Annotated in this window: 53 protein-coding genes and 1 pseudogene (2 of these 54 cut by a window edge); 42 read left to right on the forward strand and 12 right to left on the reverse strand. The window is 65.3% G+C overall.

All coding sequences use genetic code 11. The annotated features are described in order from the left end of the window. From AzCIB_RS06225 to AzCIB_RS06230, 3 genes and pseudogenes are all read left to right on the forward strand, one after another. A protein-coding gene (locus tag AzCIB_RS06225) for an arylsulfatase (RefSeq protein ID WP_198149620.1) crosses the window boundary here: on the forward strand, positions 1-32 show its end. The gene continues 1,732 nt to the left of window position 1, outside the view; the window shows 32 of its 1,764 coding nt (coding positions 1,733-1,764); its start codon lies off the left edge, out of view; it ends in the stop codon at positions 30-32. 78 nt (positions 33-110) lie between these two features. Beyond that, positions 111-284: pseudogene (locus AzCIB_RS24970) on the forward strand (hypothetical protein); the annotation flags it as partial. A gap of 66 nt (positions 285-350) precedes the next feature. Next, entirely contained in the window at positions 351-2,342 is a 1,992-nt protein-coding gene (locus AzCIB_RS06230; protein WP_050415100.1) for a tetratricopeptide repeat protein, read from the forward strand. A 112-nt stretch (positions 2,343-2,454) separates the two neighbouring features. On the opposite strand, the gene AzCIB_RS06235 is transcribed toward AzCIB_RS06230, so the two are convergent. After that, complete coding sequence (locus tag AzCIB_RS06235; RefSeq protein ID WP_050415101.1) at positions 2,455-2,877, reverse strand: CBS domain-containing protein; 423 nt, start codon at positions 2,875-2,877, stop codon at positions 2,455-2,457. Positions 2,878-3,216: 339 nt separating this feature from the next. On the opposite strand from AzCIB_RS06235, the gene AzCIB_RS06240 reads away from it, so the two are divergent. After that, a complete protein-coding gene (locus AzCIB_RS06240) occupies positions 3,217-3,711 on the forward strand; it encodes a hypothetical protein (protein WP_050415102.1) in 495 nt (164 codons plus the stop codon). A gap of 128 nt (positions 3,712-3,839) precedes the next feature. Then, complete coding sequence (locus AzCIB_RS06245; RefSeq protein ID WP_198149622.1) at positions 3,840-4,913, forward strand: MBL fold metallo-hydrolase; 1,074 nt, start codon at positions 3,840-3,842, stop codon at positions 4,911-4,913. A gap of 33 nt (positions 4,914-4,946) precedes the next feature. Here the strand turns inward: AzCIB_RS06245 and AzCIB_RS06250 are convergent, their stop codons facing one another. Further along, on the reverse strand, positions 4,947-5,222 hold the full coding sequence (locus AzCIB_RS06250) for a PepSY domain-containing protein (protein WP_050415103.1): 276 nt from the start codon (positions 5,220-5,222) through the stop codon (positions 4,947-4,949). A 301-nt stretch (positions 5,223-5,523) separates the two neighbouring features. Here AzCIB_RS06250 and AzCIB_RS06255 point away from each other — a divergent pair, with 301 nt between their 5' ends. From AzCIB_RS06255 to dbpA, 6 genes are all read left to right on the forward strand, one after another. Beyond that, positions 5,524-7,302 (forward strand): FAD-dependent oxidoreductase, encoded by a 1,779-nt coding sequence (locus AzCIB_RS06255; protein ID WP_050415104.1) that lies wholly within the window; start codon positions 5,524-5,526, stop codon positions 7,300-7,302. Position 7,303: 1 nt separating this feature from the next. Continuing rightward, the gene (locus tag AzCIB_RS06260) at positions 7,304-9,160 is read left to right on the forward strand and encodes a 2-oxoacid:acceptor oxidoreductase subunit alpha (RefSeq protein WP_050415105.1); all 1,857 of its coding nucleotides are present in this window, start codon (positions 7,304-7,306) and stop codon (positions 9,158-9,160) included. Next, positions 9,157-10,212 (forward strand): 2-oxoacid:ferredoxin oxidoreductase subunit beta, encoded by a 1,056-nt coding sequence (locus tag AzCIB_RS06265; protein ID WP_050415106.1) that lies wholly within the window; start codon positions 9,157-9,159, stop codon positions 10,210-10,212. The genes AzCIB_RS06260 and AzCIB_RS06265 overlap by 4 nt, the downstream gene beginning before the upstream one ends. A 141-nt stretch (positions 10,213-10,353) precedes the next feature. Further along, complete coding sequence (locus tag AzCIB_RS06270; protein WP_232299373.1) at positions 10,354-11,526, forward strand: alpha-hydroxy acid oxidase; 1,173 nt, start codon at positions 10,354-10,356, stop codon at positions 11,524-11,526. 125 nt (positions 11,527-11,651) lie between these two features. Continuing rightward, positions 11,652-12,143, forward strand: a complete 492-nt coding sequence (locus tag AzCIB_RS06275; protein ID WP_050415107.1) for a hypothetical protein — start codon at positions 11,652-11,654, stop codon at positions 12,141-12,143. Positions 12,144-12,157: 14 nt separating this feature from the next. Further along, positions 12,158-13,636 carry an ATP-dependent RNA helicase DbpA gene (dbpA, locus tag AzCIB_RS06280; protein WP_198149624.1) on the forward strand — a complete coding sequence of 493 codons (1,479 nt, stop codon included), beginning with the start codon at positions 12,158-12,160 and terminating at the stop codon, positions 13,634-13,636. A 6-nt stretch (positions 13,637-13,642) separates the two neighbouring features. On the opposite strand, the gene AzCIB_RS06285 is transcribed toward dbpA, so the two are convergent. The 4 genes from AzCIB_RS06285 to edd form a co-directional block, all read right to left on the reverse strand. Further along, positions 13,643-14,170, reverse strand: a complete 528-nt coding sequence (locus AzCIB_RS06285) for a M48 metallopeptidase family protein (RefSeq protein WP_050415108.1) — start codon at positions 14,168-14,170, stop codon at positions 13,643-13,645. A gap of 145 nt (positions 14,171-14,315) precedes the next feature. Beyond that, positions 14,316-15,953, reverse strand: a complete 1,638-nt coding sequence (locus tag AzCIB_RS06290) for an NADP-dependent glyceraldehyde-3-phosphate dehydrogenase (RefSeq protein ID WP_050415109.1) — start codon at positions 15,951-15,953, stop codon at positions 14,316-14,318. Further along, entirely contained in the window at positions 15,950-16,627 is a 678-nt protein-coding gene (gene eda, locus AzCIB_RS06295; RefSeq protein ID WP_050415110.1) for a bifunctional 4-hydroxy-2-oxoglutarate aldolase/2-dehydro-3-deoxy-phosphogluconate aldolase, read from the reverse strand. The genes AzCIB_RS06290 and eda overlap by 4 nt, the downstream gene beginning before the upstream one ends. A 23-nt stretch (positions 16,628-16,650) precedes the next feature. After that, positions 16,651-18,498: a phosphogluconate dehydratase gene (gene edd / locus AzCIB_RS06300; protein WP_050415111.1), complete on the reverse strand. Its 1,848-nt coding sequence runs from the start codon at positions 18,496-18,498 to the stop codon at positions 16,651-16,653. Positions 18,499-18,859: 361 nt separating this feature from the next. Between edd and zwf the strand changes: the two genes are divergently transcribed. The 4 genes from zwf to pgi all read left to right on the forward strand — a co-directional run bounded on the left by zwf (position 18,860) and on the right by pgi (position 23,786). Next, positions 18,860-20,332 carry a glucose-6-phosphate dehydrogenase gene (gene zwf, locus AzCIB_RS06305; protein ID WP_050415112.1) on the forward strand — a complete coding sequence of 491 codons (1,473 nt, stop codon included), beginning with the start codon at positions 18,860-18,862 and terminating at the stop codon, positions 20,330-20,332. A gap of 14 nt (positions 20,333-20,346) precedes the next feature. Then, positions 20,347-21,072 (forward strand): 6-phosphogluconolactonase, encoded by a 726-nt coding sequence (gene pgl / locus AzCIB_RS06310; RefSeq protein ID WP_083446889.1) that lies wholly within the window; start codon positions 20,347-20,349, stop codon positions 21,070-21,072. A 75-nt stretch (positions 21,073-21,147) separates the two neighbouring features. Next, positions 21,148-22,065 (forward strand): transcriptional regulator HexR, encoded by a 918-nt coding sequence (hexR, locus tag AzCIB_RS06315; RefSeq protein WP_083446890.1) that lies wholly within the window; start codon positions 21,148-21,150, stop codon positions 22,063-22,065. 83 nt (positions 22,066-22,148) lie between these two features. Beyond that, positions 22,149-23,786 carry a glucose-6-phosphate isomerase gene (gene pgi / locus AzCIB_RS06320; RefSeq protein WP_050415113.1) on the forward strand — a complete coding sequence of 546 codons (1,638 nt, stop codon included), beginning with the start codon at positions 22,149-22,151 and terminating at the stop codon, positions 23,784-23,786. Between the two features lie 231 nt (positions 23,787-24,017). On the opposite strand, the gene pip is transcribed toward pgi, so the two are convergent. After that, positions 24,018-25,001 (reverse strand): prolyl aminopeptidase, encoded by a 984-nt coding sequence (gene pip, locus AzCIB_RS06325; protein WP_050415114.1) that lies wholly within the window; start codon positions 24,999-25,001, stop codon positions 24,018-24,020. Positions 25,002-25,190: 189 nt separating this feature from the next. Here pip and pqqA point away from each other — a divergent pair, with 189 nt between their 5' ends. The 5 genes from pqqA to pqqE are packed head-to-tail and all read left to right on the forward strand — an operon-like array spanning position 25,191 to position 28,526. Beyond that, a complete protein-coding gene (gene pqqA, locus AzCIB_RS24070) occupies positions 25,191-25,265 on the forward strand; it encodes a pyrroloquinoline quinone precursor peptide PqqA (RefSeq protein WP_076601006.1) in 75 nt (24 codons plus the stop codon). A 58-nt stretch (positions 25,266-25,323) separates the two neighbouring features. Beyond that, on the forward strand, positions 25,324-26,238 hold the full coding sequence (pqqB, locus tag AzCIB_RS06330) for a pyrroloquinoline quinone biosynthesis protein PqqB (RefSeq protein WP_050415115.1): 915 nt from the start codon (positions 25,324-25,326) through the stop codon (positions 26,236-26,238). Between the two features lie 43 nt (positions 26,239-26,281). Then, positions 26,282-27,094, forward strand: a complete 813-nt coding sequence (gene pqqC, locus AzCIB_RS06335) for a pyrroloquinoline-quinone synthase PqqC (protein WP_198149625.1) — start codon at positions 26,282-26,284, stop codon at positions 27,092-27,094. Continuing rightward, on the forward strand, positions 27,091-27,366 hold the full coding sequence (pqqD, locus tag AzCIB_RS06340; protein ID WP_050415116.1) for a pyrroloquinoline quinone biosynthesis peptide chaperone PqqD: 276 nt from the start codon (positions 27,091-27,093) through the stop codon (positions 27,364-27,366). Before pqqC ends, pqqD begins: the two co-directional genes overlap by 4 nt. Positions 27,367-27,377: 11 nt before the next feature. Continuing rightward, positions 27,378-28,526: a pyrroloquinoline quinone biosynthesis protein PqqE gene (gene pqqE, locus AzCIB_RS06345; RefSeq protein WP_050415117.1), complete on the forward strand. Its 1,149-nt coding sequence runs from the start codon at positions 27,378-27,380 to the stop codon at positions 28,524-28,526. Between the two features lie 5 nt (positions 28,527-28,531). Here the strand turns inward: pqqE and AzCIB_RS06350 are convergent, their stop codons facing one another. Beyond that, positions 28,532-28,756, reverse strand: coding sequence for a hypothetical protein (locus AzCIB_RS06350; protein WP_050415118.1), 225 nt, complete (start codon positions 28,754-28,756; stop codon positions 28,532-28,534). 126 nt (positions 28,757-28,882) lie between these two features. Further along, entirely contained in the window at positions 28,883-29,863 is a 981-nt protein-coding gene (locus AzCIB_RS06355) for a glutathione S-transferase family protein (protein WP_050415119.1), read from the reverse strand. 306 nt (positions 29,864-30,169) lie between these two features. Here AzCIB_RS06355 and AzCIB_RS06360 point away from each other — a divergent pair, with 306 nt between their 5' ends. The 6 genes from AzCIB_RS06360 to AzCIB_RS06385 all read left to right on the forward strand — a co-directional run bounded on the left by AzCIB_RS06360 (position 30,170) and on the right by AzCIB_RS06385 (position 34,036). Continuing rightward, entirely contained in the window at positions 30,170-30,622 is a 453-nt protein-coding gene (locus AzCIB_RS06360; RefSeq protein WP_050415120.1) for a DoxX family protein, read from the forward strand. 31 nt (positions 30,623-30,653) lie between these two features. Continuing rightward, on the forward strand, positions 30,654-31,277 hold the full coding sequence (gene ypfH, locus AzCIB_RS06365; RefSeq protein WP_050415121.1) for an esterase: 624 nt from the start codon (positions 30,654-30,656) through the stop codon (positions 31,275-31,277). 148 nt (positions 31,278-31,425) lie between these two features. Continuing rightward, positions 31,426-32,298, forward strand: coding sequence for a cache domain-containing protein (locus AzCIB_RS06370; protein WP_050415122.1), 873 nt, complete (start codon positions 31,426-31,428; stop codon positions 32,296-32,298). Positions 32,299-32,380: 82 nt separating this feature from the next. Further along, positions 32,381-33,241, forward strand: coding sequence for an NYN domain-containing protein (locus AzCIB_RS06375; RefSeq protein WP_232299374.1), 861 nt, complete (start codon positions 32,381-32,383; stop codon positions 33,239-33,241). A 224-nt stretch (positions 33,242-33,465) separates the two neighbouring features. After that, the gene (locus tag AzCIB_RS06380; protein WP_083446892.1) at positions 33,466-33,744 is read left to right on the forward strand and encodes a type II toxin-antitoxin system RelB/DinJ family antitoxin; all 279 of its coding nucleotides are present in this window, start codon (positions 33,466-33,468) and stop codon (positions 33,742-33,744) included. After that, positions 33,716-34,036 carry a type II toxin-antitoxin system YafQ family toxin gene (locus AzCIB_RS06385; RefSeq protein ID WP_050415125.1) on the forward strand — a complete coding sequence of 107 codons (321 nt, stop codon included), beginning with the start codon at positions 33,716-33,718 and terminating at the stop codon, positions 34,034-34,036. Before AzCIB_RS06380 ends, AzCIB_RS06385 begins: the two co-directional genes overlap by 29 nt. A 142-nt stretch (positions 34,037-34,178) precedes the next feature. Here the strand turns inward: AzCIB_RS06385 and AzCIB_RS06390 are convergent, their stop codons facing one another. After that, on the reverse strand, positions 34,179-34,610 hold the full coding sequence (locus tag AzCIB_RS06390) for a cupin domain-containing protein (RefSeq protein ID WP_083446893.1): 432 nt from the start codon (positions 34,608-34,610) through the stop codon (positions 34,179-34,181). Between the two features lie 548 nt (positions 34,611-35,158). Here AzCIB_RS06390 and AzCIB_RS06395 point away from each other — a divergent pair. Beyond that, positions 35,159-35,593 (forward strand): CBS domain-containing protein, encoded by a 435-nt coding sequence (locus AzCIB_RS06395; RefSeq protein WP_050415127.1) that lies wholly within the window; start codon positions 35,159-35,161, stop codon positions 35,591-35,593. Positions 35,594-35,753: 160 nt separating this feature from the next. Here the strand turns inward: AzCIB_RS06395 and AzCIB_RS06400 are convergent, their stop codons facing one another. Beyond that, complete coding sequence (locus AzCIB_RS06400; protein ID WP_050415128.1) at positions 35,754-37,139, reverse strand: alanine/glycine:cation symporter family protein; 1,386 nt, start codon at positions 37,137-37,139, stop codon at positions 35,754-35,756. 249 nt (positions 37,140-37,388) lie between these two features. Between AzCIB_RS06400 and AzCIB_RS06405 the strand changes: the two genes are divergently transcribed. The 10 genes from AzCIB_RS06405 to AzCIB_RS06450 all read left to right on the forward strand — a co-directional run bounded on the left by AzCIB_RS06405 (position 37,389) and on the right by AzCIB_RS06450 (position 50,237). Continuing rightward, on the forward strand, positions 37,389-38,918 hold the full coding sequence (locus AzCIB_RS06405; RefSeq protein ID WP_050415129.1) for a sigma-54-dependent transcriptional regulator: 1,530 nt from the start codon (positions 37,389-37,391) through the stop codon (positions 38,916-38,918). A 98-nt stretch (positions 38,919-39,016) separates the two neighbouring features. Further along, positions 39,017-39,832, forward strand: coding sequence for a uracil-DNA glycosylase family protein (locus AzCIB_RS06410; protein ID WP_050415130.1), 816 nt, complete (start codon positions 39,017-39,019; stop codon positions 39,830-39,832). Next, on the forward strand, positions 39,829-41,595 hold the full coding sequence (locus AzCIB_RS06415) for an amidohydrolase family protein (protein WP_198149626.1): 1,767 nt from the start codon (positions 39,829-39,831) through the stop codon (positions 41,593-41,595). The genes AzCIB_RS06410 and AzCIB_RS06415 overlap by 4 nt, the downstream gene beginning before the upstream one ends. Positions 41,596-41,738: 143 nt before the next feature. Continuing rightward, positions 41,739-41,972 carry a metallothionein gene (locus AzCIB_RS06420; RefSeq protein ID WP_050415131.1) on the forward strand — a complete coding sequence of 78 codons (234 nt, stop codon included), beginning with the start codon at positions 41,739-41,741 and terminating at the stop codon, positions 41,970-41,972. A 75-nt stretch (positions 41,973-42,047) separates the two neighbouring features. Further along, complete coding sequence (locus tag AzCIB_RS06425; protein ID WP_198149627.1) at positions 42,048-42,443, forward strand: CBS domain-containing protein; 396 nt, start codon at positions 42,048-42,050, stop codon at positions 42,441-42,443. 173 nt (positions 42,444-42,616) lie between these two features. Further along, entirely contained in the window at positions 42,617-43,030 is a 414-nt protein-coding gene (locus AzCIB_RS06430; RefSeq protein WP_198149628.1) for a PPC domain-containing DNA-binding protein, read from the forward strand. 489 nt (positions 43,031-43,519) lie between these two features. Next, positions 43,520-46,264 carry an antiviral RADAR system adenosine triphosphatase RdrA gene (gene rdrA, locus AzCIB_RS06435; RefSeq protein WP_050415133.1) on the forward strand — a complete coding sequence of 915 codons (2,745 nt, stop codon included), beginning with the start codon at positions 43,520-43,522 and terminating at the stop codon, positions 46,262-46,264. Next, positions 46,264-49,062 (forward strand): antiviral RADAR system adenosine deaminase RdrB, encoded by a 2,799-nt coding sequence (gene rdrB, locus AzCIB_RS06440; protein ID WP_050415134.1) that lies wholly within the window; start codon positions 46,264-46,266, stop codon positions 49,060-49,062. Before rdrA ends, rdrB begins: the two co-directional genes overlap by 1 nt. A 506-nt stretch (positions 49,063-49,568) precedes the next feature. After that, positions 49,569-49,934 (forward strand): hypothetical protein, encoded by a 366-nt coding sequence (locus AzCIB_RS06445; RefSeq protein WP_050415135.1) that lies wholly within the window; start codon positions 49,569-49,571, stop codon positions 49,932-49,934. A gap of 45 nt (positions 49,935-49,979) precedes the next feature. Then, a complete protein-coding gene (locus AzCIB_RS06450; RefSeq protein WP_050415136.1) occupies positions 49,980-50,237 on the forward strand; it encodes a TyrR/PhhR family helix-turn-helix DNA-binding protein in 258 nt (85 codons plus the stop codon). 72 nt (positions 50,238-50,309) lie between these two features. On the opposite strand, the gene AzCIB_RS06455 is transcribed toward AzCIB_RS06450, so the two are convergent. Next, positions 50,310-51,263 carry a LysR family transcriptional regulator gene (locus AzCIB_RS06455; RefSeq protein ID WP_050415137.1) on the reverse strand — a complete coding sequence of 318 codons (954 nt, stop codon included), beginning with the start codon at positions 51,261-51,263 and terminating at the stop codon, positions 50,310-50,312. Between the two features lie 144 nt (positions 51,264-51,407). Here AzCIB_RS06455 and AzCIB_RS06460 point away from each other — a divergent pair, with 144 nt between their 5' ends. The 5 genes from AzCIB_RS06460 to AzCIB_RS06480 all read left to right on the forward strand — a co-directional run. Further along, complete coding sequence (locus AzCIB_RS06460) at positions 51,408-52,508, forward strand: alkene reductase (protein WP_050415138.1); 1,101 nt, start codon at positions 51,408-51,410, stop codon at positions 52,506-52,508. 169 nt (positions 52,509-52,677) lie between these two features. Beyond that, entirely contained in the window at positions 52,678-53,409 is a 732-nt protein-coding gene (locus AzCIB_RS06465; protein ID WP_050415139.1) for a S1 family peptidase, read from the forward strand. Between the two features lie 107 nt (positions 53,410-53,516). Further along, complete coding sequence (locus AzCIB_RS06470; RefSeq protein WP_232299375.1) at positions 53,517-54,578, forward strand: GGDEF domain-containing protein; 1,062 nt, start codon at positions 53,517-53,519, stop codon at positions 54,576-54,578. Between the two features lie 174 nt (positions 54,579-54,752). Further along, entirely contained in the window at positions 54,753-55,715 is a 963-nt protein-coding gene (locus AzCIB_RS06475; protein WP_050415141.1) for an MBL fold metallo-hydrolase, read from the forward strand. Between the two features lie 301 nt (positions 55,716-56,016). Then, positions 56,017-56,592 carry the beginning of an FAD-dependent oxidoreductase gene (locus AzCIB_RS06480; RefSeq protein ID WP_050415142.1) on the forward strand. Its footprint extends 1,104 nt past the window's final position, so the window shows 576 of its 1,680 coding nt (coding positions 1-576); the start codon lies at positions 56,017-56,019; the stop codon falls past the right edge of the window.

Consider the following 56,592-nt stretch of genomic DNA (forward strand, 5'->3'; position numbering starts at 1 on the left):
CCGCGCCGCGCGCCGCTGGCGGCGCCAACTGAGCGTCGCGGGCGATGGCCGGTACGCCGAGCGGGGAAGTCCGCGGAACCAGGTCGATCTCCGGCCGCGCCCTGCGGTCCATGCTGTGGCGCGGGTTCGGGGTCTTGGGCGTTGCCTTGTGGTCAGTAACTGCGACCGCCGCTCCTGGCGTGACGCGCGAGGGGCTTTCCGGCTGGGTCGACGAGACAGGGTGCGCCGACTGCCACGCTGATGTCGTGCGGCAGTGGAAGGGGTCGCAGCATGCGCGGGCGTTGCAGCCCGCAGCCCCGGACACAGTGATCGGGGACTTTTCCGGCGGCGCAGTCCCCGAGGATCCGGAAATGCGCTTCGAGCGACGCGGCGACCGGTTCCAGGTCGTCGCGCGCGACGCGGTCGGACAAGCGCGGCGCTTGGATGTCACGCACACCTTTGGCGTCCATCCTCTGCAGCAATACCTCGTGCGCGGTCCACGCGGCCGCCTGCAAGCGCTGACCGTGGCATGGGACACGGTGCGCAACCGCTGGTTTTCGCTCTATCCCGACTTGCCGCCGGCGCCGGGCGATGCCAGGCACTGGGCCGGTCCCGGCGCGAACTGGAACACGATGTGCGCCGCCTGCCATTCAAGCAGTGTGCGCAAACGCTATGACGCAACTGCCGACCGCTACGACACGCTGGTCGCAACCCTTGGCGTCGGCTGCCAAGGCTGCCACGGTCCCGCAAAGCGCCATCTCGAGATCGTGCGTTCCGGGCGGGGAAACGACACAGCAAAGGATAACGGTTTCGCTGCGACGCTCGCCCGCACCGGCCCGGCTCAACTCGACGCCTGCGCGCAGTGCCATGCCTTCCGCACGGCACTGGTGGCTCAGCACGATCATGGCAAACGTTTGCTCGACCAGTACCTTCCGGTGCTGCTCACCGAATCGAACTACTTTGCCGACGGTAGTCAGAAAGGCGAAGTCTTCGTGTGGGGCTCCTGGCTGCAAAGCCGCATGCATCAGCGGGGGCTGGTGTGCGGCGACTGTCACGAACCGCACACGGGTGCGCTGCGCGCCGAAGGCGACACCTTGTGCGTGAGTTGCCATTCGCCGACGGGGCCTGACCCCGCGCGGGTGCGCGCCGGCATCGATTTTTCCGGTCTCGTCCGCAAGGACTACGCCTCGGTTGCGCACCACCGCCATGTCGGCAAGGTGCCCAGCTGCGTCGACTGTCACGCGGGCCGCCGCGAGTACATGGTGGTCGACGCGCGTCTCGACCACGCTTTCAGGATCCCGCGCCCGGATGTCGCGTTGCGCACCGGCTCGCCCGATCCCTGTACTGCGTGCCACCGCGATCGCGATGCAGCCTGGGCTGCGGCAGCGATCACGGGCTGGATCGGGGCCGCTCCCGCGCGGGCGCCGCATTACGGCGAGGCGTTCGCTGCCGCCCGCCGTCCGGCTGCAGGAGCCGTTGAGGGGCTGCTCGTCGTGGCCCGCGACGCGGCACAACCGGCCATCGTGCGAGCGACTGCGTTGCAGGCGCTTGCCGCATTTCCGGGCGCGCGCGCCGCAAGCGCGCTGAAGGAGGGCGCGCGGGACGTGGACCCGCTCGTGCGCCTGGGCGCGTTGTATGGCGCGGCCGCGTTGCCGCAGGAGGCAGTCGCCGCGTTCGCAGGGGCGCTACTCGCCGATCCTGTCCTGGCCGTGCGCGTTGCCGCGGCCGGTGCGCTGCTCGGATCCCCTGCGCGATCCGATCCGCAACTATATTCGCGGCTGCAACGGGCGCTCGGTGAATATGAAGCAGCGCAACGCGAGAACGCTGACCGACCGGAAGGGCTCGTCAACCTTGCCCGTGTCGCGCTCCATCGTGGCGACCACGGCGAGGCCGAAGGTCTGCTGAGGCTTGCCGTGGCTCGGCATCCGCACTTCGTTCCGGCCCGTCGTGCGCTAGCTGAGTTGCTCGCCTCGAGCGCCGGAGAAGCGGTCGCTGAGCGGCTGCTGCGCGAAGGACTGGAGCGCTTTCCCGACGAACCCGCGTTGTATGAAGCGCTCGGCCAGTCGCTCGTGCGACAGCGGCGCTTAGGCGACGCGGAGACGGTTCTTGAGGTGGCCGCCGCACATGGCGAGGGCTCGCCGTCTGCGAAGTTGCTGCACGCGATGCTCGTAGCCGAGCGCGCCGACATCGCGCGCGCCATCGCGCTGCTCGGGCAGGCGACGCGCCGTCACGGAGAGCGCAGAGAACTCCTCCTTGCGCTCGTCGCCCTGCAGCGGCGCGCGGGCGCCCCGGAAGAGGCGCGCGTGACGCTGCAGGGGCTCGCAGCAGTCAATCCCGACGATCCGGCACTTTCTACGCGGTGATCATCACTTGGCAACGAGCTGCTCCATCACTTCTCCGACTGCCATGCCGGGGTCCTGAAGAAGCTGGACATGCCGGGCGAGCCGCCGGCACCTCAAGCGGAACGACCGGAACTCAGGCGATCCGCTCCCACAGCGCCTTTTCCTCTTCGAAACGATCGAGTTCGAGGCCCTCGAAATCCGAGCGCGCGACGATCGCGGTCACCTCGCCCTTATCCACGATGGGGAGGTGCCGAAAGCCCCCGTCGCTCATCAGGCGCAATGCGTCGATCGCGTGGGCGTCGGGCGCTATCGTGACCGGCCCGGGCGTCATCACGGCATCCAGCCGCGTTCGGGCGGCATTGCCGCCTTGTCCCAGCAAGCGTACGGCGTCGCGCCCGGTGAAAATGCCGAGCAGGTGGTGCGCGCGATCGGCGACCAATACTGCTCCGACGTGTCGCTCGCACATGCGCTCGCAGGCCAGTGCCACCGAAGCATCGGGTGGCATCATCAACGGGGCCTGATTCTGGACGATGTCCGAAATGTAGCGATTGGTCATGGCGATTCCCTCATGGCTGGCCAGTGGAAGCTCCCTCTCATTCAATCTAGCAGGTGAAACGGCGGTTGGCCTGCAGCGCGACCGTACACGAGCACCTCTTGCCGGCAGCCGGGATGCGCCAATACGTCATGCGTCCGGGTCCCGGGAATCGCCCGTTTCCAATTTCATTCAGATTTTGTTCATCAATAGAGGCATAGCGTAAGCGCCTGGTCACCCAATCAGGAGGTCACTCCATGCGCACTAGCTCCCGCGCATTGGCCGCCCATGCCGGTGCCCCCAGCATTCGGGCGGCAGGACGCCGCGCCATTCAATCAAACAGGTTCGACGAGGAATAGGGTTATGAAGACTGTATCGGCAAGAGGATTGCTCACCGCCTGCGCGATCGCCGCCGCGGCACTGGCCGGCGCACCGCAAGCGGTTGCAGCGGACGCCCACAACCACGGCGCGCAAACGCCGGCGCTCAAGCTCAATGCGGGCAGCAAATGGCAGACCGATGCGCCGCTGCGCGAGGGGATGCTCAAGATCCGCGCGAACGTCGAGCCCAAGCTCGCCGCGGTTCACGGCGGCAGGTTAACGACGGCGCAGTACGAAGCGATGGGCAAGGCGGTCGACGACCAGCTCGCGTACATCGTCGGCAACTGCAAGCTCGCGCCCGAGGCCGACGCGGTGCTGCACAACGTGATCGCGGAGCTGTCGGGTGGGGCCGAAGTCGTCGCCGGCAAGCAGCCCGTCGATGACCGCAGCAAGGGCGTCGTGCATATCGTGAACGCCCTCAACAGCTACGGCCAGTACTTCGACCATCCGGGCTGGAAGCCTGTGAACGCCGGGCACTGAGCGCCGGTGCCGCCCGCTTGCGCCGGGCGGCACCCTGAACCTCCCTCCGTCGCGGCGATCGAAAACGATGGCCGCGGCGTACTCGTACTATTTGCGGCGCACGACAAGAGCCACGGGGAGGAAACAGGATGCTGATCTTCAGGCAACTCTTCGACGCGTCGTCGTCCACCTACACCTACCTGCTGGGCGACAGACTGAGCGGCGACGCGCTCCTGGTCGATCCGGTGTTCGAGCAGGTGCGGCGCGACGCCGCGCTGTTGCATGAGCTGCGCCTGCGATTGCGCTGGACGCTCGAAACGCACGTGCATGCGGATCACGTGACCGGCGCGTGGCTGCTCCGCGAACGGACCGGGAGCCGCATCGCGCTGTCGCGCCATAGCGGCGCGAACGGCGCCGATCGGCTGCTCGATCATGGCGACCGTGTCGCGTTCGGCGGACGCCACTTGGGGGTGCGCGCGACGCCCGGGCACACCAACGGCTGCCTCACCTTCGTGCTCGACGACCAGTCCATGGCCTTTACCGGCGACTGCGTGCTGATCCGCGGCTGCGGCCGCACCGATTTCCAGCAGGGGGATGCCCCGACGATGTACCGCTCGGTACACGAACAGATCTTCTCGCTTCCCGCCGACTGTCTGCTGTATCCGGCGCACGACTACCGCGGGCTGACCGTCACGAGCGTGGAAGAGGAGCGCAACTGGAACCCCCGTCTCGGCGGCGACAGCAATGTGGGCGACTTCGCCGGCTATATGAAGAACCTCGGCCTGCCGCACCCGAAGAAGATCGACGTCGCCGTGCCGGCCAACCTGAACTGCGGACGTCCGGAGGCAGGGGACGTCGACGCGGGCGACCCCGCGTGGGCGCCGCTCACGTTTACCTTCGGCGGTATCTGGGAAATCCAGCCGCATGCGCTGGAAGAGGCGGGGGAGCGGGTGCAGGTGATCGACGTCCGCCAGTCCGACGAGTTCGACGGGTCGCTAGGCCACATCCGTGGCGCGAAGCTCATTCCGCTCGATCAGCTCGCCGCACGCAGCGGCGAGATCGACGCGGCGCGGCCCGTGGTGACCGTGTGCCGTTCGGGTACGCGTTCGGCGCAGGCGGTCGTGATGCTGCAGCGGGCGGGATTTGGCGAGGTGGCGAACCTCGCCGGCGGGATGTTGCGGTGGCGGGCCGAGGGCTGCGCCGTCGAGGGTGGGGCGACGTGACGCGATCGCCCGCGCCGCCCCGCCTCGCGGGCCTCAGCTTTTCTTCGTCTCGGTCTTGACGTTGGTGCCATCGGCCGGGTTGAGGTAGATCTCGACGCGGTCGCCGACCGTATTCGTCCCTTTCAGCTCGTAGCAGTCCTCCTTGGTGACCTTGGCCTTCTGGAACTTGAAGCCCGCGTCGACCAGCGTGCGCAGCGTGTTTGCCACGGGCTGGGTGTTCTGCGGAGCGGCCGTGCACTTCGGGCCGGCGAAGGCGCTGGTCCCGATAAGAAGGGCGGCTGCGGCGAGGGTGAAGTGGCGGATGTTCATGGCTGTCTCCTGTTTCTTTGTATGCCGGGGTGGCATGGGAGACATTCTGCGAGGGCGAAGGTGAACCGCTCCTGAAGTCTCCGCCCGAGGCGTGACCGCGCTGCGACTTGTCCGCAAATGCGACAAGAGACGCAGGCGTGGCACGGCGGATGTCCGGAAAATGTACGATCACGTATTGCGCACGGCGTCGGATGAAACATGTTGCACTGCAGCGTGCATTCGAGTGCAGTTAGTGCACAATGATGCATGTAGCGATTGGCGCGTTCATACGCACGCTTTTCCCGAGACAGGAAGGACGCACTTGAAACCGACCGACATCAGCAATCCAGACTACCTGCACAAGGTCGTCGACTGTCAGTGGGCCTGTCCGGCCCATACCCCGGTGCCCGAATACATCCGGCAGATCGCAGCGGGCGACTTCTCCACCGCCTACATGATCAACTGGCGCTCGAACGTCTTTCCGGGGATTCTCGGACGGGTGTGCGACCGTCCGTGCGAACCGGCCTGCCGGCGCGGGCGTGTCGACGCGGAGCCGGTTGCGATCTGCCGCCTCAAGCGTGTCGCGGCCGACTTCAAGGACGACATCCGCGATCGCCTGCCGCGGCCGCCCGAGAAGAAGAACGGCAAGCGCATCGCGTGCATCGGCGGCGGGCCGGCCTCGCTGACGGTCGCCCGCGACCTGGCGGTGCAGGGCTATCAGGTCACCGTGTTCGACAGCGGGTCGTCGTCCGGCGGCATGATGCGCAGCCAGATCCCGAAATTCCGGTTGCCCGACAGCGTCATCGACGAGGAGTGTGGCTACGTCGAGCACCTGGGCGTCGAACTGCGCCAGAACCACTGGATCGGCAGCCTGCGCGAGGTGCTGGCGAGCGACTGGGACGCCGTCTTCGTCGGCACCGGCGCCCCCCGCGGGCGCGACGCCGACCTGCCGGGGCGCAACCAGGCCGCGGCGCACATCCACGTCGGCATCGACTGGCTCGCGAGCGTCGCCTTCGGTCACGTCACCTCGATCGGCAAGCGCGTGATCGTGCTCGGCGGCGGCAATACCGCGATGGACTGCTGTCGCTCGGCGCGCCGCCTCGGCGGCGAGGACGTGCGCGTGGTGGTGCGTAGCGGCTTCGAGGAGATGAAGGCCTCGCCGTGGGAGAAGGAGGACGCGCTGCACGAAGGCATCCCCATCCACAACTTCCTCGTGCAGAAGGCGTTCACGCACGACCACGGCCGCCTGACCGGCGTGCTGTTCGAGAAGGTGCGCGCCGAATACGACGACAAGGGCCGCCGTTCGCTCGTGCCGACCGGCGAGCCGGACGTGCATATGGAATGCGACGACGTCCTGATCGCCATCGGCCAGGAAAACGCCTTCCCGTGGATCGAGCGTGACATCGGACTCGAATTCGACCGCTGGGGCCTGCCGGTGCTGGACGCGCAGACGCTGCAATCGACGCTGCCGCGCGTGTTCTTCGGCGGCGACGCGGCGCTCGGGCCGAAGAACATCATCACCGCGGTCGCGCAGGGCCACGAGGCGGCGATCTCGATCGACCTCTTCTGCCGCGGCCTGCCGCTGACGCAGCGCCCCGCGCCGACGATGAACCTCGTGAGCCAGAAGATGGGCATCCACGAGTGGAGCTACGACAACCAGGTGTCGGAAGAGGCGCGCCGCAAGGTGCCGGTGAAGTCGATCGAGGAGGCGCTCAAGGACATCAAGTCGGAGTTCGAACTCGGCTACGACTTCAAGCTCGCCTGTGCGGAGACGGCGCGCTGCCTCAACTGCGACGTCGCCACCGTGTTCAAGCCCAAGCTGTGCATCGAGTGCGATGCCTGCGTCGATATCTGTCCGACCGAATGCATCACCTTCACGCGCAACGGCGAGGAAGACGAGCTGCGCGGCCGCCTCAAGGCGCCGTCGCACAACGCGGAGCAGGCGCTGTACCTCGCCGAGGGTCTCAAAACCGCGCGCGTGATGGTCAAGGACGAGAATGTCTGCCTGCACTGCGGCATGTGTGCCGAGCGCTGTCCGACCGGCGCCTGGGACATGCAGAAATTCGAAGTGAACATCGCGCAAGCCGGCGCGGAGGTCTGAGATGAGTACCCCAGCGATCCAACACTGCAACGACTTCGTGATCAAGTTCGCGAACGTCAACGGCTCGGGCTCCGCCTCGGCCAACGAACTGTTCGCGCGCGCGATCATCCGCATGGGCGTGCCGGTCGCCCCGCGCAACATCTTCCCATCCAACATACAGGGCCTGCCCACCTGGTACGAGGTGCGCGTCACCGAAGCCGGGTGGCTCGGTGCTCGCGGCGGCTGCGACATGATGGTGGCGATGAACCCGCAGACGTGGGACCGCGACATCGCCGCGATCGAGCCGGGCGGCTATCTCTTCTACGACTCGACGAAGCCGCTTCCGCCGTCGAAATTCCGCGACGACATCACCGTGCTGGGCATTCCGCTCACCGCGATGTGCAACGAGGAATACGAGGACGCGCGCCAGCGCCAGCTGTTCAAGAACATCATGTACGTCGGTGCGCTGATCGCGCTGCTCGACATGGAGTTCGCCGCGGCCGAGCAGCTCATCGTCGACCGCTACCGCGGCAAGGACCAGCTCATCAAGGCCAACGTCAATGCGCTGCGCCTGGGCTACGACTACGCGAAGCAGCACCTGCCGTGTCCGATCGGGCTCAGGGTGAAGCGCGCCGATGCGGTGGGCGACCGCATCATGATCGACGGCAACAGCGCCTGCGGCCTCGGCGCGGTGTTCGGCGGCGCGACCGTCGCGGGCTGGTATCCGATCACGCCCTCGACCTCGGTCATCGAAGCCTTCTCGAGCTACTGCCGCAAGTTCCGCACCGACCCGGACAACGGCCGCGCGCGCTATGCGATCGTGCAGGCCGAGGACGAGCTTGCGTCGATCGGCATGGTCATCGGCGCCGGCTGGAACGGCGCGCGCGCCTTCACCGCGACCTCGGGTCCGGGCATCTCACTGATGCAGGAGTTCTTCGGCCTCGCGTACTTCGCCGAGATCCCCGCGGTGATCGTGGACGTGCAGCGCGGCAGCCCCTCGACCGGCATGCCCACGCGCACGCAGCAGTCGGATCTGCTCTCGTGCGCCTACGCCTCGCACGGCGACACGCGCCACGTGCTGCTCTTCCCCGAGGACGCATACGAGTGCTTCAGCCTCACCGCGCAGGCCTTCGATCTCGCCGAGCGGCTGCAGACGCCGGTGTTCGTGCTCTCCGATCTCGACATGGGCATGAACGAACAGCTGTGCGCGCCTTTCAACTGGGACGATAGCCGCCGCTACGACCGCGGCAAGCTCATGACCTACGACGAGCTCGAGGCTGGCAAGGACTTCGGCCGCTACCTCGACGTCGACGGCGACGGCATCCCGTACCGCACGATTCCGGGTACCCATCCGACCAAGGGTGCGTACTTCACGCGCGGCACGACGCGCAACCCGTACGCGAAGTACAGCGAGATCGGCACCGACTACGTGTACAACATGGAGCGCCTGCGCCGGAAGTTCAACACGGCCAAGGATCTCGTGCCCGCGCCGATCCTGAAGAAGGCGGAGCAGCCCACGCACGTGGGCGTCATCTACTACGGCTCCACGGCGCACGCGATGGCCGAGGCTGGCGCGAAGCTCGCGGCCGACGGCATCCACGTCGATACGCTGCGCGTGCGCGCCTTCCCCTTCAGCGACGAGGTGATGGAGTTCATCGCCGAGCGCGACGCGGTGTTCGTCGTCGAGCAGAACGAGAGCGCGCAGCTGCGCACGCTGCTGATCAACGAGGGCGAAATCGATCCGAAGAAGCTCGTGCGCGTGCTCCATTACGACGGGTCGCCGATCACCGCGCGCTTCATCGCCGGCAAGATCGCCGACGCCCTGACCGACCGCAAGATCAGTCCCATCGGACAACCCCAGCGCAAGGTGGCCTCATGACCTATCTCGCCAAACCCAAACTCCACAGCGCGGATGCGCCGCGCAACGCGCTCGGCTACACCCGACGCGACTACGAGGGCGCGATCTCGACGCTGTGCGCCGGCTGCGGCCACGACTCGATCAGCGCCTCCATCGTGCAGGCCTGCTTCGACCTCGACATCGAGCCGCACAAGGTCGCCAAGCTGTCCGGCATCGGCTGCTCGTCGAAGACGCCGGACTACTTCCTCGGCAACTCGCACGGCTTCAACTCGGTGCACGGGCGCATGCCCTCGGTGCTCACCGGTGCCGCGCTCGCGAATCGCAACCTGCTGTACCTGGGCGTGTCGGGCGACGGCGACTCGGCCTCGATCGGCATCGGCCAGTTCGCGCACGCGATGCGCCGCGGCGTGAACATGACCTACATCGTCGAGAACAACGGCGTGTACGGCCTCACCAAGGGACAGTTCTCCGCGACCGCCGACAAGGGCTCGAAGAGCAAGAAGGGCGTCATCAACAGCGACAGCCCGATCGACCTTGCCATGCTCGCGCTGCAGCTCGGTGCCACCTATGTCGCGCGCAGCTTCTCCGGCGACAAGGAGCAGCTCGTGCCGCTCATCAAGGGCGCGCTGCGCCACGGCGGGCCGGCCTTCATCGACGTCATCAGTCCGTGCGTGACCTTCAACAACCACGCGGGCTCGACCAAGAGCTACGACTACGTGCGCGAGCACAACGCGGCGGTGAACCGGCTCGACGTGATCCTGCCCAAGGCGCAGATCGAAGCGTCCTACCCGCCAGGCAGCCTGCGCCGCGTCGTGCAGCACGACGGCTCGATCCTGCACCTGCGCAAGGTGGGCGTCGACTACGATCCGTCGGACCGCATCGGTGCGATGAACCACCTGCAGGAGCGTCAGGCGCTGGGCGAGATCGTCACCGGTCTGCTGTACGTCGACAGCAGCGGGCAGGACATGCACACCCACCTCAACACCGTGGAGAAGTCGCTGAACCAGCTCGGCGATGCCTATCTGTGCCCCGGTAGCAAGGCACTCGAGGCGCTCAACGCGATGCTGCGCTGAAGCGACGGCGGCAGCACGACATCCCCGCGGGATTTGCATTCGCGGGGACTGTCCGTAACATGATGAACGGCTAGCCTGAGAAGTCCGCCTCCGGTATCGTGGGGCGGACTTCTTGCTTTGGAAACGGGCGCGGGAATGCCGATGCGCAAACTCTACCGGGGCCGCGATCCATATCGCGCCCAGAATATTGCCGAACTGCGCGCGATGGCCGCTGCGCGCATCCCCAACTTCTGCTTCGAATACCTCGAAGGCGGCGCGGACGACGAACTGACGCTGCGGCAGAACCGCGCGAGCTTCGATGCGATCAATTTCCAGCCTCGCACGCTGGTCGATGTGTCGGAGCGCGACCTCGGCTGCGATCTGTTCGGCGAGCGCATCGCGATGCCGGCGATCATCGCGCCGACCGGCTTCAACGGCCTGCTGTCGCACGAGGGCGACCTGATGCTCGCCGAGGTCGCGCGGGATGCCGGCATTCCGATGTGCCAGAGCATGGTGTCGACGGTGTCGCTGGAGCGTGTCGTGGCGAGCGGCGTGCGCCACTGGATGCAGATCTACCCGTTCAAGGATCGCGAGAACCTCGCCGGCGTCGTCAAGCGTGCCGAAGTTGCGGGCTCCGAGGCGATCGTGCTGACGACCGACGTCGCCGCCTTCGGCAACCGCGAATGGGACCGGCGCAACTACCGGGCGCCGATGAAGCTCAACCTCGACAACATGGTCGACGTCGCGACGCGCTGGCGCTGGCTGTTCGATGTTCTGATCCCGCACGGCATGCCGCGCTTCCGCAACCTGGGCGACTTCCTGCCGCCGGGGCAGGACAGCGCGCGCAACGCGGCGACCTTCCTGTCGACCCAGATGGACCCGTCGCTGAACTGGGACGACGTCGCGTGGCTGCGCGACCTGTGGCCGCGCAAGCTGATCGTGAAGGGCATCCTGCGGCCGGACGACGCCGAACGTGCGAAGCAGTTGGGTGTGGACGGGCTGGTCATCACGAACCACGGCGGGCGGCAGCTCGACACCTGCGTGGCGCCGATCGAGGTGCTGCCGGAGATCCGCGAGGCGGTCGGGCCGGACATGACGCTGATCATCGACAGCGGCCTGCGCCGCGGCAGCGATTTCGTGAAGGCGCGCGCGCTCGGTGCCGACGCGGCGATGTCGGGGCGCGCGACGCTGTATGGCCTCGCTGCGGCGGGCAAGCCCGGTGTGGCGCGGGCGTTGGAGATCCTGCGTTCGGAGATCGACCGCACGCTGGCGCTCCTCGGCTGCCCGGTGTTGACGCGTCTCGGGCCGGATTGCGTGCGCCTGCCGCTGCGCTGAGGGGGCGCACGCGGCGGGACGCATGCGGCGCCCCGCAACTTATTGGCGTCGCGCACTCTCCGAACGCTACACTCTCGCCCTTGGCGGAATTTTCAGCATTTCCCGCAGCTTCTCAAAGGTATTCGATGCACCCGCTTCACGATATTGACGCTCTCCTGTTGCTCGCCCTGGCGCTCGCTTCGAAGCGGCGCCCGGCCGAGCTTGCCGAAGCCGTCGCGGCAGTCGATCTGCTGCAGGGGGCCATCCCGTCCGAGGCGAAGCTGGCCGAGTCGTTCCAGCGCCTGTCGACGAACGGCCTCATCTGCGCGGAGGAGGGGCGCTTCGCGCTGAGCACGGCGTCGCAGGCGATCGTCACCGGCTTGCCGAAGAAGGCGGATACGGCCGAGCGGATCTTCGAAGTCCGGCAGCGGCTCGCCGCGCATGTCGCGCAGGGCGAGCAGGCCGAGGTCATGCCGACCATCGAGCAACTGAGCGCTGCAATCCTTGCACACCGCGCTTCGGGGCAGGGGGCGGGCAAGAACCTGCTGATGCCCAAGCCCAAGACCCCCGAACCCGAAAAGAAGCGCGCGGGGCACTGGCGCAAGCCGGCCAGCGCGGCGCGTCGGCGCAAGGGCTGAGGCGGAAGGTGAGCATGAGCGAAGCGATCCCGCCGCAGGCGGACCCGGCCGCCCCGGACCCGACCCCGGCTGCGCTGGGTCCAACCCCGGCTGCGCTGGGACCAGCCCTCGCCGGACGGTCGTTCGGCGAGCTGCCGCTGTCGCCCGCGCTGCTGGCCACGCTGGAGCAGCTCGAATACCGGACGATGACGCCGATCCAGGCGGCGAGCCTGCCGTTGGCGCTCGCCGGCCACGACCTCATCGCGCAGGCCAAGACCGGCAGCGGCAAGACCGCGGCCTTCGCGCTGACACTGCTCACCAACCTGAATCCGCGCCGCTTCGCGGTGCAGGCGATGGTGCTGTGCCCGACGCGCGAGCTGGCCGACCAGGTGACGCAGGAGATCCGCCGTCTCGCGCGCGCCGAAGACAACATCAAGATCCTTGCGCTGTGCGGGGGCACGACCATGCGTCCGCAACGGGCGAGCCTGGAGCATGGCGCGCACATCGTCGTCGGCACGCCGGGGCGCATCATGGATCACCTCGATCGCGGCAGCCTCAAGCTGGATGCGCTCAACACGCTGGTGCTCGACGAAGCGGATCGCATGCTGGACATGGGCTTCTACGACGACATCGCATTCGTCGCCAGCCAGTGCCCGGTGCGGCGCCAGACCTTGCTGTTCTCGGCGACCTATCCCGAGGGGATCGAGAGGTTGGCGCAGCAGTTCCTGCGCAATCCCCAGGAAGTGAAGCTGCTGGAGCAGCACGAAGGCAGCAAGATCCGTCAGCGCTTCTACGAGATCAAGCACGACGAGCGCCTGCAGGCTGTGGGCACGCTGCTCAAGCACTATCGCCCGGTCAGCACGCTGGCGTTCTGCAACACGAAGCAGCAGTGTCGGGAACTGGTGGAGGTTCTGCACAAGCAGGGCTTCCATGCGCTGACGCTGAACGGTGACCTCGAACAGCGCGAGCGCGACCAGGTGCTGATCCAGTTCGCCAACCGCAGCTGCTCGGTGCTGGTCGCGACCGACGTGGCGGCGCGCGGTCTCGACATCGCGCAACTCGAAGCGGTGATCAACGTCGACGTCACGCCGGATCCCGAAGTCCACATCCACCGCATCGGTCGCACTGGCCGCGCCGACGAGGATGGCTGGGCGCTGACGCTGTGCAGCCCGGCCGACAAGCGCCGCGTGGCGACCATCGCGCAGATGATGGGCAGCGAACCGGAGTGGCACGGCCTGGGTTCCCTGCAGGGCGGGGACGATTCGCCGCTGGTGCCGCCGATGGTGACGCTGCAGATCCTCGGCGGGCGCAAGGACAAGATCCGGCCCGGTGACGTGCTCGGCGCGCTGACGGGCGAGGCCGGTTTCACGCGCGAGCAGGTCGGCAAGATCACCGTGACCGACCAGACGACCTACGTCGCGGTCGTGCGCGACATCGCGCGCGAAGCCGCGCGCCGGCTGTCCGCGGGCAGGCTCAAGGGCAAGCCGGTGAAGGTGCGCGCGCTGGCCGACTGATCGTCGTCAGGCTGCGGCCGACCACAGCGGCCGGCCGGTGGCGTCGAGGTGGCACAGGTAGGTGCGTACATCGAACTCCAGCTGATGGTAGTCCGGTTCCATATGGCAGCACAGCTGGTAGAAGGCCTTGTCGTGCTCGCGCTCGCGGATGTGCGCGAGCTCATGCACGACGATCATGCGCAGGAAGGCCTCCGGCATGTCGCGGAAGACGGTCGCGACGCGGATCTCGCACTTCGACTTGAGCTTTGCGCCTTGTACGCGCGCGATGCGCGTGTGGGTGCCGAGGGCGTGCTGGATGACCTGCAGCTTGCTGTCGAAGGCGACCTTGCTCAACTGCCCGGCATTGCGCAGGTACCCGCCCTTGATGTCCTGCACGTAGTCGTACAGCGCCTTGTCGGTGCGCACGCCGTGGGCTTGCGGGTACTTGCGCAGCAGCAGTTCGGCGAGCCGCTCCTGCCCGATCAGGTCGCGGACCTGGGCGGCAAGGGCGGGCGGGTAGCCGGCAAGATAATCGGGAGCGGTTCGGGGACGCATGGGCGGATCGGGTGTCGCGAAGGCGCGATTGTACCGGTGGCGCGATCGTGTGCCCGCACCGGTGGGTCAGAATTGTCCGGCGTGAAAAACGGGCCGGTATCGGACCGCAGAGCGGTGATCCCGGCCCGGGGGCGAACGCGGTCGCTTACAGGATGAAGCGCGTGTTCACGAAGTTCGACTTGTTGCCGAGCACGATGCTGTCGAGGAGCTTCTTCGACGCCTCGGTCTGCTTCGCTGCGACCATCGTGCGGATCGAGAACGCGCGCAGTGCGTCATGCACCGACAGCGTGCCTTCGGCCGAATCCTTGCGCCCCGTGAAGGGGAAAACGTCAGGGCCCCTCTGGCACTGGGCGTTGAGGTTCACGCGGCACACCTGATTGACGAGCGGATCGACGAGATTCGCGATCTGGCCCGGGTTGGTGCCGAAGATCGAGACCTGCTGGCCGTGGTCGGAGCTGATCACGTAGTCGAGCGCGGTTTCGATGTCCTCGAAGGGCGCGACCGGGATCACCGGGCCGAACTGCTCCTCGCGGTAGAGCTTCATGCCATCTTTCACCGGGAACACCACGGCCGGGTAGAACAGCGTCTCGACCGACGCGCCGCCATTCTCGTTCAACACCTTCGCGCCCTTCGCGATGGCATCGGCGATGCACTCGTTCATGTAGCCGACGTTCGCCATCTCGGGCAGCGGGGTGATCGTCACGCCCTTTTCCCACGGCATGCCGATCTTCAACTTGCCGATCTCCTCGCTGAAGCGGCGCAGGAACTGGTCGGCAATCGCCTGATGCACAAGGATCATCTTGATCGCGGTGCAGCGCTGGCCGTTGAAGGACAAGGTGCCCGCGATGCACTCCTTGACCGTGAGTTCGATGTCCGCGTCCGGCAGGATGATCGCTGCGTTCTTGGCTTCGAGGCCCAGCACCGCGCGCAGGCGGTTGGTCTTCGGATGCGCCTTCTTCAACTGGTCCGCGACCTTGCTGGAGCCGATCAGCGCCAGCACATTGACCTTCCCCGAGCTCATGATGTGCGGCACGACGACATGGCCCTCGCCATACACGATGTTGATCACGCCCGCCGGGAAGGCGCTGCGGAAGGCCTCCAGCATCGGGTAGTACAGCAACACGCCGAAGCGCGGCGGCTTGAAGAGCACGACGTTGCCCATGATCAGCGCCGGGATCAGCGTTGTGAAGGTCTCGTTCATCGGGTAGTTGTACGGGCCCATGCACAGCACGATGCCGAGCGGCGAGCGGCGGATCTGCGCGATCGTGCCGTCGACGATCTGGAAGCGCGAGTTCGCGTTGTCGAGGTTCTTCAGCTCGGCGATGGTCGCCTTGATGTAGTCGATCGTGCGGTCGAACTCCTTCTCCGAGTCCGTGAGGCTCTTGCCGATCTCCCACATGATCAGGTTCACGATCTCTTGCCGGTGCGCGAGGATCTGGTTGGTGAAGTTCTCGACGCAGGCGATGCGTTCGGCGACCGGCATCGTCGGCCACTGGCCGCGGCCGTTGTCATACGCGGCGACCGCGGCGGCGATCGCGGCATCGGCTTCGGCGGTGCCGGTGACGGGGAAGCTGCCCAGTTCGACGTGCGTCAGGCTGCCATCGGCGGCGCGCAGCGCGACCGGGGAGTAGACCGGATGGGTCTCGCCCTTCCAGATCTGCATCGCGCCATTGAGCAGGATCGCGCGCTGGTGCAGCGGCGCGAGGATGCGGCATTCGGCGGGAACGTCGGATTCGGTGGGGAACAGGGCATGCAGGCGGGCCTGGATGGGGGGGACGTTCATGAGTGTCTCTCTCTCGATCGATCTCGTTGTCTCGATGCGGTAGCAGCTCCGGGCGGGCGAAGCGCCGCAGCGGCACGGGCGAGGTCGGTGATCGCCGCCCAGTCGCCGGCGCGCACACGGTCGCCGGGGGTGAGCCACGATCCGCCGACGCATGCGACGTTGGGCAACGCGAGGAAATTCGGCGCGCTGGCGGCGTCGATGCCGCCGGTGGGGCAGAAGCGCACCTGCGGGAAGGGGCCGCCCAGTGCCTTGAGCATGCCGATGCCGCCCGCCTGCGCCGCGGGGAAGAACTTCATCGCAGTGTAGCCGGCCGCGAGCGCGTTGATCACCTCCGACGGCGTCATCACGCCGGGCAGCAGCGGGATTGCGGATTCGCGCCCGGCGCGCAGCAGCTCGGGCGAGGCGCCCGGGCTCACGGCGAACACAGCACCGGCTTCGGCCGCGGCGGCGAGATCGGCCGGCGTGACGACGGTGCCGACGCCGACGATCGCATCGGGGACTTCGGCGCGGATCGCGCGCACGCTCTCGAGCGCCGCGGCGGTGCGCAGCGTCACCTCCAGCACGCGGATGCCGCCGGCGACCAGCGCGCGGGCGAGCGGCACCGCATCGGCGACCTTGTCGAGGACGATCACCGGCATGACGGGGCTGGCGGCGAGCAGGGCGTTGATTTCCATGCGGGGGCTCTCCGGTGTCGGGTTCAGGCCGCCGGTAGCGGGCCGGGCAGGGTCGAGCCGAAGGTGCTGGCGCCCTGTTCGGCGCCGCTCGCGTTGGCTCGGGCATTGAAGAAGAGTTCGCGGCCGGTGCCGTGCTGGTTCGCGTCGAGGTTTTCCGTCGCGACCTCCCGCGCATCCCATTCGGCCGCGTCGACCAGCGCTGCGAGCGTGCCGGCCTCCGCATCGACGCGGATCACGTCGCCGTCGCGCACCTTGGCGAGCGGTCCGCCAGCGAGGCATTCCGGTGTGACGTGGATCGCTGCCGGCACCTTGCCCGAAGCGCCTGACATGCGCCCGTCGGTCACCAGCGCGACGTGGTAGCCCTGGTCCTGCAGCACGCCGAGTGCCGGCGTCAGCTTGTGCAGTTCCGGCATGCCATTCGCCCGCGGCCCCTGGAAGCGCACCACGGCGACGAAGTCGCGCGTCAGTTCGCCCCGCTTGAAGGCCGCCATCAGGTCGTCCTGGCCGTTGAACACGATCGCCGGCGCTTCGACGACGCGGTGCTCCGGTTTCACCGCGGACACCTTGATCACCGCACGGCCGAGATTTCCCTGCAGCAGCTTCAGGCCGCCGTCGGCGCTGAACGGTTCGGCGGCCGTGCGCAGCACCGTCGTGTCGAGGCTTTGCGCGACGGCCCCGCGCCACGCGACGCGTCCGTCGTCCAGCCACGGTTCCTCGGTGTAACGCTGGAGCCCTTCGCCCATCACGGTCGTGACGTCACCGTGCAGCAGGCCGGCGCCGAGCAGTTCGCGGATCAGGAAGCCCATGCCGCCGGCCGCGTGGAAGTGGTTCACGTCGGCGCTGCCGTTCGGGTAGATGCGCGTGAGCAGCGGCACAGCGGCGGAAAGCTCGTCGAAGTCGTTCCAGTCGATGTAGATGCCGGCCGCCGCGGCGATCGCGACGAGGTGGATCGTGTGGTTGGTCGAGCCGCCGGTCACGAGCAGGCCGACGATCGCGTTGGCGATCGTGCGCTCGTCCACCACCTGCGCGATCGGGATGTACTCGTTGCCCAGGCGCGTGATGTGGGCCAGGCGCTGCGCGGCTGCGCGCGTCAGGCCGTCGCGCAGCGCGGTGCCCGGATTCACGAAGGCCGCGCCGGGCAGGTGCAGGCCCATCACCTCCATCAGCATCTGGTTGCTGTTCGCGGTGCCGTAGAAGGTGCACGTGCCGGGGCCGTGGTAGGCCGCCATCTCGGATGCCAGCAGCTCCTCGCGCGTCGCAAGACCCTGCGCGAAGTTCTGGCGCACGCGCGCCTTTTCGTCGTTGCCGATGCCGGTGGTCATCGGGCCGGCCGGCACGAAGATGGTCGGCAGGTGGCCGAACTGCAGCGCGCCGATCAGCAGACCGGGCACGATCTTGTCGCATACGCCCAGGCACAGCGCGCCGTCGAAGACGTTGTGCGACAGCGCCACGGCCGTCGCCATCGCGATCACGTCGCGCGAGAAGAGGGACAGCTCCATGCCGGCCTCGCCCTGCGTGACGCCATCGCACATCGCCGGCACGCCGCCTGCGAACTGCGCGACCGCGCCGGCACCGCGTGCCGCGTCCTTGATCAGCGCCGGCATGCGCTCCAAAGGCTGGTGCGCGGAGAGCATGTCGTTATAGGCGGATACGATCCCCAGGTTCGGCAGACGTGCCTGGCGCAGCACGAGCTTGTCGTTCGCTTCAAACGCCGCGTACGCATGGGCCTGGTTGGCGCAGGACACGTGCATGCGTGCCGTGCCGGCGGCGCGGGTTGCGGCATCGACGCGCAGGAGATACGCAGCGCGCGATGCGGCGCTGCGGGCGCGGATGCGGTCGGTGACGCGGGCGAGGATGGGGCTGAGGGACATGCGGCCTCCTTCGTGTCGTGGCGTCGCCCGAAGGCTTGCATGGAGCGTCCTGGCGAATCGCCTTGATACAAGTGTAGATTTGCTACATTTGGAAAGGCAAGTCTCTTTTTGCAAGAAACGCCTGATCCCGTTGCGCCGCAACTCACGCCAAGCGCAAGACGCTCGTATTTCCTTTCATACGCTGAATTGCAGCGGCGTTTGCGGGGATTTTAGACTCCATGTTGAAACAAGAATAGCTTACAAGATCGTGTTGACTTGCTACGTTCCGCTGCCTTTAATTGGCTGTAGATTTACTACCGACTTGTTCCGGCAGCCCGGAAAGGCGGCGTACCGACCCGAACAAACCGACGAGGCGAAAAAAGTGATCCCTCTTGAAGCGTTCGACCTGGTCCTCTTCGGAGGTAGCGGCGACCTCGCGATGCGAAAACTGCTGCCTGCGCTGTATTACCGTCACCGCGACAGCGTCGCCGACGGCGAGCGCTCGCGTTGGCGCATCGTCGGCATCGCGCGGGAAGATCTCACCCGTGAGGCCTATATCGCGAAAGTCGAAGCCCACGCGCGAAAGTTCGTGGCCGCGCACGATTTTGACGCCGATGCCTGGGCCGCCTTCGCATCCACGATCGACTATGTGCGGCTCGACGCCCGCGAGGCGGGCGACTACGGACGCCTGGGCGCGGCGCTCGCCGACAACCCCGCGCGCGTGCGCGTGTTCTATCTGGCGACCGCACCCGGCCTCTTCGCGTCGACCTGCGAAAACCTCGGCGCCGCCGGTCTCGTCACCGCGGACAGCCGCGTCGTGCTGGAAAAGCCGCTTGGGCGCGATCTTGATTCCGCGCGCGAGATCAACGCGCACGTCGGCGCGATCTTCAAGGAAGAGCAGATCTACCGCATCGATCATTACCTCGGTAAGGAAACGGTGCAGAACCTGATCGCGCTGCGCTTCGGCAACACGCTGTTCGAGCCGCTGTGGAGCCGCGGCTGTGTGCGCGACGTGCAGATCTCGCTGGCCGAGACCGTCGGCGTCGAAGGGCGCGGCGAGTTCTACGACAACACCGGTGCATTGCGCGACATGGTGCAGAACCACCTGCTGCAGCTGCTGTGCATCGTCGCGATGGAGCCGCCGGCGAACATCGACCCCGATGCGATGCGCGACGAGAAGCTCAAGGTGCTGCGCGCGCTGCGCGCGATGACGCCCGAGGACGTCGCCACCCGCACCGTGCGCGGCCAGTACCGCGCCGGCGCGGTCGACGGCCGCCCGGTGCCGGGCTATCTCGAGGAGCCGGGTATCGCGCCGAACAGCCGCACCGAGACCTTCGTTGCGCTGAAGGCCGAACTCAACAACTGGCGCTGGGCCGGCGTGCCGTTCTACCTGCGCACCGGCAAGCGCATGCAGGAGCGCCTCGCCGAGATCGTCGTCAATTTCCGCGACGTGCCGCATGCGCTGTTCCCCTCGCTGTCGGGCGAGCGCGTGCCGAACCGGCTCGTGATCCGCCTGCAGCCCGACGAGGGCCTGGAACTGCACCTGATGGCCAAGGTGCCGGGCGACGAAATGCGCCTGCGGCCGGTCGCCCTCAACCTCGACTTCGCGGACACCTACCACGGCCGCCAGTGGGACGCCTACGAACGCCTGCTGATGGACGTCATCCGCGGCAAGCTCACGCTGTTCATGCGGCGCGACGAACTCGACGCCGCGTGGCGCTGGGTCGAACCCATCCTCGACGGCTGGGAGCAGGATTCCACGCCGCCGCGGCCTTACACCGCGGGCACATGGGGGCCGGCCGCCTCCAGCGCGCTGGTGGGGCGCGACGGTCTCGCGTGGCGGCAGGACTCCTGACGAGGGCACTCGCGATGGATCCGGATCACGCGCTCGATCTCCCGCGCCACGTCGCGCAGGACGTCTTCCCCGACCCGGCGACGATGTCCGCGGCGCTGGCCGACCGCGTCGCCGCGATGCTGCGCCACGCGATCGGCCAGCGCGGGCGTGCGAGCCTCGTCGTTTCCGGCGGGCGCAGCCCGGTGCCCTTCCTGCGCGCCCTCGGTCAACGAGCGCTCGACTGGTCGCGTGTCACGGTTACGCTCGCCGACGAGCGTTGGGTGCCGGCGAACCATCCCGACAGCAACGCCGGCCTCGTGATCGCAAACCTGCTGCAGGGGCCGGCCGCGGAAGCGCGCTTCGTGCCGCTGTATGGCGGCGAGAACGCGCCCGGGGACGGGCTCGCCGCGTGCGCGGCGCGGCTCGGCGAGATTCAACGCCCGTTCGACGTCGTCGTGCTGGGCATGGGGGACGACGGGCATTTCGCCTCGATCTTCCCCGGCATCCCGAGGCTGGCCGAGTTGCTGTCGGAGTCCGGCCCCGTGCTCGCGGCAACCGTCCCGCCCACCGCGCCGCATGCGCGCATGACGCTGGGACTTTCCGCGTTGCTCGATTCGCGCCGGATTCTGCTGCCGATCACCGGCGTCGCGAAGCGCACCGTGATCGAGGCCGCGGCGGGCGGACACGAAAATTTGCCGATTGCCACACTTCTGCGACAACGGCGCACGCCGATGCATGTATTCTTCTGCCCCTCCACGTGACATGCGGATGGGCTAGGCTTCCGAACCCGGGGAGCGGCGCACGAAGCCGTGCGACACTGGAGCCAGGCGACTGAAATGGAAAACCAACGGATCATCAAATTCCCCGGCGACGGTCCGGACGAGACGGTCGCCCGTCGGGCGAGTCCGCTGCTCGCCCGCATCGAAGCCTCCTTCGACGAGTTGCGCAAGTCCGAACGCGCCGTCGCGGAATTCGTACTCGCGCATCCGAACGAGGTGCTCAGCATCTCCATCGCCGAACTCGCCTGCCGCGTGGGCGTCAGCCAGCCCACCGTCGCGCGCTTCGTCAATGCGCTCGGCTACACCGGCTTCAAGGATTTCAAGCTTCGCCTTGCGCAGAGCCTCGCGAGTGGCGTGGCCTATGTACACCGCGACGTCGGCCCCGACGACTCGCTCGACGAGGTCGCGCCCAAGGTGTTCAACCGCACCATCGGCGTATTGATCAGCGTGCGCAACCAGTTCGACGCCGTGCGCCTCAAGCGTGCGGTCGAGCTCATCACACGCGCGGGCCGCATGGAGTTTTACGGCATTGGCAATTCGGGTATCGTCGCAAGTGATGCGCAGCACAAGTTCTTCCGCTTCGGCATACCGTCCGTCGCCTACAGCGATCCGCATACCCAGGGTATGGCCGCGACCCTGCTGGAGGAGGGCGACGTCGTCGTCGCGATCTCCGCGAGCGGGCGCACGCCCGAGATCATCCGCGCGTGCGAACTGGCGCGCGAGGCCGGTGCCGAGGTGATCGCGATCACCGCCAGCGGCTCGCCGCTCGCCCGCGCGGCGACAGTGCTGCTCGCCGCCGACGTGCCGGAAGACCCCGACGTCTACGCCCCGATGACCTCGCGCATCGCGCATCTGGCGATCATCGACGTGCTGTCGGTGAGCGTCGCGCTCGTAAGCGGCCCCGAACTCATCAAGCGCCTCGAGCGCACCAAGCAGACCCTGCGCGACAAACGCATCCGCGGATTCGAATCCTGAAGATGAAACAACCCCCACGCTCACTTCATTCGCTGCCGCCCGAGAAGGCGGAGGCCTCCCTTGGGGCGGCCCGGCGGGAGACCATGACCTCACTGACGAATTCCAACGCCTGGCGTGCGCTTGCCGCGCATCGTGATGAGCTCGGCGAGCAGCACCTGCGCAATCTCTTCGCTGCGGACGAAGGCCGCTTCGAGCGCTTCTCGCTGCGAGGTGCAGACCTCTTCCTCGACTACTCGAAGAACCGCATCGTGCCGCGCACGCTGGAGCTGCTCACCGCGCTCGCGCGTGACCGCGGCCTCGAAGCCGCACGTGCCGCAATGTTCGCGGGCCGTCGCATCAACACCACCGAAGACCGCGCCGTCCTGCACGTCGCGCTGCGCAACCGCAGCGATGCGCCGGTCGAGCTCGACGGCCGCGACGTGATGCCTGCGGTGCGTGAGGTGCTCGCACGCATGGGCGACTTCGCCGAGGGGGTGCGCGAAGGTCGCTGGCGCGGCTACACCCGCGAAACGATCACTGACATCGTCAACATCGGCATCGGCGGCTCCGACCTCGGCCCCGCGATGGCCTGCCAGGCGCTCGCCGCCTGCGGTCACGAGCATTTGACGATGCACTTCGTCTCCAACATCGACGGCGACCATCTCGCCGGCGTGCTCGCGAAGGTGAAGCCCTCGCGCACGCTCTTCATCGTCGCCTCCAAGACCTTCACGACCATCGAGACGATGACCAACGCCGCCAGCGCGCGCGCGTGGTTCCTCGCCAACGGCGGCACCGAGGCGATGATCGCGAAGCACTTCGTCGCGGTGTCGACCAACGCCGAGCGGGTGGCGGCCTTCGGCATCGACACCGCCAACATGTTCGGCTTCTGGGACTGGGTCGGCGGGCGTTACTCGATGTGGTCGGCCGTGGGCTTGCCGATCGCGCTGTACATCGGCCGCGAGAACTTCGAGGCGATGCTCGACGGCGCACATGCGATGGACCGCCACTTCGTCGAGGCCCCGCTCGAAGCGAACATGCCGGTCGTGATGGGTCTGCTGGGCGTGTGGTACCGCGGCTTCTTCGGCGCATCGAGCCTCTCGATCGCGCCCTATGCGCAGGCGCTCGCGCGGGTGCCGGCCTACCTGCAGCAGCTCGAGATGGAGAGCAACGGCAAGTCCGTGACATGCGACGGCAAGCCGGTCGAAACCGCGACCTGCCCGGTAATCTGGGGCGAGCCCGGCACCAATGGCCAGCACGCCTTTTTCCAGTTGCTGCACCAGGGCACCGACCTGATTCCGGTGGACTTCATCGCGCCGCTCGCAGCGAGCCACGGACTCCCCGATCATCATCGCCTGCTCCTCGCGAACTGCATCGCGCAGAGCAAGGCGCTGATGGTCGGCAAGACGGCCGACGAGGTGCGCGCCGAGCTCGCGGCCGGTGGCCTGACGGGCGAGGCGCTGGAGGCGCTGGTGCCGCATCGCGTCTTCCCCGGCAACCGCCCGAGCAACACGCTGCTGCTGCCCGACCTGTCGCCGCGCTCGTTCGGCGCGCTGATCGCTCTCTACGAGCACAAGGTGTTCGTGCAGAGCATCATCTGGGGCATCAACGCCTTTGACCAGTGGGGCGTGGAACTGGGCAAGCAGATCGCGACCCGTATCGCCGGCGAGCTCGCCGGCGGGGCCCGCGGCGAGCATGATGCATCGACGCAAGGGTTGATCGCCGCCGTGCGCGCGGCGCGCTGATAGCACGGGTCCGAAGGGGCGGGAGGCGCCGATCCCGTTACGGCGTTCGCACGGTTGCGTAGGGCGGGAGGAGCCGAAGGCCGAACGTGTCAACTGAGCCGCCACGCGGCGGTCGGGCGGATTCCGGCGGCTGGATTGGCGGGATACGCTGCGCTGCTCCCGCCCTACGAATTCGACCAATCATCGCAGTATCAACGGTGACGCGCCGGGGCCGCCGCCCTCACGATCCCTTCATTCGCTGGGCTCCAGAAAGTGCGCCGCCGCGTCGACCAGCGCCTGCTGCATCGACGCCGCGAAGGGATTGTGCCCGGCGTCGGGGACGATCCGTAGCCGGCTCCCCGGCACGGCGCGATGCAGGCGCCGGGCGTTCTCGGCCCGGCAGACGAGATCCTTCGCCCCGTGAAGGATGGTGACCGGCAGGGAGCCGAGCGTCGCGGCGAGTTCGAGGAGGCGCGTCTCGCCGAGGAAACACGCGTGGCGCAGGTAATGCGCCTGCACCCGATACTTCGCGAGCAGCGCCGTCTGCGTGTCCACGTCCGGAAACTCGGGCGGCGGGGCAGGGGAGCCGCCGTCCAGCGTCGCCTCCCATTGCATCCAGCGGCGCACCGCTTCGGCTGCGACCATCACATCCGGTCCGACTACGGCATCGAATAGGCGCTCCGCGAGCGCCCGCTGCCGATCGCCGGGCGCCGCCCGGTCGAACTCCTGCCATGTCTGCGTGAACAGTCCGCCGGCGCCGCCAAAGAACCACTCCAGGTCCGCTGGGCCTGTCAGGAAGATGCCGCGCAGAATCGCGCCGAGACAGGCTTCCCGATGCGCCGCCGCATACGCGATCGCGAGCGCAGCACCCCAGGAGCCGCCCGTGACCAGCCAGCGCTCCACCCCCAGGTGCCGGCGCAGCCGCTCGATGTCGGCGACGAGATCGTCCGTGGTGTTGTGTGCGCATTCCCCGCGCGGCGTGCTGCGTCCGCAGCCGCGCTGGTCGAAGAGCACGATGCGGAAGCGCGCGGGGTCGAACAGCTGCCGCATGCGCGGCGAACACCCGCTGCCCGGGCCGCCGTGCAGCACGACCAAGGGAAGGCCATGCGGATTCCCGCACTGCTCGAAGTAGATCGAATGTCCTCCACCCACCGGGAGCCACCCGCGTTGCCACGGCTCGATGGCCGGGTAGGGCGGCGATGGCGTGGGATCGAGGGACGTATCGGTGGCTTGCATGCGCTCGATCCTAACGCAATCCGCGAGGCGGGCGCAGACGGCCCGACGCGCATCTCATGAAAATCGCTAGGTGAACTTCCCCACTTTTGTGATGTGCGTTCAGCGGCGGCGGTGCATCCTGTGCTCCGGCTCGGCAATAAGGCCGCGGTCGCTTCCTCGAACCACGACAGACGACACAGGAGACACATCATGAAATGGGAAACCCCCTCGGCTTGCGATTTCCGCTTCGGCTTTGAAATCACGATGTACATCGCGACGCGTTGAGCGTCCCCGGCACGGCCCGCGGATGCCGGTTCGTGCCGTCGCATGAGGAGGTGAGGGCGTGAAGATCAGGGTGCTCGGTTCGGCGGCCGGCGGCGGATTCCCGCAGTGGAACTGCAACTGCCGCAACTGCGACGGCCTGCGGCGCGGAACGGTGCGCGCCCACGCACGCACGCAGTCGTCCATCGCGGTGAGCGGCGACGACGAGAACTGGGTGCTGTTCAACGCCTCGCCCGACGTCCTGCAGCAGATCCGCGCCTTTCCCGCGCTGCAGCCGGCTCGCGCGCCGCGCGACACGGCGATCCGTGCCATCGTGCTGATCGACGCGCAGATCGACCACACGACGGGGCTGCTGATGCTGCGCGAGCACCGCGCTGCGCATCAACTGTGGTGCACCGCCGCGGTGAAGGAAGACCTCTCGGCCGGCAATCCGCTTTTCAATGTCCTGTCGCATTACTGCGGCCTCGACTGGAGCGAAGTGCCGCTTTTCGGCGCCTTCGCGATGCACGGCGTGCCCGGCGTCGGTTTCGAGGCGCTGCCGCTCACCAGCAACGCGCCGCCGTATTCGCCGCACCGCGACCGTCCGCGGCCCGGCGACAACATCGGCGTGACGCTCGTCGATGCCAGGAGCGGTCGGCGGGTGTTCTACGCACCCGGCCTCGGCGAGATGGAGCCGCACGTGTGGGCAACGATGCAGATGGCCGACTGCGTGCTCGTCGACGGCACCTTGTGGACCGACGACGAGATGATCCGCCTCGGCGCGTCGAAGAAGACCTCGCGCGCGATGGGCCACCTGCCGCAGTCCGGTCCCGGTGGGATGATCGAATGGCTCGACCGCCTGCCTGCGAGCACCCGCAAGGTGCTGATCCACATCAACAACACGAACCCCATCCTCGACGAGGACAGCGCCGAACGCGCGGAGCTTGCGGCGCACGGCATCGAGGTTGCCTACGACGGCATGGAGCTGTCGTTCTGAGGGGCGGTCCCCGCCGAACGTTGCACTGGAAGGAGAGAGCAAGATGGATTTCGACGTCGCGATCGAGGATGCCGCAGCGCGGACCCTGCAAGCCTGTCCGGGCGATGCGCCGCCGCTGAGCCGCGAGGAATTCGAGGCCCGCCTGCGCGGCAAGAGCTCGAGCTATCACATCCATCACCCCTTCCACGTGATGATGGCCGAGGGGAAGCTCACCCGCGCGCAGCTGCAGGGCTGGGTCGCCAACCGCTTCTACTACCAGATCGCGATTCCGGTGAAGGACGCCGCGATCATGTCCAACTGCCCGGATCGCGAGATCCGCCGCGAGTGGATCCAGCGCATCCTCGATCACGACGGCTACGCTCAGTTGGGTGAGGGTGGCGGCGTCAAGGACCCGGGCGGCATCGAGGCGTGGATCCGCCTCGGCGAGGCGGTCGGCCTCACGCGCGACGACGTTACTTCGCTGCGCTTTGTGGTGCCGGCGGCGCGCTTCGCGGTCGACGCCTATGTGAACTTCGCGCGCCAGCGGCCGTGGCAGGAGGCGATCGCGTCGAGCCTGACCGAACTTTTCGCGCCGCACATCCACCAGCAGCGCATCGACACCTGGCCGCAGAAGTATCCGTGGGTCGATGTCGAAGGGCTGCAGTATTTCCGCAATCGCCTCACGCAGGCGCGGCGCGACGTCGCCCACGGCCTGCGCTTCACGCTCGACTACTTCAGTCGCAGCCGCGCGCTGCAGGAACGGGCGCTGGAGATCCTGCAGTTCAAGCTCGACGTGCTATGGGCGCTGGCCGACGCGATCATGTTGAGCCAGTGCGAGATTGAAATACGCGGGGAGAAAGCAGGAGCGCGGGCATGAGCGCGGTCACCGCAACGGACGCCTGCCCGCGCGTGTCGCGCCGCTTCCGCCTGCAGTGGGAGGAGGCGCAGAATGCCTGGGTGCTGCTCTATCCGGAAGGGATGGTAAAGCTCAACCAGAGCGCGGGCGAGATCATGCGCCGCTGCGACGGCAACCGCACGGTGTCGGGGATCGTCGCGGATCTGGAGCAGGCCTTCGGCGCGAGCGGGCTCGCGGACGATGTCGCGAAGTTCCTCGAACTCGCGCGCGGCCAGCAGTGGATCGAAGGGTAGGGGGAGTCGCGATGTCCGCAACAAGTATGCCGGAGCCGGTTGCGGCGCAACCCGGCCCGCCGCTGTGGCTGCTGGCGGAACTCACCTACCGCTGCCCGCTGCACTGCGCCTTCTGCTACAACCCGGTGGATTTCGCGACCAGCGGGCCGGAGCTCTCGACCGACGACTGGCTGCGGGTGCTGCGCGAGGCACGCGCCGCGGGCAGCGTGCAGTGCGGTTTCTCCGGTGGCGAACCGATGCTGCGCGACGACCTTGAGATCCTCGTCGCCGAAGCGCACCGGCTGGGCTTCTACACGAACCTGCTGACCTCGGGTGTCGGCCTCACGCCGGAGCGCGCCGCGGGGCTGAAGGCCGCGGGCCTCGATCACATCCAGCTCTCGTTCCAGGACTCGACGCGCGAGCTCAACGATTTCCTGTCGCACACCCGCACCTTCGACCTCAAGCAGCGCGTCGCGGCGCTGATCAAGGACAACGGCTGGCCGATGGTGATGAACTGCGTGATTCATCGCCTGAACATCGACTACATCGACCGCATCATCGAGATGGCGGTCGAGCTCGGCGCGGAATACCTCGAGCTCGCCAACAGCCAGTACTACTCGTGGGCGCTGCTGAACCGCGACCAGCTCCTGCCCACGCGCGAACAACTCGAGCGCGCCGAGCGCATCACCAACGAATACCGGGAAAAGTACGGCGACCGCATCCGCATCTTCTTCGTCGTGCCCGACTACCACGAGACGCGCCCGAAGAAATGCATGAACGGCTGGGGCAATGTCTTCCTCACCGTGACCCCCGACGGCACGGCGTTGCCGTGTCATACGGCGAAGATGCTCCCCGGCCTCGCCTTTCCCAACGTGCGCGAGCTGGGCGTGCGCGAGATCTGGTACGAATCGGAAGGCTTCAACCGCTACCGCGGCGACGGCTGGATGAAGGACACGTGCCGCACCTGCCCGGACAAGGAAAAGGATCTCGGCGGTTGTCGCTGCCAGGCCTTCATGCTGGCGGGCGATCCGGCCGCAGCCGATCCGGTGTGCGACAAGTCGCCCGCCCACGGGGTGGTCGTCGAGGCCCTGGCCCGCGCCGAGTCGGGCGCCGGCCGGAGCGCACCGCTGGTGTTCCGCGATCCGGCCGCGTCGCGCCGCCTCGCCGCAGGCGGGGGGTGAAGGGATCAGCGGCGGTCGCGGTAACGCCAGGAACCGTCGCGGTCGCCCCAGTAGCGGTAGCCGCCGTCGTGGCGGTCACCCCATTGGCGGTCACCCCATTGGCGTTCGCCCCAGTGGCGGTTGTGGTGGCCGGAGCCGTAGCCGCCGTGTCCAACGGGGAGCACGATGCAGCCGCCGAGCAGGCCGGCCACGAGGAATGCGATGAGGAATTTGATGAATGAGCGAGCCATGATTGACCTCCTTGTGAGTGGTCAACGCGCTGCCAGCATGCGCCGTGCACCGCTGAGCCTGACTGCTTTGTAAGACAGTGTACGTGGAGCCGCCGCTCAGGCGGGCGGCTCGCCGTCATGCGGCGCTCAAGCCGCGGTCCGGCCGACGCTGTCGCCACGGGCGGCGCGCAGCGGTTCCAGGTAGTCGAGTTCGGGGCCGACGGGGACGATGCCTGAGGGATTCAGCGCGGCGATGGAGTAGTACCCCGCCTTGATGTGCTCGGCGCGGACGCTCGCAGCGAAGGCGGGGATCGCGAGCAGGCGCACGAGGTAGGCACGCACCGCCGGGTAGGCCGAGAGCGGGCGGAGGTTGCACTTGAACAGGCTGTAATACGCGAGATCGAAGCGCACCAGCGTGACGAAGGCGCGGATGTCGGTTTCGGTGAGCCGGTCGCCCACCAGCCAGTCCGCCCGTGCGAGGCGGCTTTCCATCCAGTTCAGCGTCGCGAACACGTCCGCAACTGCTTCCTCGTAGGCCTTCTGCGTGCCCGCGAAACCGGCCCGATACACGCCATTGTTGAATTGCGTGTACAAGCGCTCGTTCACCGCATCGATCTCCGCCTCCAGCCCGGCCGGGCGTAGGTCGATGTCTCCAGTCGCCAAAGCCCCGAAGTCGTCGTTGAAGATACGGACGATGTCCGAAGACTCGTTGTTCACGATCGTGCGCGTCTTCTTGTCCCACAGCACCGGCACCGTCGCGCGGCCGGTGTGCGTCGGGTCGGCCAGCGTGTAGAGCTCGTGCATGTAGTGCGCGCCATTCACGCCGTCGAAGTCGCTGCCGTCGCGACCCGTGAAGGCCCAGCCCTGGTCGCCCAGTCGCGGGTCGACCGCGCACACGTCGATCGCGTTCTCGAGGCCCTCCAGGCGCAGCGCGATCAGCGTCCGCGAAGCCCACGGGCAGATGTAGGCGACGTAGAGCTGATAGCGGCCGGCTTCGGCGGCGAAGCCCTTCGCGCTGTCCGGGCCGATCCGGTCACGGAAGCCCGAATGCTGGCGGATGAAGCGCCCGTCGGCGTCGCTCTGTTGCACGGGATGCCATTTTTCCGCCCATTTGCCGTTCACAAGCATGTTCCTGTCCTCTCTCTGTTGCGGGCTTTGCCCTATCGAAGAGAAGTTAGTAGAAGCACCGTGTTAGATAAATAGCAACAGAAGTGCATGACTGTTGCCCGAAGGGGAACAAAGCCGCCGCAATCCTCGCTGACGCTACGACCGCATCGGATTCCGGCGTGCAGGGAATTGTTGCGAATTGAAGAACAGAAATTCGCAATTAGCACTGTTTAACTCAATCGTCCGGCCGCGTACAGTCCGTCCCATGGTCAGCACGCGGTACGAAGACATGCGGCCAGCCCCAAATGCAATCAATGGAGAACGAACATGAGCAACGGAATCGTCAATCGCCTTCTTGCCACCAAAGCCGGCTGGGGGCCCCTCGCGCTGCGCATTCCGGTCGGCATCATCTTCGCAGCACATGGCGCGCAGAAACTCTTCGGCTGGTTCGGCGGCTACGGCCTGCAGGGCACGGGGCAGTGGATGGATTCGATTGGCCTGGCGCCGGGGCAGCTGATGGCCCTGCTGGCGGGCGGCGCGGAATTCTTCGGCGGCCTCGCCCTGATCGTCGGCCTGCTCGTGCGTCCCGCGTCGGCAGTGCTGGCCTTCGCGATGCTGGTCGCGATCTTCAGCGTGCATGCGGCCAACGGACTGTTCATGAAGAACAACGGCTACGAATTCGGTCTGGCGCTGCTCGCCGTCTCGATCTCGCTCGCGTTCAGCGGCGCCGGCCGGGCATCCCTCGACGCGGTGCTGGCGCCGTCGGACGAAAAGCGCTGATCGTATCGCGCCGACTGCCCCGGGAACATTCATGACCGACGACACCATCCACGTCCAGCAACCGGCCGCCGCAAGGCGGCTGGTGCTGCTCCTCCATGGCGTCGGTGCGACGCCGCAGAACCTCCTGCCGCTCGCCGAGGCGATTGCGCACGCTGACCCCGCCGCGTGGGTCGTCAGCGTACGATCACCCGATCCCTGCGATTTCGGCATCGGCTGGCAGTGGTTCCCGGTGCGCGGCGTCACCGAAGAAAACCGCCTCGAACGCGTCGCCGCGGCGATTCCGCAATTCATCGACACCGTGCGGGACTGGCAGCGGCAGTCCGGCGTCGGGCCGGATGCGACCACGCTGGTCGGCTTCTCGCAGGGCGCGATCATGGCCCTCGAATCCACCCAGATCGCCGACCGGCTCGCCGCGCAGGTGATCGCCATCGCCGGACGTTTCGCGCAGCCGCCCAGAATTTGCCCCGCGGCGACGGCAGTCCATCTGATCCATGGCAACGACGACTCGGTGATCGACCCGCGCTACAGCATCGCCGCGGCGGACCGCCTCGCGTCGATGGGTGCCGAAGTCACGCTGAATCAGTTGGCGAGTGTGGGGCACACGATCGACGAGCGCGTCATCGAACGGGTGTGCGCACAACTGCGCCACGCCTGAATCAACTCACCCCCGTCCACGGATACGACGCGATGGACCGCGCCGTGATGCGGATGCCCGTTCTGCGCGGTCGCTCCGATTCGGGCAATAACCCGCTGGCTGCACTCCTTGTTACCATCAGCCTTGGTTCTTCAGGGAGACAGCCAGAATGAAATCGACATTGTCACAAATCGCCGCCTGCATCATTTTTTCAGGCGCGGCGATCACCACCACGCCAATCGCCGCCGCGGATTCGATCGCCGCCACAGAAGCCGCCGACAGCGCCGCGGCCAAGGCGCTTCTCGATCGGGCCGCGGCGCGTTACCGGACGGACGGTGAGGCCGCATTGGCGGCATTCAGTCGTGCCGGCGAATTCCTTAGCGGGGATCTGTACGTCTATGTTCTCGGCCTGGACGGCGTCATGAAGGCGAGCGGGGGGCCGTCGATTACCTTGATCGGCAGGAACATCAGCGATCTGAAGGACCCCGAAGGCAAGCCATTTATCGCCGAAATGCTGGAAGGCGCGAAAGCGAACGGATCGGGTACCGTGAAATACCGCTGGCTCAACCGCCAGCATGGCAAGGCGGAGCAGAAGGTCGTCTATTACCAGACCGTGGGCGACAGCATCATTGCCGTCGGCTACTACGTTCCGTTCGCGTCGGCGGAACAGGCCAAGGCGCTGCTGTGGCGCGCCGTCCATGAAATCAACCAGGACCAGCAGGCTGCAATACGCCGATTCAACGATCTCAACGGCGGCTTCGTCCAGGACGATCTCTACGTCTTCGTCATCGGTGTGGACGATATGAACACTTACGCACATGGGGCACAGCCGCGGCTGATCGGGAAATATTCCAAAGACCTGCGCGATCCAGCCGGGAAACTGTTCGTCCAGGAAATGATGCGCCGGACCAAGGACGCGGATGTCGCAGCGGTTGACTACCTCTGGCGGAATCCCGTCACCCAAAAGACGGCGAAGAAGACGTCCTACGTCAAACGGGTGGGACGCTATCTCGTCGGTGTCGGCGCCTACTCGATAGAGTGATTGTTGCGAGGCCGGATGCACAAGGGCGTGCGACTTGCCGGGTTACCATATCGTCATCTCTGACGAGCCGGAGCCGATGTGCATGAAGCATGACCTTCCATCTTTCGCGGTCCTGATCGACGCCGACAATGTCCGGCTGGACACCATCTCACTGATTCTGGAAGAAATCACGCGGCATGCACGGGTGACCGTCCGCCGCGTCTACGGCGATTTCACCAGCCAGAACCTCGCCGCGTGGAAGATCAAGCTTGCCGAGCATGCGATTCATCCGATCCAGCAATACCGCAATACCATAGGCAAGAACGCCAGCGACAGCGCGTTGATCATCGACGCGATGGATCTTCTCCATTCGCGACGCTTCGAGGGTTTCTGCCTCGTTAGCAGCGACAGCGACTTTACCCGCCTCGCGACCCGCATTCGCGAGGATGGCCTTGTCGTGTACGGCTTCGGCGAAAAGAAGGCGCCGAAGGCCTTCGTCAACGCCTGCGATCGTTACATCTACGTCGAAAACCTCGTGGAGGCCCCCCTTCCGGAACAGGGAGCAATTGGTGTCGGCGAGGCGCCTCCCAAGGGGAGTATCGACGAAAGGGAAGTCGTGGTCATTGCCGCAGAGGTGGGCGATTCTCCGCCGCCGCTCGAACCGATCGTTGACGTGCCGATAGCGGCCGAGACGCCGCCCCAAACCTTTAGACCGCCAGCGCTGGCGGCAAGCCTTCTGCTCCGGGCATATACCAATGTGGCCGACGAGCAGGGTTGGGCGATGCTCAGCCAGATGTCGACCTACATCCACGTCAACCACCCGGATTTCGATCCGCGTACCTGCGGTTGCGCGAAATTCATCGACCTGGAGGCATTGAAGGCGACGGGGGCTTTTGAAATGCGGGGAAGTGGTGCTGCGCGGTATTTTCGAGTGAAAGGTCAGGCGAGCCGGGGAGGTCAGTGATAGCGCAGCTGAAGGCGGGCCGTGTGGGGGACGTGTTTGTTCCTCATTTGCCGCAGTAAGGGACGCTGACGAGAGACAGTCGGCGGAAGGCGCTTCGCTTTTCCGCCCTACGAGGACCAGCGGGGGCTTGGGCAAGAATCGGCAGCCACGATCTGCCGTTCACTCGAGTTGCTTTACTGTATCTCAAAGGAGATACATAATTCACTCAAACGGAGGACGCTGCTATGTCACATTCCACAATGCTGCACGTTCGGGTGGACAACGAAATCAAGACGCAGGCCAGTGAGGCGCTGGCCGCCATGGGCCTGTCCGTGTCGGATGCGGTGCGCATCCTGCTCAAGCGCGTGGTCAACGAGCAGGCTTTCCCGCTAGAACTCAAGGTTCCGAACGCAAGAACCCGTGAAGCGATGGAAGAAGCTCGTGCGATGGTAAAGGCCCGCGCGGCGCGTTTTGACACTGCCGACACCATGATTGATGACCTCGAAACGGCCCGCCAGCAGTAAGCGAGCCAAGCCGCCCAAGGCGTGCGACTACACCAAATCCTTCCTCAAGGACTGGCATCGCCTTTCCCGCTCTGGTCGTTACGACCTCAAGCGTCTGAAAGAGGTGATGTTGCTACTCATCGCTAATGAGGAACCGCTGGGACCCGAATGGCTCGATCATGCGCTGAAGGGGGACTGGTCCGATCACCGGGAATGCCACGTCGGCGGGGACTTCCTGCTGATCTACCGGATGGATGGCAATGTCATCATTTTCGTGCGGGCAGGCACACATTCCGAACTTTTCGAAGAGTGACGTGGTAGTGACAGCTCGTCGCCTCCGAAGGGCTTCCTCGACGTGAAAACGCCCGGTACTTCCGCCGGGCGTTTCCTCTTCCTGTCGCCTGAACTCCGCACCCCTGCGGCCCGTCCGCCCCTGTCCTGTGTGCAGCTAAGGGCTACTTCTTCTTCGGCACCAGATCCACGACCCAGATCTCGGCGGCTTCGGTGGTGCTCGCGTTCCGGAACCAGTGCGTCGTGTCGGCGTTTTCGTACCACGTGTCGCCGACGGCAAGCGTGCGCTTGGCTTCGCCGCGATACTCGATGATGGTCCCCTTCGTGACGCGAACGATGCCCGGACGGCCTGCATGCGGGTGGTTATGGATGGCGCCGCCGGGTTCGAGCCCGATGACGCGTGCACGCAAATCGTAATCGCCGACGGCACCGGCCAGGTTGTGAGGGGCCAGATCGACCAGCCCGACCGCATCGGCCGCGCCGGTCAGGCCGATGGGTTTTTCGGGCGCGGTATCGGCGGTGTGCGCCGCAGCCGGTATCAATAATGCACAGCTCAACAACGGTGCAACAAACCGCAGGGAAATCGGGAACCTCATGGATGCCTCCGCTTTGTGGGTGTTTGTTCGTCGCGGCGTTACGGGCTGTGGGGTCTGTCAACGATAGGACGCGAAATGCATCGGCGCCAATTAATCGGTATGCCGCGGACCGTCGGTCGCACGTGCCATCGATCCGGTCGGAGAGCTAATCGTCGCCACCACGTGTTGCAGCCGCCCAAGCGGTTTTCCGTGGCACACATCAGCGGCTGGATACTCGACCGAGCGCACTCATTTGGCGCCTGACGCGTCCTCGTATCACGATACTGGTGCGGAGAGCAGCTGCGCGGAAACGCCAATGCAACGTATGGCACTGTTTTAATGGGAGTTCTCGGTCCGTGCTGCAAAGGCCTGGAACTTGCACGACTTCTGTCGAGCGTCGATTGCCGCAAGGTCCGATATCAGGTGCTCACGGAACAACACCTTGCGGTCATCGCCCGTTCGCGACGTCATTCCGCCCGAGCCGACACCCTGTTCATCGGGTTCGTGTTCCAGAACGGCTCGCAGGAAGATTCGTTCATCTTCATCCTTCGATCGAGAGGAGACATGCCATGCCCTACCGCCCCATTCGCGAAGTCATTGGTCAACGCCCATTCCCTACGGTCACACCGAGCAGCACGATCCGCAATTCGTCGATCATCATGCGTGAGATGAAATCCTCGGCAGTTCTGGTGGTGGAGAAGGGGAAGTTGCGCGGCATCCTGACCGAGCGGGACATTGTGTTCCGGGTCGTCGCCCAGGGTCTCGATCCGGCCGCCACGTCGGTCGAGAGCATCATGACCACGCAGGTGCAGACGATCCACAAGAACAAGCCTTTCGGCCACGCCTTGCATCTGATGTACGAAGGCGGATTCCGCCACATGCCGGTCGTGGACGATGGCGGGACTCCGGTCGGGTTGCTCGCCGCGCACGATGCGCTCGATATCGATGGTCTTCAGTTGGAGCACGATCTGGTTCGCCGTGAGGAGATCTCCGTCATCCTCTGACGCATGCCCCGACGAGGGGCTGCGTTGGTCTCCAGTTGAAAACGGTTGATTGGGCCGCAGGTCCGGCCCGCTTTCGTCGTCCGGTTTGCGCGGAGCGTGCGACTCCACCGCGTCGCGCCGATGACGAACGGGCCGGACTGGCTCAAGTCGCGCTGACCATTTAGCGGGACAACTGGGCGACCGCCGCTCCGCCGACCGGAACGCGACGCTCGGCAAAGTAATCCTGCGTCAGTCTTGCGACGATCGGGGACAGAAGCAGCAAGGAGATCAGGTTCGGGATGGCCATGAAGGCATTCAGCGTGTCGGCGACCAGCCACACGAAGTCGAGTTGCGTCACGGCGCCGACCAGAACAAAGATTGTCCAGAGCACGCGGTAGGGTTTTTCGACCGACGTGCCGATCAGGTACTCCCAGCACTTCTCGCCGTAGTACGCCCAGCCGAGGATGGTGGTGAAGGCGAAGATCGCCAGCGCGATGGCCAGGAACTGACCACCAAATCCCGGGAACGCGGTGACGAAGGCGCTCGAACTCAGTGCCGCGCCCTTGAGGCCGCTGCTCCAGACGCCGGTCACGATCAGCACCAGGCCGGTCATGGTGCACACGATGATGGTGTCGATGAAGGTGCCCATCATGCCCACCAGGCCGGACTCGACCGGGTTCCTGGTCTGGCCGGCCGCCTGCGCGATGCCCGCGGTGCCGAGACCGGCTTCGTTCGAGAAGATGCCGCGCGCCACGCCGTAGCGCATCGCCATCATCACCGCCGCACCGGCGAAACCGCCCGTTGCCGCCACCGGACTGAAGGCGCTCGAAAAGATCAGCGAAAAGGCCGCGGGAATCTGGTCGGCATAGATGCCAAGCACAGTCAGGGATGTGACGACATAACCGATGCACATGAACGGCACCAGTTTTTCCGCCACCGCGCCGATGCGCTTGACCCCGCCGAGCAGCACGACGCCGGTGAATACCGCCATCACGACACCGGACACCCACGGATCGATACCGAAACCGGCTTCCAGTGCACCGGCGATGCTGTTCGATTGGACCATGTTGCCGATACCGAAGCCGGCGAGGCCGCCGAACAGCGCGAACGCCGCGGCAAGCCAGCGCCAGTGGCGACCGAGGCCGTTCTTGATCGCGTACATCGGCCCGCCGACCTGCTCGCCGCGGTCATCGGTTTCGCGGTAATGCACCGCAAGCAGCACTTCGGCATACTTTGTGGCCATCCCGACGAGCGCTGTCATCCACATCCAGAACATGGCGCCCGGCCCACCGACGGCGATGGCGGTGGCGACGCCGGCGATATTGCCAGTCCCGACCGTTGCCGCCAGGGCGGTCATGAGCGCTGCATAGGGCGTGATTTCACCCGGCGCGCCGGGTGCCGCCTTGCGTCCGCGCCAGACCATGACGAAGCCGGCGATGATCTTGGTCACCGGCATGAACTTGAGGCGCAACTGCAGGAACAGGCCGGTACCAAGGATCGCGATCAGCATCGGCGGCCCCCACACGATGTCGTTGATCGCCGTGACGAACTGCGTAAGTGCTTCCATCGGTTGTCTCCGTTGTTTGTGTGGACTTGAATCAAGGGTGCATAGCAACGCCTGTGCCATCAAATAAAAGTCCATGAAAACATACTGTTATGCGTAGTCGTGCGTCCTGGGTGAATTCGTGCGTACGTAAATCAATACACAACCGGTGGGGCGGGGCGTAGTGTGGGAAAAAATTTCACGTAATATCAACAACCTGTAGTTGATGTAGCGGTTCCGATACACTGTTTCGATATCGATACAGGAGCCTTGATGCGCATTGCCATTGTCTTTGACGACCGGGTCGGCATTGCCCATGAGATCCTGGCGGAACTCGCGCGGCGCTCGCTCAATGTCACGGCCGTCGAGGTCGAGCCACCGCACATCTACATCGAGGCCCCGGCGCTGGATCAAGCCGGACTCATCAAGTTGCGCAGCCAGTTGCTGCAGATCGCCGGTGTGCGCACCGTCGACGTCGTCGCCATGCTCCCCGGCGCGCAACGGCGCTTGTATCTGGACGCCCTGCTGGCCTCGCAGGCCGATCCGGTGTTCGCCGTCGATGCGAAGGGGCGCGTGATCGTCGCCAACGGCGCCGCCGTCACGGCAAGCGGAATGTCCGAAGCCGAATTGCGGGCGAGCTCGATGCAGCAACTGATCGGCGATCCGGGACTGCTGGATGCGCTCGTCGACGGGGGTTACCACCTGCCGGTGCGCGAGATTGATCTCAACGGCGAGCCGTACATGCTGGAGACTCTGCCCCTGCACGAAACGGGCGGTCGGGTGGCGGGTGCCGTGATGACCCTCCACGCCCCCACTCGCATGGGCGAACGCCTGAGCGCGCTGCAGAATTACGATGCGGGCGGTTTCGAAGCCATCCTCGGCAATTCGGCGGAGATCGACCTGCTCAAACAGCGCGCGGCGCGCATGGCGCTCGTCGATGCCCCGCTGCTGATCACCGGCGAAACCGGCACCGGCAAGGAGCTGCTCGCCCACGCGTGCCATGCCGGCAGCAGTCGCAGCGCCGAGCCTTTCTTTGCGCTGAACTGCGCCGCGCTTCCGGAGAACCTCGCCGAAAGCGAGCTGTTCGGCTATTCGCCGGGCGCCTTCACCGGCGCTTTGCGCGGCGGCAAACCCGGCCTGCTCGAACTGGCGGACGGGGGCACGGTGTTTCTCGACGAGATCGGCGAAATGTCGCCCTACCTGCAGGCCAAGCTGCTCCGCTTCCTCAACGACGGCAGCTTCCGGCGGGTCGGCGGCGATCGTGAAATCAAGGTGAACGTCCGCATCATCAGCGCCACCCACCGCGCGCTCGAAGACATGGTGGCCACCGGTCATTTTCGGCAGGATCTGCTCTTTCGACTGAATGTGCTGACGCTGCACATGCCGCCGTTGCGCGAACGGCCCGGCGATATCCTCCCGCTTGCCCAGTTCTTCCTGGCGCGCGCCTGCGCACAGGCGGGGCGCCCCTTGATGCGCCTGTCGTCGGCAGCGTGCGCCGCCTTGCTGGCGAGCACCTGGCCCGGCAATGTCAGACAGCTCCAGAACGTGATTTTCCGGACGGTGACGATGACCGAACGGCTCGTGATTGCCGCGGCCGACCTCGAGCTCGCCCACGCGGCGAACCCCGCGGGACGGGATGCGGACAGGGAAGTCACGACGCTTGACGAGGCTGTCGCGGGCTTCGAGAAGAACTTGCTGCAACACCTTTACCGCGATTTCCCTTCCAGCCGGCGACTTGCCAAGCGCCTTGGTGCGTCGCATTCGGCCATCGCCGCCCGCCTGCGCCGCTACGGCATTGGGTAGTAGTCCAACGGACTGCTGGCGCGATTTTTTTGTGCTATGCCACATAAACGGCGTGCCTCGTCGTGTGAAGGTCTCCGCCCGCCGGAAGGAGAGCACGTATGTCGCATCCGTTCGACCCAGGCTATGTCGCCGAACCCTTCCTGACGCTCTGCTCGGACTACCCCGGGGTGGATGTCTATCCGTCCGACCAGTTCCGAACCGAGTGGGGGCCGATCTTCCATCGCGGACGGCTCGACGGCACCGCCCGCATCCTTGTCATCGGTCAGGACCCCGCGCAGCACGAAACGGTCATCCGCCGCATCATGGTCGGCGAGGCCGGACGGCGCGTGCAGGGCCTGCTGCGCAAGCTCGGCGTCACGCGAAGCTACGTGTTCATCAACACTTACCTCTACAGCGTCTATGGCAGCGTCAAGGCCCGCACGCGCAAGGATCCGCGGCTCGTCGATTACCGTAACCGCTGGTTCCACGCCCTGCTGAGCGGCGGCCGCATCGAGGTGGTGCTGGCATTCGGCCGCGTAGCCGACGAGGCGTGGCGTTTCTGGAAGGCGACCCCGGCGGGCGAGTCGATCGAAGTCGGCTATGCGGCACTGACCCACCCCACGCAGCCGGAAAGCGCCTCGGATGGCAACAGGGCAAAGTTGGCGGAAGCGACCACGGCGTTGCTGCGCAACTGGAACAAGGCCCTGCTGGCGGTCGCGCCGCGCGTGCAGCACCCGGACGGGCCGACGCCGCTGGTTCTGTACGGCGAAGCCTGGGCGGGGGAGGACCGCATCGGTATCCCCGAATTCGATTTCCCCGCCGGGTTGCCCGCCTGGATGCGCGAACAGGACGGCTGGGCGCGGCGCGTCGGTCCCGACGATCTCGCCAAGCGGCGCAACATCACGATCAGGATTCCCAAGGGAGTCGTCACATGACCGGCATCCCGCGGCGCTGGTATCCGCTCGCCGGAACCGAGCCGCCCCCTTCCGCCCGCGCGCCGATGCCGGTCGCAAGGGGAGCAGGGCCGATCGACCTCCCGACCGGCCCGAAAGTCGCGCTCGCCGGTCGCGTCGTGACGATGGACGACGCATTTACGGTCAGGGCGAACGCCATTGTCTACATCGACTGCGGCGCCATCGTCGCCGTGCAGGACCGCGCCCAGCCCGCACCGGCCGGTTTCGACGGCGTCGCGCCTGTCGCCACGCGCGGCACGCTCTATCCGGGCCTGATCGAACTGCACAACCACCTCGCCTACAACGCGCTGCCGTTATGGGCGCCGGTGCCCAGGCGTTTCCAGCATCGCGGCCAGTGGCCCGATCATCCCGACTATCGCCGGCTGATCAGCGGTCCGATGACCGTCGTCGGCAGCTACCGCGACGCCGAAGGCAAAGCCGCGCTGCTCGCGCCGCTCGTGCGCTACGTCGAGTGCAAGTGCCTGCTCGGCGGGGTGACGACCAGCCAGGGGATCATGCTCAACAGCAACGCTGGCATACGGCGCTACTACCGCGGCCTGCTGCGCAATGTCGAGCAGACCGACGACCCCGAGCTGCCAGAAGCGCAGGCGCGCATCCCCGACATCGATGCCCGCGATGCCGCCTGGTTCCTGGCCCGGCTCAACAAGGAAGACAGCTGCTTCCTCCTTCATGTCAGCGAAGGCGTGACCCCGCCGGATACGCCCGACTCCATCGCCCGCCGCCATTTCCTCGCGCTCCAGGTCGCGCCCGACCTATGGGCCATCAACGACCGCCTCGCCGCCATCCACGCGGCCGGCCTCCTGCCGGAAGACTTCGAAGTGCTCGGGCGGCATGGGGGTGCGATGGTCTGGTCGCCCTTCAGCAACCTCCTGCTGTACGGCGCGACCGCCGACGTGAAGGCTGCCCGCCAGGCGAACGTGCGCATCGGCCTAGGCAGCGACTGGTCCCCCTCGGGCAGCAAGAACCTGATGGGCGAACTGAAGGTCGCGTGGCTCTATTCCCGGCACATGCTCGATGGCCTCTTCGACGCGCGCGACCTCGTCGCGATGGCGACGCGCGAAGCTGCCGCGATCCTCAAGTGGGACAAGGCGCTCGGCACGCTGGAGCCCGGCAGGCGCGCCGATCTCCTCGTCATCGACGGCACGGCCGGCGACCCCTACGAAGCGCTCGTGAAGGCGAAGGAGACGTCGATCCGGCTCGTCATGGTCAATGGCCTTGCCCGCTACGGCACACCCGGCATGATGCGCGCGCTCGGCGCCGAGGGCGAAAGGCTGCGCGTCGGCGGCAGGCTCCGCTGCCTGAACCTGACCCTGACGCAGCCAACGGCCGATCCCGATGTCGCCGCCGTGTCGCTGAAACAAGCCTGCCGCAGCCTGCGAGCCGCCTTCCGCAACCTGCCCGCCCTCGCGCGTGAAGTCGAAACGCCGAGGCCGCGGAACGCCCTGCGGAGCGCGTCCGAACCCGTCGTCTGGTCACTCGCCCTCGACGAAATCGAGGCCACGGACATCAACCTCCGCCCGCGCCTGCCATTCAGCGGCCCCGACGACTTCACCGGCCCCGACCGCATCTCCCCACGCGCCGCCGCGGCGCCCCTGTCGACGATCCTCCAGCCCATCGCCCTCGATCCGCTCACCGTCGCGGACGACCCCAATTTCCTGGCGGAGATCGCGAATCAACCCAACGTGCCGGAGGCGGTCCGTACGGGGCTGGCGGCTCTCTATTGATGGGGGAGGCGAGCCGAATACGCACGTCGGCGCTTCGAGCCCATCGTGCTTGAGCCGATCTGTGGCCCAGCGTACAGACTCGTTCCATCACGGCGAATATGCTCGCGGACGTAGTGACAGACAACTGTTCAATGGAGTTCTCCATGGCGAAATGCGACGCGTGCGGCAATGACTACGACAAGTCTTTTCAAGTGGTGGCGCAGGGGAAGACCCATACCTTCGACAGCTTTGAATGCGCGATTCATACGCTCGCACCGAAATGCGCGCATTGTGGCGTGCGCATCATCGGGCACGGCCTGGAGAAGGGCGACCGGATGTTCTGCTGCGATCACTGCGCTGAAGGCGCTGGTGTGACCGAACTACGCGACCGCGCCTGATCATCACGCAAGTGAGGCGCTTTCATCGAAAGACTAGATGCCAGGAGAATGAACATGCACCAGTTACGAGACCTCATGAGTCGCGACGTCAAGGTCATCAATCCCGACATGACCATCAGGCAGGCCGCAGCAACCATGCGCGATGAGGGCTTCGGCATGATGCCGGTTGGGGAAAACGATCGCATGATTGGAACGATCTCGGATCGGGACATCGCGATACGCGCTGTCGCCGAGGGTAAGGACTCCAGCACCAAGGTTCGCGATGTAATGTCCGACGGCGTTGCGTGGGCCTTCGAGGACGAATCAGTCGACCAGGCCGTCAAGATCATGAGCGAGCGCCAAGTCAGGCGTCTGCCGATCGTTGACCGGGAAAAGCGATTGGTGGGAATCGTGTCGCTCGGCGATTTTGCGGTCCAGCGTACCGAAATCAAGCCCGCTGCCGAAGCGCTTGCCGAAATTTCCAAACCATAACGCGACCAGGCCAAAACACGACGCGGGACGGAAATAGGGGGCAGGGACGGAAACAGGGGCCACTCACCGTGGCGGACGATCGGGATTTCCTCGCGGACTAGCGGAACTCTATTGATGGCGGAGGCGAGCCGAATACACACTCCGTCCCGATGAGACCTGATTGCAATACAGTCATGGAAGGCATGAATCCCTATCCCCTCCGACAGCTGCCCGGCAGCGACCTGCGCAAGGCGCTGGAATCGGCCGTCAGCGAGCAACCCGGCGGCCCGGCCGTCGTCCTCTCCGGCATCGGCAGCCTGATCGACGCAAAACTCCGCTTCGCCGGCCACCACACCGCAACGAGCATCCCCGGCCCGTCCGAAATCCTCACGCTTGCCGGCAGCCTCGCGGAAAATGGCGCGCATCTGCACATGTCCATCTCGACGCCCGACGGGCGGGTCATCGGCGGACACGTCGTCTATGGGAACACGGTGCGAACGACTGCCGAGGTCTTGCTGGCCCCATTGCCGGGTTGGGTGCTCCAGCGCGAACCGTACGCTTCGACGGGGTATGACGAACTGGTGGTTCGCCGGCGCGTCGAGGAGTGACGCATGGTGGAGCTGTCAATCGGTCGACAGCAAGGTGACTATGGCTCTTCCCATCTTCCGTGATCCTTGTGTCGAGGGCTGAAGGCAGCCGCGACTAGTCCTTGCTCGTTTGCTCAAGCCGTTCACCGGCCGGCGGGTCCGACCATGTTGCTGCCGCTCGTGAATGCGCAGCCTCCGTCGAGTCATCGGCCTGTGCCGACGGTCAGCGCGAGGCTTCAGCGGGCACCACAGGCAGGTTACGGGCGCCAGTCTTGAACTCGCACTTCCGGCCACAACCGGCCGGCGAATTTCTCTCCCCAACGGTCATTCGAGAGGCTGCTTCGCTCTGAAACCTGCCGGATCGCCTACGGTAGCAGCTTCGCCGCAGCAGTCTTTCTACAGCTGGGTGAATTATTTTGCGGCTTATCGGCTCGTTTTTGCGCTTCATCTCACTATTTCATACGCGCAACGCATTAAAATCCTAAAATTCACCTTACCAGCCAGTACACCGTGACCGATAACTCCAAGCTCTATATCAGCACCACCCAGCAGGAAACGGCCAGCCTGCCCCACCCGAACACCCTACTGGCCCGGGAGGTCTATGATCGCTTGTACACCCTCATCCATGAGGCACAGCGGGAAGCCAGCAAAGCACTGAATGAACCAGACCAGGATTTCGACAGCCGGCGGACCCACAATGCCGTACTGATTGACGGCGCTCGCGGCACCGGCAAGTCAACGGTACTGGTCAATCTGCCCGCCTACCTAAAGCAGCGAGCGAATGCGTCCCACGACCCGAACCAAGGATTGCCTGAAGTCCAGCGCAGCCGAGTACGGCAGAACAAGGATTTGCTGGCACGAGTGCACATTCTGAAGCCGGTGGATCCCACCCTGCTGGAAGAACATGACGATCTGTTCCTGCACGTGATTGTCGCGGCTGTGCTCAGCGACAGCCAAGTACAGCAAGCCCAGCGCAACGAGTCCAATTACCGCGCAATGCTGCGGGCGCTTGAGGAGCTGGCGCACGGGCTGGAAAGCGTGGATGCACAAAAGGAAGAGCGCGGGCTGGACAAGCTGCGCAGCTTTATCGGTCACCGGCAGCTCAATAGCAAGGTGCACGCATTTTTTGGCAGTGTGCTGACACTGCTGGGCAAAGACTTGCTGGTGCTGACCATTGACGATGTCGACACCTCGCTCGACCGGGCATATGAAAACCTGGAAATCGTGCGCCGCTATCTGAACACCCCGCTGGTGTTGCCTATCATCAGCGGCGACCTGGATCTGTATACCGAAGTGATCTGGCGCGAGTTTCACGGCAAGATCGTCAAGCCCACGCCGAAATATGAAGAAGATCAGGCCAGAAATTTGGCAATCGCACTGGCAAGCGAATACCAGCGCAAAATCCTGCCAGTGACCAACCGCCTACGCATGCCCGATATTGCCGAATACCTGTGCGATTTTCAAATCGAGCTGCGCAGTCCCAGCGACGAGCAGGGAGGTCAACCGATAGCCTCACTCGGCGCCTTCCATGCCTGGCTGGAGTGGTTTATTGCCGGCCCGGTCAATGAGCAGGAAAACAGCAGACTTGCGCTGCCCATCCCGTCGATCAGGGCGTTAACACAACTGATCCGGCGCTGTGGCCAAGACCGCCTGCTTGAAGTGATGCCAGGAGAGCTGAGCCAAGCACAAAGTGCTCTAGTCGCCAAGCGTATCGGGCAACTGGCGCCGGGCATTCGTCATGAACTGGTCGACCGATTTGCCGCCGAATATGCTAATGCCACACTAGCCAAAGACCGCGACTTCCGTCCCGCGTACAAGGCCTTTGCCGACGCATGGGAACTGGAAAAGAAGGGCCATAGCAATGCTGGCAGAGGGATCAGTCCGCACAACACACTGCAATTGAGCCAAAGGCTGCGCGAGCAATTCGGCAGCGAATGGGAAGCTGGCCCGACTTGCCTTGTGCTGGAGGCCATACAGCACTGGTATGGTGCAAGCTCGTTCGGCGGCAGCATCCTGGCTACCGCCTTGTTCCTGCCACTAAGCCATGCCGATGCCGCCTATAAAGACTTCAACAAACCGGACTCACTGGCAAGCTGGAGGAGCGCATTGGTCAACCAACTTCCCGGCTATTGGCTGGAGGTAATGGGCCACCGGGAGGTGCTGCTGCCCTACCCGCTACCAGAGAGTGGGCGCTGGGGCCGGCTTAACTGGAATGTCACAAAGTCTGTCAAAGAGCCACAACATCGGTTGCTAATGAAGCTGCTGACTCATCTTAACTATTACAGCGAGTCCGGCCGAGGCACCAAAGTAAATATCGGCCGCCTGTTCGAGCTGCTAGTTACCAGTCTGGTGCGCGACGTGTCGGCACTGGATTTGGTCAATCTCCTCAATCGAGCGCCGTTCCATTCCACCAGCACGCTGGCCCCCACCAAAACCCAGAGCACTGCCCAAAATGAAAATAATGAGGATGGAGAAACAGCAGAAGCCGACCTGGATGAACCGCCGATCGATGCCATCAATACGCTGGTCAATGAAATCCAAGCTTGGCGCAATGAGCACCAGCTAGAGCAGGTGCGTTTCTCACCGTGGCTGGTGTACAACGTGTTCAACAAAGTGTTCAATCAGGCGCAACTGTTCAACCGCAACCAGCGGATTGAATCCACCGACCTCTATCCCAAGGCTGCCCTCCAGATTGGCCTGCACGCCTTTTACAGCATCTGGTCGGCCAGCGGCAGCTTTGAAAAGGGGGCCGTGTTCGGTCTGCCGGCCAGTATTGCGACTGTGAACCTGGAGAGGCCTAGCAACTTCGAACAAAACGCCTTGTTCCGGCAGAACATCCTGCCTTTCTTCCCGCAAGGCGGGATTATTGAGAAAAGCGATGTTGCCAAGTACGGCATGGCGATGCGCGCGCTGACCTATTACCTTGGAAATCATCCTTTGAGGGAGTGGCTAGAAAAAGCAGTCAATACCCAAGGAAATGTTGATGAACGTACTGCAACAATTGCGACCACCACAACTAACGAATTAGCCCCGAACGAACGTGCCAATCGACACCTTCGCAAATTGCTGAAGCTTCCCACCAATACAGCTAATGTAATGCGCAAGAAACTGGAGGCCAGTTTGCAGTCGCTCTCAGTAGATGAAGCCCAACAAGTCCTCAATGAAATGCATGATCAATATCCTGAAACGGAAGCATTGCGCCGACTGGAAGAAGCCTATGGAAAGGTTGTCGCTAATTCGTCGCGCGAATCCTGATGCTCGAACGCTCCCTTCTTGAACTGGTCGGCGGGCAATACTTTTCCAGTGCGGGTCTGGCGAAGACGCTACTGGACTATCTCACCTGCACACCAGCTGCCAGCTGGGCTCCCGATTCGCTGACATCGCTACGCAAAGACTGCCGCGAAGCACTACTGTGCAGCATAGAGCAGGACCGCCCCCGACAGTTCCGCCGGGATGACCTGCGCCGGCTGACCGAAATGCTGACCAAGGAGTCGTTGTTTGTCAGTGGCGAACTGCCGCTGCTGGAGAAACTGTCCAACGAACTGCTGGTGCGGCATGGCGATTACCTGCACTACCGTGATACCGAGGTGCAGGCCTACGCCCGGCTGGCGGTTGATCTAGACCCAGCGCTGTTGGCTGCCTGGCATTTAACCGGCTGGCTTGATGCATTGCCGGTACCCGGTGCCGACGCCATTTGCCGCGTACTCGACCACCAGACGCCGCTGTTTGCCCCGCTCCCCAACCCGGCGATGCCGCATGCCGAGGGACATGTGCACTTGGGTGGTGTGAGTGCCGCTGGGCTGATTCTGAGCGGGCAGTTGCTGGGCACACTGAAAACGAGCGAGAAGGAACATAAGGTGCTGCTGCGGCTGCGCCGCGTGCTGGGTGAGCTGCTGGGTTGGGCGCCCGCGGGCAGCAACTGGCTGACCGGCTCGGAAACCACTGACTGGCAAGCCCGTCTGCGCCAGGCCTGCCGCGACGAACCTAATCTGTCAGGTAAAGGTGATTCGTTGCCGGACTGGGATCTTCTCGCAAAACATCATGCGCTCGCGGTGGCAGGTTCGCCGGAATGGCTGCTGGCTGAGCTGGCGCGGCGCGCCCTTGGGGCGGGCGGGTTGGAGCATTGCTGGCTGTGGTTACTGGTGTTTCTACTGCGGCGTTACCGCGAGCCCGATACCCCGTCGTCGCTGCGCGTAGCCATCCTGTACCTGCTGAGTGAAACCATGCAGCTGCGCCGCCTGCTGATCATGGACAACTTGGGCTTGACCCGCTTTGCCAAGGATTATTTCCCTAGGGCGTTGCGCAAAACAGCAACAAACCGACACTCTCGCTTCGCCAACCTGCGCCATCTGCTGGCCAGCCCAAATGATCTGTTGGAGGCCAAAGGCAGCCCAGAAGTCTTTGGCCCCGAGAGTGTTGCCGAACTCGCCCAGCAACTCGGCCGCACTCTGGGCCAGCCGCTCCGCCCCCGGCTAGCGTTGACGACGGTTCCGCCCAGCCCCCCGGGGGCAGCTGAGCTGGGCTACCTGCGCGCACTGGAGCAATGGCAGTTCTGCGCACACTTTTCCCGCTCTGCTGACAAGGATGGTGAGGACGGCCAGCGGCGTGCGCCGGACATGGCCAAGCGGTGGCAGCAAGGCGAAAAGCTGCAGCAAAGCCTGCAGCGCACCGCCGGCTGGAATCGCCCTGAATTTCTTGGCGGCCGGCTAAATCCGTATTTCCGCTTTGAGCCGGCGCGCTGGCTGCGCGGACTGGACGTAGCCGGCAATGAAAACGATCTGCGGATCGAGTGGTTTGCCCCGCTGCTCCGTTGGCTGCGATTGGGGCTGAAGCCACATGGCCCGGACGCGCAACCCCGCAGCGGCTTTCACCTGAGCATTCATGCAGGTGAAGACTACGCCCACCCGCTCTCTGGCCTGCGTCATGTGGACGAAACAGTTCGCTTTTGCGAGATGCGCGACGGCGACCGGCTGGGCCACGCGCTGGCGCTGGGTATCAAGCCCAAGCGCTGGGTGGCGCAACACGGCGATATGGTACTGCCGGTGGACGAACATTTAGACAATCTGGTCTGGGCCTGGCACCACGCCACCCTGCTCAGCCGGCGCCTGCCGCTCGCCGGGCAGGTGCTTCCGCTTCTGGAGCAGCGCATCCGGCGTATGCAGCGCTATGGCGCCTGGCTGCACCCCCTGGAAATCAACCCCCGGCCGCGAGCTACGACCTCCGCGACAACCTATGCCCCGGCCGGTACGAGGAAGGAACATGAAAATCTGCGGCACTGGGTAAGCCCGCCCGACTGGCGTATCACCCCGGAATTGCTGCTCCAGGCCTGGCTGCTGCGCCGCAATTGCCATTACCGCCTGAGCAAGATCGGCGCGAACCCGGTACTGGGAGCAAAGGAACAGCACGCGGTGCCCGATTTGGCGCGGCTGCAACATGCAGGCACAGATACTGAAGACTGGACGCCGGAGACGCTGTATCGGCGGCGCCACGCGCACCTGGCTCTCGGCAATGCCTCGCCATTTCTGGTGGTGGTGCGCGAGCAGCCCAACGATCGCTGCCACGCCGAACTGGATCGCGCGCCGGAAGAGCCGAACGAGGCGCTGCTGTACGACAGCGATAGTCCGGAAGAACTGCGCTTCATGCATGCGTTGCAGGATTATCTGTTGCACGAGTATGACCGCAAGGGCCTGATCATTGAGACCAACCCGACCTCAAATGTTTACATCGCCCGGGTCGGCAAGCACAGTGAGCACCCGATCTTCCGCTGGAACCCGCCCGACGAATCCACACTGGCCTTCGGTGGCCGGCACAACCGCCACGGCCTGCGCAGCGGTCCGATTCGTGTTCTCGTGAATACCGACGACCCTGGCATCATGCCCACCACACTGCGTACCGAATTTGCGCTGCTGCGCGAAGCCGCCATCGAGCGCGGCATCGCCCGCACGGTGGCTGAGGATTGGCTGGAGCGTCTGCGTCGCTATGGCGTGGAGCAATTTCATCGTCACCACCAGCCAGTATTCACGCTGGAAGCGGCCGATGAGCTGTTCACATGACATACACTTCAGATGGTCCGAAATTCAGGCAAGAGCTGTCGTTGCGTTCTGCTCAGCAGTAAGGCGGCTTTGGGCGAGGGTTTATCAGCGACGGGTCACCGGAAACGACAGCTGTGCTCGGCTTCCTGACTTTCGAACAATGACTCATCATCCGGCAGCTTGGGGTCCGGTCCGGCTGTAGCCCGACATGACAAGCGGTCAATGAGCTCCCTCAGCGCCTGAACGGCAGGTGAGCGTCGCATTGCCGCCCGACACGCATCAGGCCAACTGCTGGCCAGGCCGACGACCTGTAGTTCATGGAAGGTCCACCGGTTAAATCCGCATCAGAAACCTGCCGTGCAGGTCGTTCACGTCGTGCAGGGCTGGATTGCTGCGGTGGGTCGACAACGGGCTACGGACCAACCTGAAAAGATCGGGCCTGTTTGATAGCGTCGGACCATGACATGATTCGCTTGCAGATCCCGCGGGATCTGGCGTATCACACGACGTGATTCAGCCGTTCTTCCATGACACTCGACGGAGATCCCTTGAATACTTGCGTACCAAATGCCAGCCGAAAGTCGCAAATCGATGAAGTTCTTCTTAAGCTTCCTGGCGTCAGAGCAAGGAAGATCAGCGGACTTGACGCCTACTTTGTCGACGACAAGATGTTCGCCTGCATAAGCGGCACCGGCGTCGGACTACGCGTGCCTGCCACCACCGCGATCGAGTTGCAGTTCTCAAGGGGCGACGTCGTCCCATTTCAACCCGGAGGCATGGCAAGTTCGAGGGAATGGATTCAAATCGACCGGGCCGACGCGGCAGACTACGAGCAAGATATTGAACTGTTCCGCGCCTCGCTTGAGTTCGTGAAGGGCGCGCGGACGCGGTAATTTACCGGCCCCGCAGGGGGAGTAGCGGCTTTCGACAGCTGGAACGTGATCTTCCGCGCCGTGACGATGTCGGAACGGCTGGTGATCGGCGCCGACGACCTGGAACTTGCGCAAGCGTCAAACCCCGCCGTGCAAGGCATGACCGGAGAAGTCACGACGCTTGAACAGGCGGTCGCCGACTTCGAGAAGAACCTGTTGCAGCGCCTGTATGGCGACTTTCCGTCCAGCCGGCGACTGGCCAAGCGGCTCGGCGCCTCGCACTCGGCAATTGCCGCCCGCCTGCGTCGCTACGGGATCTGCTGATGCAGCTGGCGCACACGGGCGAGAACCGGACAATTCCGATTCGGAATCCGCACGGTTTTCACGGCCGTGCCGTTATGGTTGCACTGCCCGGGTATCCGTCGTCTCCGCATCCGCGGTCAGCATCTGCGCAATGTCCGGATCGCGGCTGAACGCTTCCGAAAAGTAGTTCACGAAACTGTTCACCTTCAGCGACGGCCGCCGGGCTGGCTGGAAGACGACGTTCAGGGGCAGGGGAGGCGCGCGGTAGCGGGTGAGGATGGGTTTGACGCGGCCGGCGCGCAGGTCGTCGCCGAAAACCCAGATTGGTGAGTAGCTGATGCCGAGCCCTTCGCAGACGGCCTGGCGGATGGCTTCGGAGCTGTTGGACTGGAAGTTGCCGTCGACGCGGACGGTGTGCAGCCGGTCGTCGGCGTCGAGGTAGGACCACTCGTTGATGGCCGTGAGGCCCGTGTAGACGAGGCAGTTGTGCCGCGGCAGCTCATCGAGGCGTTGCGGCTCGCCGTGCCGCTCAAGATAGGCGGGGGAGGCGAGGGTGGCGCGATGGGCTGAGCCGATGCGACGGGCGATCAGTCGGCTGTCCTTGAGTTCGCCGACGCGGAAGGCGACGTCGATGCCGGCCGCGACCAGGTCGACGAAGCCGTCGTCGAGTTGCAGGTGGAGCTTGATCTTCGGATGGCGCGCATAGAAGGCCGCCAGGCGGGGCACGATGTGCAGGCGGCCGAAGGCGACGGGGGCGGCGACGCGCAGGACGCCGGAGATCTCGTGCTCCACGCGGTGCACCTCGAGATGCGCTTCTTCCAGCGTGTCGAGCACCTGCCGGCAGCGCTCGTAGTAGAGCTGGCCCGCTTCGGTGAGCGAGTGGCTGCGCGAGGAGCGGACGAGGAGGGGTGCGCCGACGAGCTTTTCGAGGGCCTGCACCTGCTTGCTGACGGCCGACTGTGTGGTGTGCGCTTCGCGCGCGACGGCCGAGAAATTGCCCGTCTCGACGACGCGGACGAAGGTCTCCATCAGGCGCATGCGATCCATGGCGGCTCCTGACTATTCCTGTTGGGAATAGATGCTATCACCGATTCGGGCTACTCCATTGGATCAGGCATGGACATAATCGTGGCAAGTCGATCAGGCGACTGATCCCGTTCCCGATTGCGATTCACGAAGGAAGCCCGACCCATGAACACTACCCGCAAGCTTTTCCAGCCCGCCCGCATCGGCGACATCGAGGTCGCCAACCGCGTCGTGATGGCGCCGCTGACGCGCAGCCGCGCCGACGAGGCCGCCGGCGACATCCCCGGCAGCACGATGAACGTCGAGTACTACCGCCAGCGCAGCAACGCGGGCCTGATCATCAGCGAGGGCACGCAGGTATCGCCGGTGGGCAAGGGCTACATGGCGACGCCGGGCATCTATTCGGATGCGCAGGTCGAGGGCTGGAAGGCGATCACGCAGGCGGTACACGAAGCCGGCTCGAAGATCGTCGCGCAGATCTGGCACGTCGGGCGCATCACGCACCCGGACCTCACGGGTGGTGCCCAGCCGGTTGGCCCGTCGGCGGTGAAGCCCAAGGTCGTGGCCTACACGCACAACGGCAAGGTCGAGGTGCCGGAACCGCGAGCGTTGAGCGTCGAGGAGATCGCCGAGGTCGTGCAGGAATTCCGGCGTGCCGCCGCGAACGCGATCCGCGCGGGCTTCGACGGCGTAGAGATCCACGGCGCCAACGGCTATCTGGTCGATCAGTTCCTGCGCGATGGCGCGAACCGGCGCACCGACCAGTACGGCGGCTCGGTGGAGAACCGTACCCGCTTCGCGCTCGAAGTGATCGACGCGGTGATCGCCGAGGTCGGCGCGGGCCGCGTCGGCATCCGCCTGTCGCCGGTCACCCCCGCGAACGACCTGTCCGACAGCAACCCGCAGGCGGTGTTCGGCCATCTCGTCGAGGAATTGAACAAGCGCGGCATCGCGTTCATCCATTTCGTGGAAGGCGCCACCGGCGGTCCGCGCGACGTACCGGGCTTCGACTTCGCATGGGCGCGCCGGACGTTCAAGGGCACCTACATCGCCAACAACGGCTACGACGGTGCGATGGCGGTCGAGGCCGTGGAATCGGGCCGGGCCGATGCGGTGGCTTTCGGCCGGCTGTTCATCGCGAATCCCGACCTGGTGCCGCGCCTGAAGCGCAATGCGCCGCTCAACACGCCGAACCCGAAGACCTTCTACGCGCCCGGACCGGAAGGCTATATCGACTACCCGGCGTTGGAGGCGGTCGCGGCGTAACCCTGCGGGCCGCACGGTGGTAATCTGGCCATAGCCTCTGCGGGAATGGCACATCGCGGAACGCGCGGCGCGGGTCGTTCGCCCCTTCGCCGTGCGCGCGAGTGCGAGGAAGATCCCTTGTCGCGGCCGGATTCCGCCCGGTCACGCAGCCCATCACGGCGCACCGCGAATGATCGAGCCCCTTCTCCTGACGACCGTGCGCATCGTCACCTTCGATGGCCAGCGGCAACTGACCAATGCCAGCGGATTCTTCTTCGGGGACGATCAGCGCCTCTTCCTCGTCACGAGCGGGCACGTGCTATTCGACAAGCCCGCCCGGCACTTCCCGGACCGGATCGAACTGGAGCTGCACAACAACCCGGACAATCTCGCGGAATCGACGGGTTTTTCGATACCTCTTTATCGCGATGGCCGGAGCCTGTGGCGCCAGGGGTTCGACGCAGCGGGCGGCATCGATGTGGCGGTCGTCGAGATCGATCGCGGGGCGTTGCCTGCGACCACCGTTTATCGCGCCTTCACGCAGGCGCATCTGCCGGGCCGGCTCGATCACGTTGAAATCGGCACCTCGCTGCTGATCGTAGGCTTTCCGCTCGGCTTTCACGACACCTTGCACCACATGCCGGTGGTGCGTCAGGCGGTCGTGGCATCGTCGTTCGGATTGCGTTTCCAGGGGGAGGGCTATTTTCTTACGGATGCGCGCACCCACCGTGGCACCAGCGGTGCGCCCGTGGTCATGCGCGTGGCCAATCCGCCTCCCGACTTTGGCGATCTGCCGTGGATGCTGCTCGGTGTGCATTCGGCCCGGCTCGATGTCGGCACGCGCGATCTCCAGCTCGACGAGGCACTGGGTCTGAACTGCGCCTGGTACCCGGATATTCTGCTAACGTTGGTCCAGTCCTGACTGCTTGCAGGCGCCGGCGGGTCGTTCATGCCGGCCTTTGTCGCTCGACGTCGCAGGGCAATCACTGAGGGAGAACTGCGATGGCACAGGGACCAGCGGAGAGTTCCGTGGTGCTGCGACGCCTGCTTGCCCTTGCGCGTGATTTCTTGCAGGCCCCCGACCTGGGGGGAATCCTCGAACTGGCGGGGCGGGCCATCCCGGACCTTCTCCATTCGGACGGGAGCCTTTTGCTCGTGCATGACGGCGAGCGCGAGTTCGTCACGGAGTTCGGCCGTCACCGCAGGCCCATGCCGACGCCGGAAGCGTCGGCGTTGCTGCGACATGCGCGACGCGCCATGGCCGACCGGACGCCGATCCTGCTTCCCGAGATTGCGCCGGATTCCGGCATGCGTGAGGACGAACTCACTGCGTTGGGCATTGCGAGCCTGATTGCATACCCGTTTCCGCCGGTCAGGCCCGTGGGGGCGCTGGTGTCGGTGTGGTATCGACAGGGGTACCGGAAGGAGCTCGCACGCCTGATTCCGACCCTGCGCCTGCTCGGCGAGATCACCGGAGCGGCTCTCGGCAATGTTAGCTCCCGGAAGATGCTCGAAGACCGCATCGTCACAAAGTCGAGCGAGATTGAAGAGGCCGCCCGTCTTCACGCGGTCGAGTTGCTGAGGCGGGACTCCGTGGAAGAGGAAATCCACAGGATCTCGGTGACGGACGTGATGACCGGCCTCCTGAACCGGCGAGGTTTTTTCCTTCACGCCGAACGTAGTTACAAGCTTGCCCGCCGCCAGCAGGTGCCAAGCGTCCTTGTGTTCATCGATATCGATGGCTTGAAGGCAATCAACGACGCATATGGGCACGATGTCGGCGATGACCTCATCGAGGATATGGGGCACATACTGCGGAAATGCTTTCGTGACGCCGACGTGCTTGCCCGTATCGGTGGCGACGAGTTTGCCGTGTTCACGATCGATACGTCGCAGCCGGACGTGCTCCTGGCCCGGATGCAGCAAAGCCTCGCGGACTATACGCTGCGATCGGACTGTCCCTACCGGATCTCGTTCAGCACCGGAATCGTGCAGTGTGACCCGGCGTCCGAACTGAGCCTCTCCGACCATCTCCTTCGGGCGGACCAGTTGATGTATGCCCAGAAACGGAAGCGGTTCCCCGAGAGCTGAAACGCCGATCGGGGTGAGAGCGTGATCGGCGTTCGCGCGCTCGCGCATTGAACAGCGAGACCACGAGCCGGCTGCGCTCGGTTTTGAGTTTGTGAATAGCAAATCGGTTGCGTATAGACGAATTTGTGTCTAGGATTCATATCGTCCACCCATCCCGACAGAGACCCCAAAATCATGACCACCAAAAAATTCGCCTCGCAGGCCGACCTCGAAGAAAAGCAGATCAGCTGGGACAAGCTTTCCGACAACGCCTACGCCTATACGGCCGAAGGCGACCCGAACACCGGCGTGATCATCGGTGACGACGGCGTGATGATCATCGACGCCACCGCGACGCCGGTCGCGGCACAGGGCGTGATCGCCAAGGTGCGCGAGATCACCGACAAGCCGATCAAGTACGTCGTGCTGACGCACTACCACGCGGTGCGCGTGCTGGGTGCCTCCGGCTACAAGTCCGAAGGGCTCGAGCAGATCATTGCCAGTCGCGACACCTGGGACTTGATCGTCGAGCGCGGCCAGCAGGACATGGATTCCGAGATCGGCCGCTTCCCGCGTCTTTTCCAGGCGGTCGAGAGCGTGCCGGGGCTGACCTGGCCGACGATCACCTTCGAAGGCGAGATGTCCCTGTGGATGGGCAAGCTTGAAGTGAAGATCAAGCAGATCGGCCGCGGCCACACCAAGGGCGACACCATCGTCTACCTGCCGTCGCAGAACATCTGTTTCTCGGGCGACCTCGTCGAGGCCGACGCGGCCTGCTACACGGGCGACGCCTACCTCGCCGACTGGCCGCAGACGCTGGACAACCTGGCCGCGATGAAATTCGACAAGCTGGTCCCGGGCCGCGGCCCGGCGCTGATCGGACGCGAAGCGGTCGACGCGGGCCTCGCCTACACCCGTGATTTCGTGTCGACGCTGTATCGCAGCGCACAGGAGGCGGTCGGGCAGGGCATGGACCTGAAGGCGACGATGGCGCACACGCGCAAGAACATGGACCCGAAGTTCGGGCAGGTCTTCATCTACGAGCACTGCCTGCCCTTCGACGTGACGCGCGCGCACGACGAGGCGAGCGGCATCCGTGACCCGCGCATCTGGACGGCCGAGCGCGACCGGCAGATGTGGCATTCGCTGCAGGAGTGACCGTGTGGTGGTGTTGAGCCGGCGTCATATGACGTGTGCTCGGGCACGTTCTTCCTCCCCCTTCAAGGGGGGAGGTTAGGAGGGGGATGGGTTTCTGCGGCGTCTGCTTAACCCATCCCCACCCCAACCCTCCCCTTGAAGGGGAGGGAGTGACCGTGCAGTACTCGTGCTGACATCACGTAATTGCTACCCCGGCTGAGCAATCAACCGATCAGAGTCGCGCCCTCACGGGCGCCGGACTCCGGGCCGAAGCACGCCAAGAGGCAGGCCCGGAGACGTGAAACAAACGGAGGAGACACCCGTGCTGAGCACGTTCCAATACCCGAAGTTCGAGTACGTCCGACCGCCCGAGATCGCCGAAGCGCGTGACGGGCACTATCCGGTCGTGATTGTCGGTGCCGGCCCCGTCGGCCTGACTGCCGCGATCGACCTCGCCCAGCAGGGGCAGCGCGTGCTGCTGCTCGACAACGACGACACGGTGTCCATAGGCTCGCGCGGCGTGTGCTACGCGAAGCGCACCCTCGAAGTGCTCGACCGCCTCGGCTGCGCCGAAGAGATGGTGCAGAAGGGCGTGTCGTGGAACGTCGGTCGCACCTTCTTCCGCGAGGAGGAAGTGTTCAACTTCAACCTGTGCCCCGAGCCGGACCATCACCGGCCGGGCATGATCAACCTCCAGCAGTATTACCTGGAAGACGACCTGATCAAGCGTGCGCGCCAGCTGCCGAACCTCGAGATCCGCTTCAGGAACAACGTGATCGGGGTGACCCCTGACGCGGAGCAGGCGACCTTGCGTGTCGAGACGCCGGACGGCGCCTATACGCTGTCCGCCGACTGGCTGATCGTCGCCGACGGTGCGCGCAGCCCGATCCGCACGATG

Origin of the sequence: Azoarcus sp. CIB (assembly GCF_001190925.1) — a bacterium.
Taxonomy (GTDB): Bacteria; Pseudomonadota; Gammaproteobacteria; order Burkholderiales; family Rhodocyclaceae; genus Aromatoleum.

Excerpts from the sequence above, each read along its gene's own strand:
- AzCIB_RS06230 (WP_050415100.1), top strand. The coding sequence starts at position 351 with ATGCGCTTCGAGCGACGCGGCGACCGGTTCCAGGTCGTCGCGCGCGAC.
- AzCIB_RS06235 (WP_050415101.1), bottom strand. The coding sequence starts at position 2,877 with ATGACCAATCGCTACATTTCGGACATCGTCCAGAATCAGGCCCCGTTG.
- AzCIB_RS06240 (WP_050415102.1), top strand. The coding sequence starts at position 3,217 with ATGAAGACTGTATCGGCAAGAGGATTGCTCACCGCCTGCGCGATCGCC.
- AzCIB_RS06245 (WP_198149622.1), top strand. The coding sequence starts at position 3,840 with ATGCTGATCTTCAGGCAACTCTTCGACGCGTCGTCGTCCACCTACACC.
- AzCIB_RS06250 (WP_050415103.1), bottom strand. The coding sequence starts at position 5,222 with ATGAACATCCGCCACTTCACCCTCGCCGCAGCCGCCCTTCTTATCGGG.
- AzCIB_RS06260 (WP_050415105.1), top strand. The coding sequence starts at position 7,304 with ATGAGTACCCCAGCGATCCAACACTGCAACGACTTCGTGATCAAGTTC.
- AzCIB_RS06265 (WP_050415106.1), top strand. The coding sequence starts at position 9,157 with ATGACCTATCTCGCCAAACCCAAACTCCACAGCGCGGATGCGCCGCGC.
- AzCIB_RS06270 (WP_232299373.1), top strand. The coding sequence starts at position 10,354 with ATGCGCAAACTCTACCGGGGCCGCGATCCATATCGCGCCCAGAATATT.
- AzCIB_RS06275 (WP_050415107.1), top strand. The coding sequence starts at position 11,652 with ATGCACCCGCTTCACGATATTGACGCTCTCCTGTTGCTCGCCCTGGCG.
- dbpA (WP_198149624.1), top strand. The coding sequence starts at position 12,158 with ATGAGCGAAGCGATCCCGCCGCAGGCGGACCCGGCCGCCCCGGACCCG.
- AzCIB_RS06285 (WP_050415108.1), bottom strand. The coding sequence starts at position 14,170 with ATGCGTCCCCGAACCGCTCCCGATTATCTTGCCGGCTACCCGCCCGCC.
- AzCIB_RS06290 (WP_050415109.1), bottom strand. The coding sequence starts at position 15,953 with ATGAACGTCCCCCCCATCCAGGCCCGCCTGCATGCCCTGTTCCCCACC.
- eda (WP_050415110.1), bottom strand. The coding sequence starts at position 16,627 with ATGGAAATCAACGCCCTGCTCGCCGCCAGCCCCGTCATGCCGGTGATC.
- edd (WP_050415111.1), bottom strand. The coding sequence starts at position 18,498 with ATGTCCCTCAGCCCCATCCTCGCCCGCGTCACCGACCGCATCCGCGCC.
- pgl (WP_083446889.1), top strand. The coding sequence starts at position 20,347 with ATGGATCCGGATCACGCGCTCGATCTCCCGCGCCACGTCGCGCAGGAC.
- hexR (WP_083446890.1), top strand. The coding sequence starts at position 21,148 with ATGGAAAACCAACGGATCATCAAATTCCCCGGCGACGGTCCGGACGAG.
- pgi (WP_050415113.1), top strand. The coding sequence starts at position 22,149 with ATGACCTCACTGACGAATTCCAACGCCTGGCGTGCGCTTGCCGCGCAT.
- pip (WP_050415114.1), bottom strand. The coding sequence starts at position 25,001 with ATGCAAGCCACCGATACGTCCCTCGATCCCACGCCATCGCCGCCCTAC.
- pqqC (WP_198149625.1), top strand. The coding sequence starts at position 26,282 with ATGGATTTCGACGTCGCGATCGAGGATGCCGCAGCGCGGACCCTGCAA.
- pqqD (WP_050415116.1), top strand. The coding sequence starts at position 27,091 with ATGAGCGCGGTCACCGCAACGGACGCCTGCCCGCGCGTGTCGCGCCGC.
- pqqE (WP_050415117.1), top strand. The coding sequence starts at position 27,378 with ATGTCCGCAACAAGTATGCCGGAGCCGGTTGCGGCGCAACCCGGCCCG.
- AzCIB_RS06350 (WP_050415118.1), bottom strand. The coding sequence starts at position 28,756 with ATGGCTCGCTCATTCATCAAATTCCTCATCGCATTCCTCGTGGCCGGC.
- AzCIB_RS06355 (WP_050415119.1), bottom strand. The coding sequence starts at position 29,863 with ATGCTTGTGAACGGCAAATGGGCGGAAAAATGGCATCCCGTGCAACAG.
- AzCIB_RS06360 (WP_050415120.1), top strand. The coding sequence starts at position 30,170 with ATGAGCAACGGAATCGTCAATCGCCTTCTTGCCACCAAAGCCGGCTGG.
- ypfH (WP_050415121.1), top strand. The coding sequence starts at position 30,654 with ATGACCGACGACACCATCCACGTCCAGCAACCGGCCGCCGCAAGGCGG.
- AzCIB_RS06370 (WP_050415122.1), top strand. The coding sequence starts at position 31,426 with ATGAAATCGACATTGTCACAAATCGCCGCCTGCATCATTTTTTCAGGC.
- AzCIB_RS06375 (WP_232299374.1), top strand. The coding sequence starts at position 32,381 with ATGAAGCATGACCTTCCATCTTTCGCGGTCCTGATCGACGCCGACAAT.
- AzCIB_RS06380 (WP_083446892.1), top strand. The coding sequence starts at position 33,466 with ATGTCACATTCCACAATGCTGCACGTTCGGGTGGACAACGAAATCAAG.
- AzCIB_RS06385 (WP_050415125.1), top strand. The coding sequence starts at position 33,716 with ATGACCTCGAAACGGCCCGCCAGCAGTAAGCGAGCCAAGCCGCCCAAG.
- AzCIB_RS06390 (WP_083446893.1), bottom strand. The coding sequence starts at position 34,610 with ATGAGGTTCCCGATTTCCCTGCGGTTTGTTGCACCGTTGTTGAGCTGT.
- AzCIB_RS06395 (WP_050415127.1), top strand. The coding sequence starts at position 35,159 with ATGCCCTACCGCCCCATTCGCGAAGTCATTGGTCAACGCCCATTCCCT.
- AzCIB_RS06400 (WP_050415128.1), bottom strand. The coding sequence starts at position 37,139 with ATGGAAGCACTTACGCAGTTCGTCACGGCGATCAACGACATCGTGTGG.
- AzCIB_RS06405 (WP_050415129.1), top strand. The coding sequence starts at position 37,389 with ATGCGCATTGCCATTGTCTTTGACGACCGGGTCGGCATTGCCCATGAG.
- AzCIB_RS06410 (WP_050415130.1), top strand. The coding sequence starts at position 39,017 with ATGTCGCATCCGTTCGACCCAGGCTATGTCGCCGAACCCTTCCTGACG.
- AzCIB_RS06415 (WP_198149626.1), top strand. The coding sequence starts at position 39,829 with ATGACCGGCATCCCGCGGCGCTGGTATCCGCTCGCCGGAACCGAGCCG.
- AzCIB_RS06420 (WP_050415131.1), top strand. The coding sequence starts at position 41,739 with ATGGCGAAATGCGACGCGTGCGGCAATGACTACGACAAGTCTTTTCAA.
- AzCIB_RS06425 (WP_198149627.1), top strand. The coding sequence starts at position 42,048 with ATGAGTCGCGACGTCAAGGTCATCAATCCCGACATGACCATCAGGCAG.
- AzCIB_RS06430 (WP_198149628.1), top strand. The coding sequence starts at position 42,617 with ATGGAAGGCATGAATCCCTATCCCCTCCGACAGCTGCCCGGCAGCGAC.
- rdrB (WP_050415134.1), top strand. The coding sequence starts at position 46,264 with ATGCTCGAACGCTCCCTTCTTGAACTGGTCGGCGGGCAATACTTTTCC.
- AzCIB_RS06445 (WP_050415135.1), top strand. The coding sequence starts at position 49,569 with ATGACACTCGACGGAGATCCCTTGAATACTTGCGTACCAAATGCCAGC.
- AzCIB_RS06455 (WP_050415137.1), bottom strand. The coding sequence starts at position 51,263 with ATGGATCGCATGCGCCTGATGGAGACCTTCGTCCGCGTCGTCGAGACG.
- AzCIB_RS06460 (WP_050415138.1), top strand. The coding sequence starts at position 51,408 with ATGAACACTACCCGCAAGCTTTTCCAGCCCGCCCGCATCGGCGACATC.
- AzCIB_RS06465 (WP_050415139.1), top strand. The coding sequence starts at position 52,678 with ATGATCGAGCCCCTTCTCCTGACGACCGTGCGCATCGTCACCTTCGAT.
- AzCIB_RS06475 (WP_050415141.1), top strand. The coding sequence starts at position 54,753 with ATGACCACCAAAAAATTCGCCTCGCAGGCCGACCTCGAAGAAAAGCAG.